This window comes from Oceanobacillus arenosus (assembly GCF_003369575.1).
GTDB classification, from domain to species: Bacteria; Bacillota; Bacilli; order Bacillales; family Amphibacillaceae; genus Oceanobacillus; species Oceanobacillus arenosus.
Genome location: NZ_PIOC01000027.1, coordinates 115,343 through 173,013, shown reverse-complemented (window position 1 = coordinate 173,013; position 57,671 = coordinate 115,343). Strand labels below are relative to the sequence as shown.

56 protein-coding genes, 4 pseudogenes and 1 other annotated feature (1 of these 61 cut by a window edge) are annotated in these 57,671 nt (G+C 37.8%); of the genes and pseudogenes, 39 read left to right on the top strand and 21 right to left on the bottom strand.

Going from position 1 to position 57,671, the window contains the following annotated elements; all coding sequences use genetic code 11:
• Nucleotides 1–114: 114 nt before the first annotated feature.
• Together CWR48_RS17455 and CWR48_RS17450 are read right to left on the bottom strand one after the other, a co-directional pair.
• Nucleotides 115–1,131, bottom strand: coding sequence for a YheC/YheD family protein (locus tag CWR48_RS17455; protein ID WP_170140799.1), 1,017 nt, complete (start codon nt 1,129–1,131; stop codon nt 115–117).
• Nucleotides 1,132–1,255: 124 nt separating this feature from the next.
• Complete coding sequence (locus CWR48_RS17450; RefSeq protein ID WP_115774603.1) at nt 1,256–1,570, bottom strand: hypothetical protein; 315 nt, start codon at nt 1,568–1,570, stop codon at nt 1,256–1,258.
• Nucleotides 1,571–1,802: 232 nt separating this feature from the next.
• On the opposite strand from CWR48_RS17450, the gene CWR48_RS17445 reads away from it, so the two are divergent.
• From CWR48_RS17445 to cysQ, 11 genes are all read left to right on the top strand, one after another.
• Nucleotides 1,803–2,567, top strand: coding sequence for a GT-D fold domain-containing glycosyltransferase (locus CWR48_RS17445; protein WP_115774602.1), 765 nt, complete (start codon nt 1,803–1,805; stop codon nt 2,565–2,567).
• A 191-nt stretch (nt 2,568–2,758) separates the two neighbouring features.
• The gene (gene galU / locus CWR48_RS17440) at nt 2,759–3,631 is read left to right on the top strand and encodes a UTP--glucose-1-phosphate uridylyltransferase GalU (RefSeq protein WP_115774601.1); all 873 of its coding nucleotides are present in this window, start codon (nt 2,759–2,761) and stop codon (nt 3,629–3,631) included.
• A gap of 208 nt (nt 3,632–3,839) precedes the next feature.
• Nucleotides 3,840–4,667, top strand: a complete 828-nt coding sequence (locus CWR48_RS17435) for a hypothetical protein (RefSeq protein WP_115774600.1) — start codon at nt 3,840–3,842, stop codon at nt 4,665–4,667.
• Nucleotides 4,668–4,694: 27 nt separating this feature from the next.
• Nucleotides 4,695–6,299 carry a methyltransferase domain-containing protein gene (locus tag CWR48_RS17430; RefSeq protein WP_115774599.1) on the top strand — a complete coding sequence of 535 codons (1,605 nt, stop codon included), beginning with the start codon at nt 4,695–4,697 and terminating at the stop codon, nt 6,297–6,299.
• Between the two features lie 35 nt (nt 6,300–6,334).
• Entirely contained in the window at nt 6,335–7,285 is a 951-nt protein-coding gene (locus tag CWR48_RS17425; protein ID WP_170140798.1) for a DUF4915 domain-containing protein, read from the top strand.
• A gap of 36 nt (nt 7,286–7,321) precedes the next feature.
• The gene (locus tag CWR48_RS17420; protein ID WP_115774597.1) at nt 7,322–8,245 is read left to right on the top strand and encodes a sulfotransferase family protein; all 924 of its coding nucleotides are present in this window, start codon (nt 7,322–7,324) and stop codon (nt 8,243–8,245) included.
• 16 nt (nt 8,246–8,261) lie between these two features.
• Nucleotides 8,262–8,903, top strand: a complete 642-nt coding sequence (locus CWR48_RS17415) for a sulfotransferase family 2 domain-containing protein (protein ID WP_115774596.1) — start codon at nt 8,262–8,264, stop codon at nt 8,901–8,903.
• Nucleotides 8,904–9,130: 227 nt separating this feature from the next.
• Nucleotides 9,131–10,261 carry a sulfate adenylyltransferase gene (sat, locus tag CWR48_RS17410; protein ID WP_425453916.1) on the top strand — a complete coding sequence of 377 codons (1,131 nt, stop codon included), beginning with the start codon at nt 9,131–9,133 and terminating at the stop codon, nt 10,259–10,261.
• A gap of 15 nt (nt 10,262–10,276) precedes the next feature.
• Complete coding sequence (locus CWR48_RS17405; RefSeq protein WP_115774595.1) at nt 10,277–12,055, top strand: SLC13 family permease; 1,779 nt, start codon at nt 10,277–10,279, stop codon at nt 12,053–12,055.
• A gap of 25 nt (nt 12,056–12,080) precedes the next feature.
• A complete protein-coding gene (gene cysC / locus CWR48_RS17400) occupies nt 12,081–12,698 on the top strand; it encodes an adenylyl-sulfate kinase (protein ID WP_115774594.1) in 618 nt (205 codons plus the stop codon).
• Nucleotides 12,695–13,519, top strand: coding sequence for a 3'(2'),5'-bisphosphate nucleotidase CysQ (gene cysQ, locus CWR48_RS17395; RefSeq protein WP_115774593.1), 825 nt, complete (start codon nt 12,695–12,697; stop codon nt 13,517–13,519). The genes cysC and cysQ overlap by 4 nt, the downstream gene beginning before the upstream one ends.
• A gap of 407 nt (nt 13,520–13,926) precedes the next feature.
• Here the strand turns inward: cysQ and CWR48_RS17390 are convergent, their stop codons facing one another.
• Nucleotides 13,927–14,619, bottom strand: a complete 693-nt coding sequence (locus CWR48_RS17390) for a glycosyltransferase family 2 protein (RefSeq protein WP_115774592.1) — start codon at nt 14,617–14,619, stop codon at nt 13,927–13,929.
• A 207-nt stretch (nt 14,620–14,826) separates the two neighbouring features.
• On the opposite strand from CWR48_RS17390, the gene CWR48_RS17385 reads away from it, so the two are divergent.
• The gene (locus tag CWR48_RS17385) at nt 14,827–15,975 is read left to right on the top strand and encodes an alginate lyase family protein (protein WP_115774591.1); all 1,149 of its coding nucleotides are present in this window, start codon (nt 14,827–14,829) and stop codon (nt 15,973–15,975) included.
• 453 nt (nt 15,976–16,428) lie between these two features.
• On the opposite strand, the pseudogene CWR48_RS21240 reads toward CWR48_RS17385, so the two are convergent.
• Nucleotides 16,429–16,527: pseudogene (locus CWR48_RS21240) on the bottom strand (DUF2935 domain-containing protein); the annotation flags it as partial.
• 171 nt (nt 16,528–16,698) lie between these two features.
• On the opposite strand from CWR48_RS21240, the pseudogene tnpA reads away from it, so the two are divergent.
• A pseudogene (gene tnpA / locus CWR48_RS17375) lies at nt 16,699–17,009 on the top strand (IS200/IS605 family transposase); the annotation flags it as partial.
• Between the two features lie 327 nt (nt 17,010–17,336).
• On the opposite strand, the gene CWR48_RS17370 reads toward tnpA, so the two are convergent.
• The gene (locus CWR48_RS17370) at nt 17,337–18,725 is read right to left on the bottom strand and encodes a GMC oxidoreductase (protein ID WP_115774588.1); all 1,389 of its coding nucleotides are present in this window, start codon (nt 18,723–18,725) and stop codon (nt 17,337–17,339) included.
• Between the two features lie 1,372 nt (nt 18,726–20,097).
• The gene (locus CWR48_RS17365; RefSeq protein ID WP_115774587.1) at nt 20,098–20,979 is read right to left on the bottom strand and encodes a sulfite exporter TauE/SafE family protein; all 882 of its coding nucleotides are present in this window, start codon (nt 20,977–20,979) and stop codon (nt 20,098–20,100) included.
• 207 nt (nt 20,980–21,186) lie between these two features.
• Here CWR48_RS17365 and CWR48_RS17360 point away from each other — a divergent pair, with 207 nt between their 5' ends.
• The 7 genes and pseudogenes from CWR48_RS17360 (at nt 21,187) to CWR48_RS20910 (ending at nt 23,949) form a co-directional block, all read left to right on the top strand.
• A complete protein-coding gene (locus CWR48_RS17360; RefSeq protein WP_115774586.1) occupies nt 21,187–21,573 on the top strand; it encodes an RrF2 family transcriptional regulator in 387 nt (128 codons plus the stop codon).
• Nucleotides 21,574–21,823: 250 nt separating this feature from the next.
• A pseudogene (locus CWR48_RS17350) lies at nt 21,824–22,161 on the top strand (alpha-ketoacid dehydrogenase subunit beta); the annotation flags it as partial.
• Nucleotides 22,162–22,261: 100 nt separating this feature from the next.
• Complete coding sequence (locus CWR48_RS21050; RefSeq protein WP_281270311.1) at nt 22,262–22,444, top strand: DUF4277 domain-containing protein; 183 nt, start codon at nt 22,262–22,264, stop codon at nt 22,442–22,444.
• Between the two features lie 13 nt (nt 22,445–22,457).
• On the top strand, nt 22,458–22,571 hold the full coding sequence (locus tag CWR48_RS21045) for a DUF4277 domain-containing protein (RefSeq protein WP_281270310.1): 114 nt from the start codon (nt 22,458–22,460) through the stop codon (nt 22,569–22,571).
• Between the two features lie 127 nt (nt 22,572–22,698).
• Nucleotides 22,699–23,112: pseudogene (locus CWR48_RS20920) on the top strand (IS1634 family transposase); the annotation flags it as partial.
• Nucleotides 23,113–23,302: 190 nt separating this feature from the next.
• Nucleotides 23,303–23,557: a hypothetical protein gene (locus CWR48_RS20915; protein ID WP_245976848.1), complete on the top strand. Its 255-nt coding sequence runs from the start codon at nt 23,303–23,305 to the stop codon at nt 23,555–23,557.
• Nucleotides 23,545–23,949, top strand: coding sequence for a hypothetical protein (locus tag CWR48_RS20910; protein ID WP_245976847.1), 405 nt, complete (start codon nt 23,545–23,547; stop codon nt 23,947–23,949). Before CWR48_RS20915 ends, CWR48_RS20910 begins: the two co-directional genes overlap by 13 nt.
• 269 nt (nt 23,950–24,218) lie before the next feature.
• Here CWR48_RS20910 and CWR48_RS21260 read toward each other — a convergent pair whose 3' ends face one another.
• The 5 genes from CWR48_RS21260 to CWR48_RS17330 form a co-directional block, all read right to left on the bottom strand.
• Nucleotides 24,219–24,431, bottom strand: a complete 213-nt coding sequence (locus CWR48_RS21260) for a hypothetical protein (RefSeq protein WP_484213801.1) — start codon at nt 24,429–24,431, stop codon at nt 24,219–24,221.
• Nucleotides 24,416–24,673, bottom strand: a complete 258-nt coding sequence (locus CWR48_RS20625; RefSeq protein ID WP_115774585.1) for a hypothetical protein — start codon at nt 24,671–24,673, stop codon at nt 24,416–24,418. The genes CWR48_RS21260 and CWR48_RS20625 overlap by 16 nt, the downstream gene beginning before the upstream one ends.
• Before the next feature lie 24 nt (nt 24,674–24,697).
• Entirely contained in the window at nt 24,698–24,871 is a 174-nt protein-coding gene (locus tag CWR48_RS20620; RefSeq protein ID WP_211316769.1) for a hypothetical protein, read from the bottom strand.
• Nucleotides 24,872–25,500: 629 nt separating this feature from the next.
• A complete protein-coding gene (locus tag CWR48_RS17335; RefSeq protein ID WP_115774584.1) occupies nt 25,501–25,635 on the bottom strand; it encodes a BA3454 family stress response protein in 135 nt (44 codons plus the stop codon).
• A gap of 95 nt (nt 25,636–25,730) precedes the next feature.
• Nucleotides 25,731–26,297: a hypothetical protein gene (locus tag CWR48_RS17330; protein WP_115774583.1), complete on the bottom strand. Its 567-nt coding sequence runs from the start codon at nt 26,295–26,297 to the stop codon at nt 25,731–25,733.
• Between the two features lie 178 nt (nt 26,298–26,475).
• Between CWR48_RS17330 and CWR48_RS17325 the strand changes: the two genes are divergently transcribed.
• Together CWR48_RS17325 and CWR48_RS17320 are read left to right on the top strand one after the other, a co-directional pair.
• A complete protein-coding gene (locus CWR48_RS17325) occupies nt 26,476–27,453 on the top strand; it encodes a ring-cleaving dioxygenase (protein ID WP_115774582.1) in 978 nt (325 codons plus the stop codon).
• Between the two features lie 192 nt (nt 27,454–27,645).
• Nucleotides 27,646–28,503, top strand: coding sequence for a YtnP family quorum-quenching lactonase (locus CWR48_RS17320; protein WP_115774581.1), 858 nt, complete (start codon nt 27,646–27,648; stop codon nt 28,501–28,503).
• An 85-nt stretch (nt 28,504–28,588) separates the two neighbouring features.
• On the opposite strand, the gene CWR48_RS17315 is transcribed toward CWR48_RS17320, so the two are convergent.
• Nucleotides 28,589–28,903, bottom strand: a complete 315-nt coding sequence (locus CWR48_RS17315) for a PepSY domain-containing protein (protein WP_115774580.1) — start codon at nt 28,901–28,903, stop codon at nt 28,589–28,591.
• A gap of 193 nt (nt 28,904–29,096) precedes the next feature.
• Between CWR48_RS17315 and CWR48_RS17310 the strand changes: the two genes are divergently transcribed.
• Together CWR48_RS17310 and CWR48_RS17305 are read left to right on the top strand one after the other, a co-directional pair.
• Nucleotides 29,097–30,164 (top strand): M42 family metallopeptidase, encoded by a 1,068-nt coding sequence (locus tag CWR48_RS17310; RefSeq protein WP_115774579.1) that lies wholly within the window; start codon nt 29,097–29,099, stop codon nt 30,162–30,164.
• A gap of 55 nt (nt 30,165–30,219) precedes the next feature.
• The gene (locus tag CWR48_RS17305) at nt 30,220–30,720 is read left to right on the top strand and encodes a DUF84 family protein (RefSeq protein WP_115774578.1); all 501 of its coding nucleotides are present in this window, start codon (nt 30,220–30,222) and stop codon (nt 30,718–30,720) included.
• 385 nt (nt 30,721–31,105) lie between these two features.
• Here CWR48_RS17305 and CWR48_RS17300 read toward each other — a convergent pair whose 3' ends face one another.
• On the bottom strand, nt 31,106–31,546 hold the full coding sequence (locus CWR48_RS17300; RefSeq protein WP_115774577.1) for a YtoQ family protein: 441 nt from the start codon (nt 31,544–31,546) through the stop codon (nt 31,106–31,108).
• Between the two features lie 163 nt (nt 31,547–31,709).
• Here CWR48_RS17300 and CWR48_RS17295 point away from each other — a divergent pair, with 163 nt between their 5' ends.
• The 9 genes from CWR48_RS17295 (at nt 31,710) to CWR48_RS17255 (ending at nt 40,777) form a co-directional block, all read left to right on the top strand.
• A complete protein-coding gene (locus tag CWR48_RS17295) occupies nt 31,710–32,267 on the top strand; it encodes a hypothetical protein (RefSeq protein WP_115774576.1) in 558 nt (185 codons plus the stop codon).
• Nucleotides 32,268–32,286: 19 nt separating this feature from the next.
• Nucleotides 32,287–32,604, top strand: a complete 318-nt coding sequence (locus CWR48_RS17290; RefSeq protein WP_115774575.1) for a thioredoxin family protein — start codon at nt 32,287–32,289, stop codon at nt 32,602–32,604.
• Between the two features lie 103 nt (nt 32,605–32,707).
• On the top strand, nt 32,708–33,514 hold the full coding sequence (locus CWR48_RS17285; RefSeq protein ID WP_115774574.1) for a DUF1444 domain-containing protein: 807 nt from the start codon (nt 32,708–32,710) through the stop codon (nt 33,512–33,514).
• A 15-nt stretch (nt 33,515–33,529) separates the two neighbouring features.
• On the top strand, nt 33,530–34,135 hold the full coding sequence (gene ytpR / locus CWR48_RS17280; RefSeq protein WP_115774573.1) for a YtpR family tRNA-binding protein: 606 nt from the start codon (nt 33,530–33,532) through the stop codon (nt 34,133–34,135).
• A 308-nt stretch (nt 34,136–34,443) separates the two neighbouring features.
• The gene (locus tag CWR48_RS17275) at nt 34,444–36,762 is read left to right on the top strand and encodes a DNA translocase FtsK (RefSeq protein WP_115774572.1); all 2,319 of its coding nucleotides are present in this window, start codon (nt 34,444–34,446) and stop codon (nt 36,760–36,762) included.
• Nucleotides 36,763–36,834: 72 nt separating this feature from the next.
• A complete protein-coding gene (locus CWR48_RS17270) occupies nt 36,835–37,950 on the top strand; it encodes a nicotinate phosphoribosyltransferase (protein WP_115774571.1) in 1,116 nt (371 codons plus the stop codon).
• A gap of 110 nt (nt 37,951–38,060) precedes the next feature.
• Nucleotides 38,061–39,374: a UDP-N-acetylmuramate--L-alanine ligase gene (gene murC, locus CWR48_RS17265; RefSeq protein ID WP_115774570.1), complete on the top strand. Its 1,314-nt coding sequence runs from the start codon at nt 38,061–38,063 to the stop codon at nt 39,372–39,374.
• Between the two features lie 374 nt (nt 39,375–39,748).
• Complete coding sequence (locus CWR48_RS17260) at nt 39,749–40,153, top strand: DUF948 domain-containing protein (RefSeq protein ID WP_342772477.1); 405 nt, start codon at nt 39,749–39,751, stop codon at nt 40,151–40,153.
• Between the two features lie 18 nt (nt 40,154–40,171).
• Entirely contained in the window at nt 40,172–40,777 is a 606-nt protein-coding gene (locus CWR48_RS17255; protein WP_115774568.1) for a YtxH domain-containing protein, read from the top strand.
• Nucleotides 40,778–41,338: 561 nt separating this feature from the next.
• On the opposite strand, the gene CWR48_RS17250 is transcribed toward CWR48_RS17255, so the two are convergent.
• Nucleotides 41,339–43,471, bottom strand: a complete 2,133-nt coding sequence (locus CWR48_RS17250; RefSeq protein ID WP_115774567.1) for a cell division protein FtsA — start codon at nt 43,469–43,471, stop codon at nt 41,339–41,341.
• A gap of 241 nt (nt 43,472–43,712) precedes the next feature.
• Between CWR48_RS17250 and CWR48_RS17245 the strand changes: the two genes are divergently transcribed.
• The 4 genes from CWR48_RS17245 to motS all read left to right on the top strand — a co-directional run bounded on the left by CWR48_RS17245 (nt 43,713) and on the right by motS (nt 47,758).
• Nucleotides 43,713–44,789: a bifunctional 3-deoxy-7-phosphoheptulonate synthase/chorismate mutase gene (locus tag CWR48_RS17245; RefSeq protein WP_115774566.1), complete on the top strand. Its 1,077-nt coding sequence runs from the start codon at nt 43,713–43,715 to the stop codon at nt 44,787–44,789.
• A gap of 273 nt (nt 44,790–45,062) precedes the next feature.
• Nucleotides 45,063–46,058, top strand: a complete 996-nt coding sequence (ccpA, locus tag CWR48_RS17240) for a catabolite control protein A (RefSeq protein ID WP_115774565.1) — start codon at nt 45,063–45,065, stop codon at nt 46,056–46,058.
• 106 nt (nt 46,059–46,164) lie between these two features.
• Nucleotides 46,165–46,992 carry a flagellar motor protein MotP gene (gene motP / locus CWR48_RS17235; RefSeq protein ID WP_115774564.1) on the top strand — a complete coding sequence of 276 codons (828 nt, stop codon included), beginning with the start codon at nt 46,165–46,167 and terminating at the stop codon, nt 46,990–46,992.
• Nucleotides 46,982–47,758, top strand: a complete 777-nt coding sequence (gene motS, locus CWR48_RS17230) for a flagellar motor protein MotS (protein WP_115774563.1) — start codon at nt 46,982–46,984, stop codon at nt 47,756–47,758. The genes motP and motS overlap by 11 nt, the downstream gene beginning before the upstream one ends.
• 417 nt (nt 47,759–48,175) lie before the next feature.
• Here motS and CWR48_RS17225 read toward each other — a convergent pair whose 3' ends face one another.
• From CWR48_RS17225 to CWR48_RS17215, 3 genes are read right to left on the bottom strand one after another with little or no spacing between them, the layout of a single operon-like run.
• Complete coding sequence (locus CWR48_RS17225; RefSeq protein ID WP_115774562.1) at nt 48,176–48,400, bottom strand: hypothetical protein; 225 nt, start codon at nt 48,398–48,400, stop codon at nt 48,176–48,178.
• A 21-nt stretch (nt 48,401–48,421) separates the two neighbouring features.
• On the bottom strand, nt 48,422–49,156 hold the full coding sequence (gene cuyB, locus CWR48_RS17220; RefSeq protein ID WP_115774627.1) for a cysteate racemase: 735 nt from the start codon (nt 49,154–49,156) through the stop codon (nt 48,422–48,424).
• A 34-nt stretch (nt 49,157–49,190) separates the two neighbouring features.
• Nucleotides 49,191–50,663: a UDP-N-acetylmuramoyl-L-alanyl-D-glutamate--2,6-diaminopimelate ligase gene (locus CWR48_RS17215; protein WP_115774561.1), complete on the bottom strand. Its 1,473-nt coding sequence runs from the start codon at nt 50,661–50,663 to the stop codon at nt 49,191–49,193.
• Nucleotides 50,664–50,975: 312 nt separating this feature from the next.
• On the opposite strand from CWR48_RS17215, the gene CWR48_RS17210 reads away from it, so the two are divergent.
• Entirely contained in the window at nt 50,976–51,401 is a 426-nt protein-coding gene (locus CWR48_RS17210; RefSeq protein WP_115774560.1) for a MaoC family dehydratase, read from the top strand.
• Nucleotides 51,402–51,613: 212 nt separating this feature from the next.
• Here the strand turns inward: CWR48_RS17210 and CWR48_RS17205 are convergent, their stop codons facing one another.
• From CWR48_RS17205 to CWR48_RS17190, 4 genes are all read right to left on the bottom strand, one after another.
• Entirely contained in the window at nt 51,614–52,774 is a 1,161-nt protein-coding gene (locus CWR48_RS17205; RefSeq protein WP_115774559.1) for an acetoin utilization protein AcuC, read from the bottom strand.
• A complete protein-coding gene (locus CWR48_RS17200) occupies nt 52,771–53,421 on the bottom strand; it encodes an acetoin utilization AcuB family protein (RefSeq protein WP_115774558.1) in 651 nt (216 codons plus the stop codon). Before CWR48_RS17200 ends, CWR48_RS17205 begins: the two co-directional genes overlap by 4 nt.
• A 1-nt stretch (nt 53,422) precedes the next feature.
• The gene (locus tag CWR48_RS17195; protein ID WP_115774557.1) at nt 53,423–54,076 is read right to left on the bottom strand and encodes a GNAT family N-acetyltransferase; all 654 of its coding nucleotides are present in this window, start codon (nt 54,074–54,076) and stop codon (nt 53,423–53,425) included.
• A gap of 165 nt (nt 54,077–54,241) precedes the next feature.
• Nucleotides 54,242–57,154: a transglycosylase domain-containing protein gene (locus tag CWR48_RS17190; RefSeq protein ID WP_115774556.1), complete on the bottom strand. Its 2,913-nt coding sequence runs from the start codon at nt 57,152–57,154 to the stop codon at nt 54,242–54,244.
• A 131-nt stretch (nt 57,155–57,285) separates the two neighbouring features.
• Nucleotides 57,286–57,512: a binding site (T-box leader), on the top strand.
• 99 nt (nt 57,513–57,611) lie between these two features.
• Here CWR48_RS17190 and tyrS point away from each other — a divergent pair.
• On the top strand, nt 57,612–57,671 hold the 5' end (the start) of the coding sequence (gene tyrS, locus CWR48_RS17185; RefSeq protein ID WP_115774555.1) for a tyrosine--tRNA ligase. The gene runs 1,212 nt beyond the window's last position; the window shows 60 of its 1,272 coding nt (coding positions 1–60); it begins with the start codon at nt 57,612–57,614; the stop codon falls past the right edge of the window.

Here is a 57,671-nt window from a genome sequence, read left to right as displayed (position 1 = left end):
GTCTTATATCATCAATATATGGACAAATATTTTTGGCGTTATAGATATATGACCCATTATATAACAATAAATAAAATTCGTAATAAAATAGCCTATTAAAATGGAGAAAGCTATTTAGAAGAACAACCTCTTTTTATTTTTATTTGAAGCAAGGTATAACGCGTATTCAAGGGGTTTAGTCAACGATTCATCATTAACTGTCCCATCAAGCGGAAAGGGGAGAGGATTTACTTCAAAAATCCATAAATGACCATTGTCATCCAAACCTAAATCGATACCCAAATTTCCCATATGATAGCCGTGATACTCGAAATCTTGACAAATGATGTGCCCAAGGGTAGTAATATCCTTTTCTATATCCTGCCACTTCTTGCTATCTTCAGGATACATTTTGATTAAATTATTAATCGTTAAGGCTGTTGCTACTTTGGGAATCATATGACTCCCATTTGTGGCGACACGGAACAATAATACAGACACTTCCCACTTTCCCTGGCCATTTTTATTCATGTTAAGCCGAATATCGGTGGTATTCTCTCCCCATGTCATCGTCTGAATACTTTGCTGGATAATATAGTCCTTACCGGAAGTCTTGACAGAAAACCATTCAAAGAAATCGTCGAATGACAGAAAATCTTTCACCTTCATTTCTTGCCTTTTTGCAAAAAATACCACTATTTTTTCATTGTTTTGCAGTTTGACTCGGAAAATCCCTCTGCTACTGTGTCCTTTAGTAACATCAATTGGTTTTAAAATAATATCCTGGTAGTTGTTCAAAAATTGTTGCAGGTTCGTTTCATTCTTCAATTGCTGTGTGTCCGGAAGGGAGCGTTGGAGAAAGTCATCTTTTGTAAGTAAATCCGAGGCTTGCCATTTATCGAATATAAAATTGTTAAAAACCTTTCGGCCAATGATTTGCTCAATTTGTTCCAGTATTTCTTTTTCAATATGGCATTGTACATAAACTACGTCAGGGAAAGAGAAAATGCCTTCAATCCAATTTCTTGTTTTCTTTTCAAAACATTCCCCTTTCACTTGAAAATTTTTAAAATCCAAATCTTCAACATGAAATTTTATAAAGGAAGCATTACCATGGAATCTTTTAATTCTTCTTTCTACTAATTCACTCATCAATCGTTTCTTCTTCGACACACAGATGCCTATCACTGGTTTATTTACGCTAGTGTTATTCATACTTTTTTATTCTCCTTTCGAAAAAGCACCCCAGGTAGAGGTGCTTTTTTAGAATTTCTTGTTAGGACGTAATGTTAATATCTAAGGTGACTGTTCCAAGTCCTTGCCCAGGGACCGTAAATAGAACTAACTGCGGGATTGTTACAGGACATGGCAGTTGGATGTCAATTCTCGCTTGAACGGCGTTTCCAACAAGTACTTCAATGATAAGCGGGATAAAACCAGCCGAGTTTTTTGATACATTTGCTGCGAAAACAATTTTCGGGAGATTATCCAAATCGTTTTCCGTCCCATTAATACGAATTTTGGGATTATTAGCAGTGATTGTTTCGGCTAAAGCGTTTATTTCGACGAAACACATATTCATTTTTCCCATTGTTATACTAACTCCTTTCATTCATTTTATTGTTATTTATTTAAGAGTTATCCTCTCATTTTTAGATTATGTCGAAGAGAGGTAAGAGTTTGGACAAAAGTTCCGGTAGTATTATGAACGATTAATTAATCTAATCCAGTTTGAATTTAGGCCTATTTTGATGTCAATGCGTTAAATGAGGGCATATCATATTATAATTAATAGAAAATTTGCATTCAAAGGAGTTCCCTATATGATCCCTGATGATCAACTTCTAACAGTAGATCAGGTTTTGGAAAAGTTAATCAATTCAATTGAAGAGAGGAATCCATTTTCTCTCGTACGTGTGGGTGATGGCGAGAATATTGTTTTAGCCCAAGATTCCGTTATGACAATCAATAGCGTTTTAAATGAACGGTGGGCACAGCGAGCAAATCAAGACAGGAGATTGAAAGGGGTTACCCTCCCAAATCTAACCTTAAGAGATCAAATGGTGGATGCTATAAAGGCCGCCGACATCGTTGGCATACCTTTCTACAATAATGATCCCATTCTGACTGAAGATCGATTAAAACGTGAGTTAACCGATCAAGTATTTAATCATTTTCAAATTGATCCTCAGTCGGTATGTCATACTTTTGTAAACAGGGTTTTTGCTCAAAAGAAGACTTTTTGGAAGGCGTTAAGAAACAAGAAGATCATGATTATCGGTCAGTGGTCAGAACAAGCGGCTCACCTATTAAAAGAAAAGCCTTATAAACTAAATATCTGTATGAAAATACCTTTTAGTCACTATGATGAAATGGCGCAGACATTAGAAACAATTAAGTTAAATAAGGAAAACTTTGATATTGCGCTGATTTCTTGCGGTGTCAATTCAGTAATCCTTGCACAGAAAGTTGCTGAGGTGACAGGTAAGATTGGCATTGATTTCGGAAAGTCGTTAATGTTTATGGTAAAAGAAAAGGCTGGATTAACTCATTCTTCTAAAAGAGCAAACATTGATTTACTACCTTGATCTTAATATAAATATAAGTGATGAAAATAGAACTTGTTAACCCTGATAGGCATAGTCCTATCAGTGTTATTTAATTGGGAATAAATTATTAAGGATTGTAATGGATATGCCGTGACAAATAAATTGTACATCCATAGATTAAAATTATGCAAGATTTGATAGAACAATTGAAAGAAAGGAGGAGAATTGTAGTGAAAGTAACAAAAGCAGTTATTCCTGCAGCGGGTCTAGGCACTAGGCTTTTGCCGTCTACGAAGGCAATGCCGAAAGAAATGTTGCCTATTATTGATAAGCCAACAATCCAATATATTGTTGAAGAAGCAGTTGCAGCAGGAATTAAAGATATTATTATCGTTACTGGAAAAGAAAAGAAAGCAATTGAAGATCACTTTGATACGTCCTATTTATTAGAGGAAATATTAAAAAACAAGGGAAAAATAACCATTTTAGAGGAACTGCAAGACATTACACGTTTAGCGAACATTCATTATACTCGTCAAGGTGTGCCGAAGGGTTTGGGACATGCGATTTGGTGTGCAAGAAGTTTTATTGGCAACGAACCGTTTGCCGTTTTATTAGGAGACACACTTGTCAAAGATAACAAATCATGTTTAAAAGAAATGATCCATTTGTTTGAAGAACACCAATCATCAATCATCGGGGTTAAACCTGTTAATAAATCCGAAGTAAGTCGTTATGGAATTGTGGATGTAATAAAGGGGAACGAACCACTTCAAAGGGTTTGTAATTTGGTAGAGAAGCCAGAAATTGGAGAGGAACCATCAAATTTAGCCATATTTGGTAGGTATGTCCTTACGCCAAGAGTTTTTGACTTATTAGAGAAACAGAAGCCGGGGGTCGGTAATGAAATTCAGCTAACGGATGCCCTTGCAACACTACTTGATTATGAGAATGTCTATGCTCAGACTTTTGAAGGGAAAAGCTATGATATAGGTGAAAAGTTAGGCTATCTTAAAACCATTATCGAATTTGCAATTGAGAGAGACGATCTAAAAAAGGATGTCCTTCAATTTCTCGAGGAAGTCATCACAAAAAGTCGTTAGCGATAGCTGATAACATTACGAAACCGATGAATCTCTCCACTGCATACATTCTCCCCAGGAATGAAGGCCCACCATCGAATTTCAGAAGTTAGTTCTTATAAATGTAGGTTAAAAAGAAGAGGGTTGGCATAGGATAATAATAGTCAAGAAACAGCCTGAATTTTTTAAGCGATTAGAAAGCCGCATCTATAAGAAGAAAGGTGATGAAATGGATAAAATCAACAATAAAAATTTAATTGTTACGGGTATACCGAGAAGCGGCACAACATTGACAACAGCGCTTATTGATGGCTTATCGAACAGTGTCTGTTTGAGTGAGCCAGCTTGGCAAGCACGACTGTTTAAGGAGACAAGTAATGTTAACGAGTTGGTTCAACAAATTGAAAAAGATTTTGTGAAGACAAGGGGAAGAATAACAAATCAAGAGCTAATTGACGATCGACGACATGATGATGGGTTACCTTTAACAAACTATATTAATTATGACAAGAATGGTAAAGTGTCAAAAAGTAAGCACGCCAATCAATTTATTCTTCATGTTGATAACAAAGATTTTCTGTTAGGTATGAAGCACAATGCTCATTATACAAGTATTTTGCCTCATCTTGTCGAAAACAATTTTTTTTCAGTTTTAGCCACCATTAGACACCCCATTCCAACCATATTATCTTGGCAAAAGGTCAATTTTCCGATAAGCAAAGGCAGGTTACCCGGAGCGGAACGTTTTTGGCCAGAAATCAAAAAAAATTCGGACAGCACTGATCCTTTACTTGTGAAGCAAGTAAAGATATATGATCTTTTTTGTGAACGCTATTTATCATTAGCCGATAATATAACCCTTTTAAAATATGAAACAATCTTGGAGCATCCAACCGTTTTTGAGGATTTGACAAATAAGCGCTACGAAAAAGAAATTGATATCACTGATAGTAACAAAAACAAGCATTATCAATTAGAGTTGGTGGAGGACATTCGAGATCAGCTTGAACGCTATGCCCCACATGCATTAAAACTATATTCCTTGGATGATTATTAAGCTATTAAAACGGAAGGGAGAGAGATTATGGGCGACTTTACTCTAAAATATTCGGAAGCTTATTTCCTAGGGGGGGAAGATGTTGAAACACACCGACATTATGGCTTGTCAGGGTACAGCGAATTCAATAATAATGATGTTCACCAACGATTTATTGATATGTTTCATTTTATAAAGTCATTTACAGGTAATCTAGACGGGAAAGATGTTTTAGAGATCGGCTTTGGCAGAGGTGAGTTAATTCCTTTTTTTTTAAAGGAAAACAGTAAGGGCTATAACGGTATTGATTTTAGCAAATCGGCTTATAGAATTGCACAGGAGAGATACGCAGACCCAAGAGTAAAATTAGAGATCATGGAAGCGAAAGATTTACGGGAAGAGAATTCCTATGACGTCATTGTGATGAATGATCTGATTGAATACATTCCAGTATTTGAAATGGAGACCATTTGGGAAAAAGTTAAAAGTGCGCTGCGCCCGGGGGGATTTATTACATTAAGTTCACGATTTGTGGAAAATCCAAATGAATCGGACCAAACTGATGACAGCTATGCAACCATGGGAATGCATTGTCATAAACAAACGAAAGGGACCCTTCTCAGGACATGTCTCCAACACGATTTTATTTTTGCTAAATCAGACCACGAACACATTGGGTTCATTAGTAAAAAAGATCTATCACTATTCACAAAAGATGAAAAGGAAGATTTTCTTTCTACACATCATAATGAGCTATCTAAGGCAGGACTTAACATTGAAACCAATTATTCAAAAGAAACTCTTAGAGGGCTAGTACCAAATGCTGGCCGATTGGTGATCGGGTGCGTTACTGAAAACAATTCAAAATTTCAAGAGAGAACATTGCGATTGGTTCAATCGATTCGTTGGTTTGGCGGTGGGGTAGCAGGTGTCAACATTATTGTCTGTATTGTGGATGAGGCGGATCCCTCATTTGTAGATGAGCTAAAAAAGTGGGGAGCATTTGTGCGGATCGTTAAACGATTTAGTCTGGCCCATCCACCATCCAATAAGCTGAGATTGTTTGAATGCGCAGAAATGGTTTCATATGATACTATCATGTTTTTGGATTGCGATACGGTGGTTGTTCAGGACCCGACGCCATATATTGATGGGGATCATTTTCAAGCAAAAATTGCAAATGGACTCAGCGTACCTCATGACATATTCAAAGATTTATTTAAACACTATGGTCTCCCAATTCCAAATCGCGACTATCGAACGTCTAAAAATAATCAAAAAACGGTTTGGTATTGTAATACTGGCGTTTTAATTTTTCCTCAGTCTATCCTGAAAACGTTTTTCTCTGTATGGAAGAATTACACGGAGGATTTAACCGGTAAACTCAAACTACTGAAGAAATCTCACTTTTTTTGTGAGCAGGCTTCCTTAACTCTGGCTTATGTTAAAAATCCAATTCCATATAAACAGCTTACAAATCAAATGAATTGTCCAATGAGTGAGAAAGAATACGACCCTATTATTATTCATTATCGTAATTCAATAACGGATGATAACTATTTAAAAATAAGAAAAAATAATCCAAATTTACTAATGGCGAACCGAATACAGGCATTTAATAACCGTTTACGGGATTATCGCAAAGACTATTAAGCATCCAATATAAGTTAATGAAAGGAGAAGCGCCTATGGAGAAAAAGATTATTGATCAAGATATCATGCAATCGTTATCAAAAACAGAGTTCAACTATGAACGCCTGGAACAACCTGCCAAAAGCCAAGTAACTACGGTATCGGATTATAATAGGGATTTACTTGTAAGTGTCGGACGCGGCCATGGTGGATTATACACTTTTAATCCAAATAAAAACAGTTTCCAAAGAAAATACGAGGGCATATTTGCAGGCTTAATAAAATATAAAAATCAGTTTATGGCTTTAAAACAACCCAATGAATTAATTATTTTCGATGAACACTTAAATATAAAAAGGGTCGTAGAGGTTCATGACAAATCCATAAGTGGATTACACGGCATTAAGGTGTCAAATGATGGTTTGATCTATATCGTCGTATCGCAGCAAAACAAGGTGATTGTTTATGAAGAACAAACGTTGCAAAAACAGGCTGAATTTATATTGTCAACACCTGAAAATGATGTGCATCATATCAATGATGTTCTCGTCATAGAAGATAGCATCCTACTTTCGATGTTTTCGGTATCAGGTGGATGGAAGGATAAGTTACCAGAACAATGGGACGGAGCTATTGTAGCATTCGACCGTCATGATTTTAAGCCGAAAGGAATCATTATTGACAATTTAACGGCTCCTCATAGTATATCAATGAATGGTGATAATCTCTATTATTGCGATTCCTTAAATTTAAATGTTTCAAAGTTTGATATTGGTTTGAATCAGAGCCAAGTCGTGGCGCAATTTACTGGGTTTACCCGGGGGTTGCATTTTGATAATAATATTTTGGTTGTCGGTCAAAGCAAAATGAAGCACTTGCAGGATAAAAATCACAAATTTTCGAATGTTTCTGTCGATGGCGGTGTTCACTTATATGATTTTGACAAGAAAATTAGTCGATTTATAAAACTGCCTATTGGTAATCCGTATGCCATTGTTCCTTATTAGTATGACAACCATTAAAACAAATGGGAGGAAGAATAGATGATTGAAAAAAAAGATCGTCTCAAAAAGCCAATATTTGTTGTTGGTTGTATGAGAAGCGGTACAACCTTGTTGTCAAAGCTCCTTGGTGAACATCCAGGGATTATTCATTGTGGATTTGAACTCAAAGATATTTGGTCAACTGAAGGAAATGTCCCCATGTCTTCTCCAAAAACAGGTGACACATCTTGTCCATGTTTAGATGAGAATGATATTAAGCCAGGTCAGTTAGAACAATTAACACAGGCGTTTCATAAACGGATGGATGAAGTCATTAAAAAAAAGAAAAAGAACGAAGATGGCACTTTTTTAAATAAAAATCCACATTTTTGCAATAAGATGGCATTCGTTAATGGCTTATTTCCTGATGCCCGATTTATATGGATCTATCGAGACCTTCCAAATGTCGTGGCAAGTATGAAAAAATTATTTGATGATAATTCACATTATTGGCCGATACAAGAAAATGATGATGCTACACGATGCTGGATATATCATCCGGAAAAGTGTCCACCCGATGATGTCGATAATACTCGCTTTTTCCCTGGGGGAGATGTAAGATATCTAGCCGAATACTGGTATGAAAACAACAAAGCAGTTTCGAGGTTTTTAGCCAACCAAGAGCAAAATCGTTTTTTAATTATAAAAGAAGAAGAACTTATTGATAACCCTGGAGAGATTATTGATCAATGTTTTCAATTTTTGGATCTGCCAAAATATGTACCTGAAAAACTTATTCAAAAAATTGATAGTAACCGCAACAGCTTATGGCATGAACGATTGACAGATGCAGAATTACAATCACTGCACCATTTTGTTTTGCAGCAGGGCGCGAACTTAGACAATATCATCCCTGGCAAAGCATTATATATGCAATATAAGAAACAGATACTAAATGGATATGTAAGAAATAAAAAGATGTAAGGTGGGAGTGGGGATAATGATTATTTCTCATAAATATAAATTTATTTTTTTGAAGTCAAAAAAAACGGCCGGAACAAGTATCGAAATCTCGTTGTCAAGATATTGCGGTGAAGATGACATCATTACTCCAATCGCGCCAGAAGATGAGGAAATAAGAGCACGTTTCGGTATCAAACCGCAAAACTACATGGATGAAAATAATAAAAAGCCCAAATTTTTTAATCATTACGGAGCAAAAAAGATTGCAAATACTATAGGCAAAGATATTTGGAGTTCCTATTATAAGTTCAGCTTCGACCGTAATCCTTGGGATAAAGTTATTTCACATTATTACTTTAAATCCGGGAAATCTACGTCGGATATCAGCTTTGACAAGTACCTGAATTTGAACAAATTTAAGGATGCTTATAATTATCCGATCTATACCATTAAAAATAACGTAGTGGTTGATTTTCTAGGAAAATATGAAAATTTAGATGAAGACTTATCAAAAGTTTGTCAGAAAATTGGTCTTCCCTTTGATGGTTGGTTGCCAAAAGCAAAAGGAAACTTTCGTAAAGACAGGCAACATTATCGAACACACTATAATAAGGATCAGAAAGAATTGGTTCGACAATATTTTAAAAAGGAAATTGATTTACTTGGCTATGAATTTTAACGGTTATAAGTTTTGTGAAAAACGATAGCATCAATTTATTAAATACCAAAACACCCTTTGGAACCGTTCTCGGGGTGTTTTATTTTCTTGATGGCGATTGTCTAAATTTCTTAAAATAGTTATTTTCTTTATTCAAATTGCAGCATGCTCGCATAGTTTACTAACAGTTAGTTAAAAGAGTTGGTCACTTATTATTACAAATTGAAAAGGTATTGGAGGAAAGTTTGGTGACAAATATTAAACCCCATGGGGGAATACTGCAAATTAGAATGAAAAGTGAAAGTGATACCGATGATACTAATAAAGAATTGACGGTGTCCAAATGGACAATATCTGACATTGAATTAATTGGTATTGGTGGATTTAGTCCCCTTAGAGGGTTCATGAGTGAGAAAGACTTTCAAAGTGTTGTTAAGAATTTGCGTCTTTCTGATGGCACAATATGGAGTATCCCGATTACTCTTCAGGTTTCTAAAGAAGAGGCAGATCTATTAGACATTAGAGATAGGGTCGCTCTAAAAGGCGAAGATGGCATAACTTATGGTGTATTAACTCTAGAAGAAAAGTATACGCCCGATAAGAAAATGGAGGCACAATATGTTTATGGTACGACGGATGAAAAGCACCCGGGTGTTAAGCGTTTGGTAGAGAGTGGTGAGGTATATTTAGCTGGTCCGATTGTCATGGTGAACCGACCAAGCCATCAAGCGTTTGAGAATTTCTATATGACCCCTAGGGAAACCCGGGCGATGTTCTCTGAACTTGGATGGCAGACTATTGTTGGATTCCAAACTCGTAATCCTGTACATCGCGCTCATGAATATATTCAAAAACTGGCCTTAGAGAGTGTCGATGGTTTGCTTCTTCATCCGTTGGTTGGGGAAACCAAAAAAGATGATATTCCAGCGGAGATTCGAATGGAAAGCTATCAAGTGCTATTAAAGCATTACTACCCCGAAGGTTGTGTCAGGCTTGCAATCTATCCAGCAGCAATGCGTTATGCTGGACCCCGTGAAGCTATTTTACACGCGATTGTTCGTAAAAATTATGGATGCACACATTTTATTGTGGGGCGTGATCATGCAGGAGTTGGCGATTATTATGGCACATATGAAGCGCAAGAACTAATCAGTCAGTATGAAGAGGAATTAGGTATGCACATCTTCAAATTCGAACACAGTTTTTATTGTAAAAAATGTGATCAAATGACTTCGATGAAGACGTGTCCACATACAAATAATGAACGATTTATCCTTAGCGGTACTAAGGTTCGTGAATTGCTGCGGAATGGCGAATGCCCTCCTCCACAATTTACACGCCCAGAAGTAGCCGAGATACTTGTTAAAGGAATGCGCTAGAATGAGTGATGTAACATGACGTGGGACATGTGGTTTGTTTTATTGTTGGTCATTACCATGCTGGGTGGATTAATCTTTGAGATTGCACGTCAAGACCTAGTCGTGTTTGCCTCGCTCGTCATTTTACTAATCATAGGGATCATAACACCCGAAGATGCGCTTATTGGATTCTCCAACCAAGGGATGCTGACCGTTGCGCTACTATTTATTGTGGCGGGGGCTATCCAAAAAAGTCAGTTGCTCTCAAGATCAATTAACATGCTAACGAATAAACATCGAAGTCCTAGACACGCATTGTTGAAAATTTTGATACCCATAGCATCACTATCTGCCTTCTTAAATAATACGCCGATTGTAGCTACTTTTACACCGTTTATTCGAAAATGGTGTGAGGATCACAAAGTGCCCCCGTCTAAATTCCTTATACCATTATCATATGCCACCATCATAGGTGGTATGATGACGCTGGTAGGAACTTCCACCAATTTAATCGTTCATGGCATGATGATTAAAGACGGTTATCATGGATTTTCATTCTTTCAGCTGGCCATAGTAGGTATTCCGGTTACGATTGTTGGGCTCATATATCTTGTAACCATAGGTTATAAGATATTGCCTTCCTATTCGTTAGTTTCCAAAGATGTTACGTTACAATCGAGAAAGTACCTGGCGGAATTAGGGGTTGCTTCGAATTTTCAGCATGTAGGAAAAACAGTTGAAGAAGCAGGGTTGCGAGAGCTTAAAGGGCTTTTCCTTATTGAAATTTTACGAAACGATGAGAAAATTACGCCTGTAAAATCGACCACAGTCATTCATCAAGGTGATCAACTTATTTTTACTGGTGATGTTTCCACTATTGCTGAATTACAAGGAAAGAAAGGCTTAGATTTGAATCCAAATGCAAATGTGCCGGTTGAGACGTTAATCGATAAAAATAGTCGTGTCATCGAGGCTGTTGTTTCAAATCAATCAACTTTATTAGGAATACCACTTAAGAACACAAATTTCCGGAGTAAATTTGATGCAGCGGTGATTGCGGTCCATCGACATCAAGAGCTCATCAAAGGGAAAGTCGGAAACATTATATTAAAGCCTGGAGACACATTGCTGTTGCTAGCAGGTTCAGACTTTGAAAGTCACCGAAGTCATTTTCGTGATTTCTTTGTCGTCACACCACTTAAAAATCCCTTTATTTCAAACAATGAAATAAAAAAGGGTTGGTTCACACTTGCAAGCTTTGTAATCTTGTTGGTTCTCGTTGTTTTCCAGGCATTAACAATATTTAAAGCCATGGCTGTGGAGGTCCTGATTTTACTGTTTTTCAGAATCATTACACCACAAGAAGCCAAGAATTCCATTCATTTCGATGTTTTGCTTCTAATTGCGTCAGCTTTTGGTATTGGGGTAGCTATAACTAAAACAGGATTAGCAAACTACCTTGCTAATGGTCTGGTGGCGTTTACACAACCATTCGGAGTTGTAGCCGTTTTAGTTGTTATTTATTTATTGACCAACATCTTTACAGAAATGATCACGAACAATGCTGCGGCGGTCATTATGTACCCGATTGCAATGGCTGTGGGGAGTCAAATGGGTATTGATCCCATGGGTATGGCGGTGATTGTGGTAATTGCGGCTTCAGCAAGTTTTTTAACACCGATTGGTTATCAAACCAACATGATCGTGTATGGACCAGGCGGTTATAGATTTACAGATTATTTTAAGGTAGGGCTACCATTAAGTCTGATTGTGGTTGTTATCACCGTGACAGTCGTTTCACTGGTTTGGGTATAAAAAATGATGAGAGGATCACCTAAATATGACCGAATATAAGAAGAAAAGTGAAAATATCATTTGGCATGAAGGAAAAGTAAATAAAGATGATCGAAGAAATTTAAACAAGCATACAAGTGCTGTTCTTTGGTTTACTGGTTTGTCAGGATCGGGAAAATCGACATTGGCAGTAGAAGTTGAACGTGAACTGAGTAAACGGAACATTCACACCTATATATTAGATGGCGATAACATTCGTCATGGCTTGAATGCGGATCTGGGCTTTACTCCGGAAGATCGGCTGGAGAACATTCGCCGGATAGGTGAAGTGACAAAGTTATTTGTTGATGCGGGAATCATAACGTTAGCTGCTTTCATTTCGCCGTATCAAAAAGAACGTCATCAAGTAAGGGGGTTGCTTGATAAACATGAATTTATAGAGGTTTATGTGAAATGCAGTTTGGAAGAGGTGGAAAACAGAGATCCAAAAGGTTTATATAGAATGGCAAGATGCGGAAAGATCAAAAATTTTACTGGGATTGATGCGCCTTATGAGTCACCAAAGAATCCGGAATTGATAGTGGAAACGGATCAGTTGTCAATACAAGATTCAGTGAAGCAAGTTATTGGATTTCTAGAACAGAATGGGTATATAACGTTATGATTTATAAAAACGTTACTGATATTAGTTTAGGACCCATTGTAAAGATTGCTATAGATGCCGGTCACGAAATCCTAAGGATTTATAATCGATATGACTATGATATTGAATTTAAAAATGACTGTTCTCCCTTAACTATGGCGGATAAACAATCACATCAGAAAATTGCCACGCAATTGCAAAAATATTATAAAAACATCCCAATTTTAAGTGAAGAAGGGGCTGATATACCTTATAGTGAACGCAAAAGTTGGAATACATTCTGGTTGGTTGACCCGCTGGATGGCACGAAGGAGTTTATCAAACGTAATGGTGAGTTTACCGTTAACATTGCATTGATTGAAAATCAAAAACCGGTTTTGGGTGTCATTTATGTCCCGGTACTCGACACGTTATATGTAGCAAAAGTTGGTGTTGGTTCCTTTAAAATTAAGCATACAAAACAATGTCGGTTGGATGACGATAAAGACATTATGGAACAAGGTACAGTTTTACCATGCTCAAAGAATGAAGATGTTGTAAAAGTTATCGCGAGTCGCTCCCATTTGTCACAGGAAACAGAAGCCTTTATTGAACAATTAAAAGAGAAACATCATCGAGTAGAAACGATGTCATCTGGGAGTTCATTAAAACTTTGTTTAGTAGCAGAAGGGGCATGTGATTACTATCCAAGGTTTGCACCAACCATGGAATGGGACACTGCGGCCGGTCATGTTATTGTGGAACAGGCAAGAGGATATTTATATACGGTAGAAGGTAAACAATCGTTAACATATAATAAGCCATGCCTCCGTAATCCGTGGTTTATAGTTGAAAACAGATAGTGTATTTTGCAATTGAAAATTGAGCCATTTTGCAAATAATTTTGAGCCACCTAAAATTAGAGGAATTCACAAACTTGGAGAATATATTTTATTACTGCGTACGATTGACACGGATCCTCTACGGGCATGACTTCTTTGCGAAAGCGTGCGGTGGGAGGGAATTGCGCACCCACAACAGGGTATCATGCCCGCCTCTCTATGTAAATCCAATTTAGTTTTGTGGAAAATAAATTTCACAAACTTCTAGTGGCTCAGTTTTATTCTGTCATGTGGCTCACTTTTCGTTTACCATATACATTGTTTCTTTCATGCCTTTTTTTGAACATTTTTCCAGTTTTTATTTTAGGCACTGAACGTTAGGTGAATAACAATTTTTCAAACAAATGGCTTGTAGCCACATTTTTCGACTATTCAACGTCTTTAGTTATCAATGGGATATAGTGATCAGTGTGACAAACTAATTTACATTTCGCCATATATTCCTTTGTGCTTATCTTTTGAGTATGTGTACTGGTATCTTTTCTCCTAATGCAGACGTAATTATATCTGGAAACAGAATAGATCTTATAGCCTAGTTTCCAGGATCGTCTTAAGAAATGTGAATCACTTCCTTCAACTCTATCTGGGAACTTCACTTTATTCCATACCGATTTTTTAAAAACTAATGTTCCTCCCTTTATAAATTTATATAATTTATTTTCCTTATTTTCCCTATAAATTGTAAGGGCCTTTTCTTCTTCAAAATAAATAAATGCTGCTGACTTTCCAATTATAGATGCGTCTGTATTATTCAGAGCATCTACAGATTCCTTCAAATATTTTGAGGCGTAATAATCATCATCATCAAATTTTGCGATGATATTATAATGGGCCTTTTCTATCCCATAATTCATACATCTTCCAAGCGTATACTCTTCAGGCAGTTGATAAATAAAGACATTATTGTATCTTTTTGCCTCTTCGTTCCATTCGTTAATATCCATGTTATCTTGGTTTAAAATAATGATTAATTCTTTATCATTAACTTCTTGACGAATATAATTGTTGAATATTTGATTCATAAATACAGGTCGCTGTGTACACGTTATAATTGAAATCATATTATTCCTCCTTTTTGGGTCAATTGATAACTTCCATTTGTTCGTTATATTATTTTATGTATATTCAATTTATATGTTTGGTTAGATCCCCATCTTTCAATTTTATCTATTATTTATCAAAATAACATCGTTCACATCAATTACCTGTGACAAACAAACTTCAAACAGAATATCATATAATAAGTTTTTGCCGGAGGTGCTTGTTGTTTGAGTTTCATCTTTGTAAGCCATGACTTTGTAAATAAAACCAGGCTTAATATAAAATCAACAAAAGGACCATGGGGTGTAATTTATACTGAATTAAAGCAAAGGGCCGATAAAGCCATGTTGAAAGGCCCATGGAGCGTTACTTATTTTCCAAGCAAGGCTGCCAGCGGTGACCCTCATGATTACTATTATGAAGCGCCATACTGGTGGCCAAATCCGCATGATCCGAATGGCCCCTATGTTCGGAGGGATGGACTTGAACGACCAGATCGACATAAAGAACATTGGTTGGCTTTTCAGGAACTTTCTAATACCGTCCTTCTTCTTTGTTACGCTGGATATTATTTAGAAAACAAATCTTATCTTCAAAGAGCTGTTGACCTTTTGAAGGTTTGGTTTTTGGATCTTAAAACTCGGATGAACCCTCATTTAAAATATGCCGAAGCTGTTCCTGGAAAATGGACGGGAAAATGTACTGGGATAATTGTACTTCGGCAGTTGGATCGTTTAGTCCATGCCTTATGTTTTCTGCATGAGTATCCGGATTGGCAAAAAGAGCTTGAAGGAATGGCAGAATGGATTGAAGAATGCCTCGCATGGATTTTAAACACTCAAAGAGGAAAAAAGGAGAGCAAATTAGGCAACAACCATTCAGCCTGGTGGGTGACCCATGTAGCAGTTTATGCAGCTTACCTGAATAAAGGGAATATTTTACAGAATGCTTTTAACTTTTACAAAGATGTAGTTGTCTCTAAACAAATCACTTTAAGCGGGGCACTACCTCGTGAGTTGATTAGAACAAAAGCTTTCAGCTACAGTCTGTTTAACCTTGATGCTCAAACCCTCCTTTGTGAAATAGCATACCTAAAGGGAACTAATTTATGGAAGTATAAAACAACAGAAGGAAAAGGAATCGAATCCGCCATCCGGTTTCTCCTCCCTTATATGGATAACCCGAATTCGTGGCCGTACAAACAAATTGATGGATTCATTCCTGATGAGCAAATTTCTCTTCAATATGCTGCAATTAGACTTGGGTTAAATGAGTGTTTAGACATTAATATAAGACGTAGGAGAAAAAGCAATGTCATCAGATTTGGAGACCCATTAGGTCCACTAGCTTTGCTTCCAGGTTATCCAATTTTGTAACGGAATGAAACAGATCACTGTGTCCAAACACATTCAATCACGTTATTCTCTTCGTCTAGTGGAGACCCCTAGCACTAAAAAGTGTTAAATGATCGCAACCTGTTTGACAATCTTAGAATCCTTCGCCACACCAGCTGGTTCCAGAAAACTGATGTTTTCGATTGCTAGCTTACTGCTGGTTGAACCCCTGTTTCCCTAAGGGGCGAAGAAGGCGGGGTAGATGATATTGACTTTAGAACCGATTGACTCTGCTTCCCACTGTTGTGCAGCCTGTTAACATAGGTGTATGAGCCATTAAAGAGAGGTCCAACAAATAAATCCGCGAAGAAAAATTCTGCATGTTTTTTTATCACATGGTCCCCTAGAAGGGGATAGATAATGCCCTTTATCTCTAGCAATTTTCTTAAAGTCCGAAGTGATACTACGAAATTACGATTTTCATCAAAGAACTGATCTTCTTATTTGTTCCGGATCCATTTGATCTGTAAATGAGTGAGAGAGTTGTTCAATACCTTCAAATATACGATGACGCTGATTAGCTTCATTAATTAACTCCAGATTAAGCCCCACGCTGTGCGTGGGGAGAACGGAATAGGAAGTGCCGATAAGTATGATAAAAAAGCCCTCCTTTGATATAATGACAATGGTTTCGCATGCCAAGTCAAATAAAGGAGGGCATCCAAAGTGGATAATTCGAGTTTATCACATACAAAATGGAATTGCATGTATCACATCGTATTCATCCGAAGTAAAGACCTAAGATTATGTACGGAAAATTAAAAATGGATATCTGTGAGACCCTCAAAAAACTATGTGAGTATAAAGGAGTTAGAATACTAGAAGGCAGTGTATCAGTCGGTCATATTCATCTTTGTGTGAAAACACCACTCAAAATCAGTGTATCAAGCTTTATGGGTTATTTAAAGGGGAAAAGTGCTTTAATGATATTTGATCGACATCCAGAGTTCAAACAAAGAGGCAACCGACACTTTTGGGCGAAGGGATACTATGTAGACACAGTAGGAAGAAATAAATAGGATATAAAAAAGTAAATTAAAAATCAAATTGATGCCGACATAATCGAAGACAAGATAAGGGATCAATAATAAATTCCAATTTAGGAGATAGCAAGTATGCAGGTGCTTGCGAAACCACGCCTTTAGGCGTTGCAAGTAATGTGCCCTTACAGGGCGAAATCAAACCACCTGTTCAACGGGTGGTTTGTGATTGTGTATCCTCACATCGAAACCCCAACCTAAGAAATAACAAGTGGTCTCTCATTATCCTTGACCAAAAACGGATTCCATCTGTGCAAAAAAATAAAACTATAACTGCTTCGATTGTTAACTTTATTCCAATAATTATTTCGAATGTTCAACAATATAATCCACTGTTCGAATGGCTAAAGAAATGGTCGTGAGGGTTGGATTAACTGCTCCAATTGCTGGTAAAACACTATTATCAGCTATATATAAACCAGGTATAGAATGGATTTGGCCATAGCTGTTCGTAGCTGAAGTAGATGGATCAATACCCATCCGGCAAGTTCCGCATTCATGGTTATCAGCCCCAGGGGGTCTTAAGCTTAGAAGAGAATCATTGTTCCTCCGATTCCGTTGTAATCCAATTACAGAGGAAATCTGTTCAACAAAAGTTTCCATTTCCCGAATGATTTGTTGATCTTTCTCGGAATAAGAAAAATCAATTTGTAATTTAGGCACTCCATCCTCATCGACATCGTCTGAGTTTAAAGTTAATTGATTTTCAAATCGCGACTCAACCTTTCCATAGCCAGTTAAAAAAAGTCCTTTCTGCTTTCCGTGAATTTGTATTTGGAACAACCTACTATTTGACTGGGGAATTAAAATGTCAACTCTCCCCGCCCTTCTTAAATAATCAGGGATTTTTAATGCTCTCTTAACTCTAACAGAGGAGTGATTAACTAAATAATGGCCAATTGTATCTCCTTTAACGCCAGAGTGAAGCAAAAGACGCGGGGTTTCAAGACTACCCGTGGATAAAATAACCGTTTTAGCTTTTAGAAAGTATATGTTGTTATGTTTTGGCGCTACTTTTATAATGAATCTTTTCTTTTCTGGAAAAATCTGAGTAGCACGGGCGTTTATCCCTAAATCGAATGAGCGATGATTCAATGCAGAGGTGAGGAAAGAAAGCGAGCTGAACAAGTCTGAAGAATGTAAAATCCCAAGGTTTTTTCGATTAATTTCTATCGCTTTTGGTACAACCGTTGCTTCTGGATATCCATTATCTTTAAGGGAGTGGAGAATCGTTTTCATGATCGGGTCTTTTGTATAGGATTGCGTTACATTCATGACTCTTTCAGCAATTTTGTAATAGTTTTCTATATCCTTCATCGGGATGGGCCACTCTTTATATTCTATTGGATGCAGGCGTGGCGTTACGCCTCCCCAAAATAATGTTTTACCTCCTACAGCCAGAGCCTGTGTCGCACCGGAATAATGAGGGAGGTCATCTCCAATCACACTCTTTAATTTGTTAAAAAGTTTCTTATGATTTAATCCCGTAATGTTTCTTGCATGTGTCGGTAGTACTAAATCACCTGCTTCTATAACACCTATTCTTTTTTTATTTTTCCTCCATTTTTTACATAATCTCCAAAGTGCAGCTCCGCCTCCGGCCCCAGTACCTATAATTAGTACATCGTAGTCCTTCTTAGCCATTTGGCTTATAGGTGTAACTGGTATTTTTTTTAATGCACTTCCATTCACTTATAAACCTCCTAGGGTAGGCCCATTAATCAGTAGCGATTAATAAGTATTCTGATTTAAACTCACCTTGATTTTGTTGAAACCTCCACTTATGCACATTATATGAATACACATATCTCATCGTTACGTTAAAAGTGTTAGTGGGGAACAATAGTATCAATGAAAAAGAAATCAATTTAGAGATTTTCACCAATGAAGTTGAAAATGAACAACAAACGTTGTTCTAAATACAAAATAGAACGATCGAAGGGTCCAGAGGAAAAATCATGATTGAATGATAAAGAAAACATAATTTTCGAGGGGTCACCGTGTGAGGTGAAAGTCTCACGCACGGTGTGGAACGGGGGAAAGCTGAAAAGAGAATGGAACCCGCAAGAGCTTTACACTCAGTAGATTACCTATCGTTATTACCGGTCTAAAGTTAGAACATAAAGGAAACCTATGCCCCATCCAACGATAGGGTGAGTGTTGTAGAGTAAAAATGCACCCTCTGAAATACACTTGGCGGTATCGAGCTCACAGCCTTAAAGGAAGCAGCTACGTTTAGAATGGATAGCTATGTTGTAAGGTACTTAGAAAGAAACGGACGTTGAAACAAGGGCTGTTACCCAAAACGTTTGCTATAAGGCATTATCCTAAAAGCATTTATCCTTGTGAGGGTAGGGGGATGACCTAAGAACCTTCTGTAATGGGAGTGAAGGAACAACCCTAAGTCTAGCGAAATGGAATGATTATTTTCCAAGCGTTCATCGTACCGATAGGGTAGGAACGTGGGAATTTCCACAGTGCGAGCTTTTAGTAGGGAGACTTGAGTATCTTCTGCCTAAGGGTAACGAGGAACTTATAGTCTAGTACATAACGTTAGATGGAACGCGGAATGATGGGAAACTATCACGTTCCGTGCGGAGCAGGAGAAAAGCTGGAGATAGCATCAAATGCTTACCTATTGCTAACCCAAGTTTCGGTTTAAAGGGTTAGAAGTCCTCGTATAGCAACATTTCCATTTTTTATTTGGTCACTACAATAATTTTTAGTTTATTCCGGAAAGTTTATTTATTCGCTAATACTAAGAAAACTCCATCTTCGTTTTGTTTCAGGATAACAGTAGAGGATTAGGTGAAAAATGTCAACTAAACCAATGCTTTTCGCTAGGTCACTACAATTGCATAATAAAAAGTGCAATCCTATAATACCGGGGTTTGTGAGATGCTATATCTTCCATTTTGACCTTTATATAAAATTTTTGCCGAAACTTGGGCTAACATTAATCCAAGAAGGATGAACGCACATTTTTTGACATTGTTGTACTAACGGATTAAGTTTGTTAAAAATTATATAAGCACAAAGAGTTTTCTTCTTTGTGCTATTTCGTTTAATCTAATTTCTGTTTATTATTATAGCCATCTTTCTTTATTTTCCAAATTACGCTAACTACTGTTATAAGCCATAGGGCTCCAAGAATTATATAAGTGTAAAGGCTTACTATCTGTGAAATGCCAAATGCCGCTAATAAAGTCCTGATATTAGTAAAAATAATAATTCCGCCTACAAGTGTACCTAATAGGTTTGTGGGAATAATTTTGACCAACCACGCTGCAATAGGAGCTGCTATTATCCCACCTATCATTAACGCAAGAACCCATTGGAGGTCAATATTAGACCAGCCCAATGTTAAAAGAAAACCTAGTGTAGATGAAACAGCTATGGCAAATTCACTTGTATCAACTGAGCCTATTACTTTTCTAGGCTCCATTTTACTATCTGTCAATAAAATAGGAGTGGCGATTGGACCCCATCCACCACCTCCTGTTGCATCGAAAAAACCAGCAATAAAGCCAAGTGGAACAAATTGTCTATTTGACCATTTCTTATTTGAGGTTTTTCTGTTTGAGTTAAAGAGGAATCGATAAATTACAAAAACACCTAAAATTAATAAGAAGATGGAAACGTATGGCTTTATTATATCACCCGGTATACTACTTAAAAAACAAGCACCTAGAAAAGCACCTATTGAACCAGGTAGAATTAATTTGTACACTACTTGTTTATCGACATTTCCAAATCGAATGTGTGACACACCTGATGCAGCTGTTGTTACGACTTCCGCCATATGAACTGATGCAGATGCAACAGCTGGTGCAATTCCAAACAGAAGTAATAATGATGTAGATGTAACCCCATATGCCATTCCCAAAGAACCATCAACTAACTGTGCTACTAACCCTATTAAAGCAAGAATAACCAGCCTATTCATTTCTACCTCTCCTTTTTTTAACAATCCTGAATAGACTAGAAATGAGTAGAAATAATTTTTAATTGTTGACTAATCTAATCAAGTTTCTAACGTAAGATATGATGCATTCTTTGGGTTGGTTCTATATTAATAGAAAAATTGGCTTTTATCTAGAATTTATTAAAAGTGGAGATAGTAAATGAAGGTTTCAAGTAGAGAGAATATGCATTGGGAGCATTAATCTGTCTTGGTGTAAAAGATAATAATTTAATAAATATAGGGGAGATATCGGAGGAAACACTTGTACCCGTTAATTACCTAGAACAGATTCTCTTGCAATTAAAAAGAAATGGTTACATTCAAAGTAAAAGAGGTGTTAATGGAGGTTACAAATTGAGCAGAAATCTGAATGACATTATAATTGGAGATGTTATTAGAAACCTAGAAGGACCACTAGCACCGATGGGGTGTGTAAGTATTACATCCTATGAAAGTTGTTTGTTAGAAGAAGGGCGTTTACTAAAACTCTTATGGGCACTTATTAGAGTTGAAGTTGCAGAATTATTGGATAATAATACAATTTACGACTTATTAGAGGGCAATATCTACTCATAATGAAGAAGAATATAGAAAGTATTTCTTATTCAACTAATGGCAATTTAGATTAATAACGATTACTGAAATGATCAAACTTTTTTATAAAAATCAAACTTAAATCTGCTGGATAAGAACCCATTTTGATCAATCTTTTTTCAAAATGGATTCTTCTTGTTTATTATAAAATGTGGGTTAGGAAGATGTTTATGATCAAACTTTATTTTAAAGCTACAAATAGCAAATAAATTGAGGGGAGAATGGTGAGATCATGGCTAAAATGACGATGGCGCAAGAAATTAATAGTGCAATTAGAAATGAACTCGAGAGAGACGAAAAAGTTTTATTATATGGCGAGGATTTAGGTGTTTCTGGTGGATTATGGGGTGTAGCGACGAATCTTCAAAAAGAGTTTGGAGTTTCACGTGTATTTGATACACGATTGGCTGAATCTGGTATTGGAGGATTGGCTATCTTGGATAAAGATATATCATTGAAATTGAATATTTAGGTTTTATTTTCGAAGCAATGGATGCTTTGGCTGGGCAAATGGCAAGAGTCCGTTATCGCTCTGGAGGAACGTATAATGCTCCAATTACAGTTAGATCCCACATTAGGCAGGTCATTAGATAAAGAAAATATATTTTTAAAAGGATTTTTCCTATTTTTTCGAAACTAGTAATAATGAATAAAAAGTGAGGGGAATAGGATGAAGCCAAAAGATCAAGTTATGATGCTCTCTTTGGGACCATCCAAGTTGATTTCTGCAATTTGCGATGAGATTAATTTTAAGAATCTTATTAATGAACAAATTGAGTGGGATGAGAGTCGCTGCAAACTATCACCTGGTGCACGATTAAAAGCACTCGTTATTAATATTCTTTCTGATTGAGAACCGCTGTACCATGTGCAGCAATTTTTTAGAAGAACAAGATGTAGAGATGTTGTTTGGTTCTGATGTAGAAGTCGCACATATAAATGAATACGCACTTGGTCGCGCACTGGATGCCTTTATATGAAGCCAACCTGTGGAAGGTGTATTCCACATTATCCATTGCAGCTTGCCGTCAACTAGGGTAACCACTAGGTACACTACATAACGATACGACATCCTACTCTTTTTATGGGGGATACAATACCAAGGAGAAGCTACCAAAGCCGGAAGAATTAACGGAGGACTTGGAAATCACTTATGGATATAGTAAACAACATCGACCAGATTTAAAACAGATTGTACTCAGTATGAGTGTAACACCCGAACGTATCCCAATCTTAGCAACGGTTAAAAATGGAAATACAGATGATAAAACGTGGAACTTTACATTCATTCAAAAGCTTCGTGACATCCTATCGGAGGAAGAATGGGGTCAACTGATTTATCAAGCTGATTCCGCCCTGATTACCAAAGATAACCTGCGAGAAATACGAGGTAATCTTCACTTTATCTTCCGCCTTCCTGAAACGTTCAACTTAAGTTCTGAATTAAAAGAAAAGGTATGGGAAAAGGACAAATGGGAAGAAGTAGGTCAATTAAAGCCAAAAGAAAGCTGCTTCCTATAAACTTCAGTCCTATACAGAAGAATTGGATGGTTATATGTATCGTTTCGTTGTGTTCTACTCGGACAAACTCAATGAACAAAAGGAAAAAACCTTTCAGCGTAACCTAGCGAAGAACGTACGAAGCTTGAAAAGGTGATAGATACAATTTGAAAGTACGGTTTATCATTGTGAATCAGATGCTTTGGAAGCTTTGAAGATATTTGAAAAGGAAAATTCAAGTCATTATTTTCAGTATGCATTCAAGATGGAACCAGAAAAACAAACGGAAAAAAGACAAAAAAGAGGACGTTCGAAAAAGGGTGAGACTCCTAAAACCATCATGGTGTACCGTCCTCATCTCCAAAGTATAGAGGAAATAGAGGAAGCAATCGAAGCAAAGAAACGCAAATTGAGTACGTTATACTCATCACGAACAAATGTGACAATCAAGAGATGGCAGACTTAGAAATTCTTCAAACCTATAAAGGTCAAGAAGCTGCTGAAACGCGCTTTCGTATTTTAAAGAGTCCGCAAATGATTGATGGATTCTTCTTGAAAAGACCTAGCCGAGTGGTGGCACTTCTCGTGTATGGCATACTTGAAATTCGTGTTCGAGAAAAAATGAAACAGGAGAAGGATCCCCTCATTTTAGCTGGAAATAGAAAGTTGTTCCAACCAACGGGGCGAGTATTATTGAAAGAGCTTAGGGAAATTAAAATTATGTATATCCAACAAATAGGAGAGACGCTTCGTTTTCTTCCAGATAACATCAAAGAACAATGTAAACGGATCCTTGAACTTGCGGGGTATGATCTAACGATTTATGTGTCGAAACAAGAAGAAAATGTATTATTTTAAATGAGAAATGAGGGATTCTGAAAATAAACTGTCGAATATAAAAAAACCAAGAAGGAAGTCGACTTTCAAGGATTAACAAAAGCAAGATACCAATTTTAAAAAATGCACCTAAAAAATAGGGAAAGGTTTATCTTTCAGGTGCGGAATGTGGGATCTAATTGCATTATATTGTTGTTTCTTTTAGAATGAATCAGCTAGTGTCTGAATAATAGTAAAAGTAGTTAATGTAATCTTAAAGCGAGGAGAAAAACATTCATTCATGAAGGTTATTAAGCTACAGGAGAATGTATATGTTTTTCAAATAGCTTGCACGCATTTTTGGCATCATCAATTAAAAATTCCAACACGATTTCTTTTTTTATGACTAATTTTAAAAGATTTTCCAGCTTGTCTGTAAGCTCTAGTAATTCTTTTGGAGTAAAAATATCCTTATCAATAATTTTTACTTGCGCATTAATTGCATTTGCTAAGGAATTCTCAATCTCTGCTGCAGCTCCAATGAGTTCTGTAAGCCTTTCCTTACATGATTTGTGGTCATGTTTTTTGCAAAAGTCGCATTTACATTTACGATGCTTGTTTCTACAGTCATCCCAGCAAGAATCGCAATCACAGTCATGTTCGTGATGCTCACACTTGTGTTCCGATCTACAGGAATCGCAGTCACAATCATGTTCGTGATGATCACATTTGTGTTTCGATCTACAAGAATCGCAATCACAGTCATGTTCGTGATGCTCACACTTGTGTTTCAATTTACAAGAATCGCAATCACAGTCATGTTCGTGATGCTCGCACTTGTGTTTCGGCCTACAAGAATCGCAATCACAGTCATGCCACTCAAGATCAGCCCAAAAACAATCAGAATCATGTTTATGATGATCGTGTTCTTTTCTTGATTTAGAACGGTTAAATCTACTTTCATAAACGATAGAATTCAATACAATTCACTCCCTTCTACTTATAGAATGTAAGTTAGTCTATTTTTGTATGGGGGAAGGCCTTATTCGAACAAAAAAGGCTAATTCAATAGAAAGGGTGCAGTGAATAGCAGATGCCCAAGTTGATAGTATGAATAGAACAAAAGCGCAAGCGCCCGTTTGAGCTGTGTACGGACTGCGTCTCACGGACGTGAGGTGGTTCGACGTTGCCACAGGAGTGGCGAACTTAGTCGAACTTCTCCTTGCCTTTTGAGATAAAGGAAACACAAGGAGCGTAAGCGGTTGACTTAGATTACGGAGGTGAGGGAAGTCTCGCTACAGCTTTAGCGCTGGAGCTGGACGTGGCTATTCTCAGTAATTAAGTTATCCACAGCACCCATTTTATAGTTTCCTAAGCAAGAACAAAAATACCAGACACGAGTTGTGTCTGGTATTTCATAATAAATTGCTTTTAAATGTTGTGGTATAAGGGTCTATTTTCATTTGGTATGTTACTCGTGGCATTTACCTAAGGTGTTTGTCATGAAGTATCATCGCTTTAGTATTGAATCAATTGTACCTAGGATGTGGAAGACACAGGGGAATGGTGATTCAAATCGGTTGGAATTCATTTTTATTTTTTCCATTGTTGTTGAACTTGACTTAGTGCAAGTTGGAAAATTTCCTCTTCCGTTGAATCCCGGTGTGTAATTACATTCGTATGATAATATTGATTGGAAACTTGAACTGTAAGATTAACTTGAATCATTTATGCCACCTCTTTCTATCGTTGTATTGAAACTAAACTATATTTTAGTTAATCTTTAAATTATACAGTGTTTTATTAGGTGAGTCAATCATTATTTATCTTGCTTTATTAAATAGTCTACTGAAGAAGGAAGGTTTTTCCTTCGCATTTGCTTCTTCCATGGATGCCGCGGTTAATCGTTGCGTTTCTAATCGTTCATTCATTACTTGCATGAGATGTCTATCTCGTTCAATTAGTCGATTATTCATATATTCCTGTTGTTTATCTAGTCGCGTGACCAATTCCTTAATAAGGGAATGTTGGTTCTCCATCATGCCTTTTAATTCATTATATTGCGTATCAATTGGTACTGGCAATACACTAGGAGGACTGGCATGGTTCACAACCTCTCGGCTCGTCACTGTACCAAATTTCTCGATCACAATGTTTGTTGCTTGCTCGACTGAGATGGACGACTTGGTTCTTAATTCTTTTAAGTATCGGAGTGCCATAATATCACCTTCAACAAATAAACGTGCATTATTCTTTGACTTAAAAAATTCATACCCAACCTTTTCTAGATATTGCGCGTATTTCCTCACGGTTGTGGCACCCATGTCGAGCATTACTGCAATTTCACTTGTAGTATAAGCCTTCTCATTTATTCCCATATCGTTTTCCATATTATCACCCCATATTGTATAATTCTATATTAATTTATAATTTTCCTTTAATTGTGAAAAAATAATTTAAAGTATTTATAAATACTTGAATTGACAGCACTGCAATTTCATTGTATATTTATATTGAATTAAAGATATCTTAAATAAAAATAATTAATATATACTGGAGGTATGATCCATGAACCATTTAAAAGGAATGCACCATGTAACAGCTATTACAAGTAGTGCTGAAGAAAATTATAAGTTTTTCACGAATGTTTTAGGAATGCGCTTAGTTAAGAAGACAGTTAACCAGGATGATATTCAAACCTATCACCTGTTTTTCGCGGATGATAAGGGTAGTGCGGGTACCGATATGACATTCTTTGATTTCCCAGGAATACCTAAGGGCGAGCATGGGACGAACGAAATTTACAAAACATCTTTCCGTGTGCCGATAGATGCAGCATTAGATTATTGGGTAGAACGCTTCGACCGTTTAGAAGTAAAGCATACCGGTATTAAAGAAATTTTTGGTGTAAAAACCTTATCATTTGTTGATTTTGATGATCAACAATATCAATTGATTTCGGATGAAAATAACAAAGGGATTGCGTCTGGTACGCCGTGGAAAAAAGGTCCTGTGCCATTAGAATATGCGATCACTGGATTAGGACCAATCCATGTACGAATTGAGCAATTCGATTATTTCAAGGAAGTATTGGAAAAAGTTCTATTATTTAAAGAGATTGCACAAAATGGGTCGTTGCATTTATTTGAGGTTGGAGAAGGTGGCAATGGTGCACAAATCTATGTCGAGAAGAATATCGTTCTACCGCCCGCACGCCAAGGATTTGGAACGGTGCATCACGCAGCATTCCGCGTTGAGGATCGTGCTGTCTTAGAAGAATGGATCGAACGTATGAGCAGCTTCGACTTTCCTACATCAGGCTATGTGGACCGTTTCTATTTTGAATCGTTATATGCGAGAGTTGCTCCACAAATTTTATTTGAGTTTGCGACAGATGGGCCAGGGTTCATGGATGATGAGCCATATGAAACGCTTGGTGAAAAATTAGCATTACCACCATTTTTAGAACCTAAACGTGAATCCATTGAAAAAATGGTGCGCCCAATTGATACGGTTAGAAGTACGATTGATTTTGTAAAAGAATAATATCGCTGGAATCCACGTAATTTCCATTCTGGAAATTACGTGGATTTTTTTAGGAGTCAAGAAAGTTTTTTTCATACATAGTATTTGCACTATTCGCATTCTATTCGTACACTTGTAATAAGATCGATTTTTCACACATAAGTACACCGACTAGCAAGTTATCTTAACTTATAAATAAAAGGGGATGGGTTGATGGAACAGTTACAGGTAGGGAGAGCGAAGTTAACATGGTTAAATGGTGGGGTATCCTTTCTTGATGGTGGTGCAATGTTTGGGGTTGTTCCTAAGGCATTATGGGCAAAGAAATACCCGTATAATGAGAAAAATCAGATTGAACTACGGGCAGATCCGATTCTATTACAAATCGATGGCAAACGTTTCATCGTTGATTCTGGACTTGGTAATGAAAAACTATCTCAAAAACAATTACGTAATTTTGGTGTAATTGAACAAGCTTCAATTGAAAAGTCACTAGTTGAACTGAACTTGTCAGTCGAAGATATTGACGCGGTGTTAATGACACATTTACATTACGACCATGCGAATGGTTTAACGAAGAAAGTAGGGGAAAACACCTACATATCGCAATTTCCTAATGCAATAATCTATACATCTGCGATTGAGTGGAATGAGATGCGCAATCCGAATATCCGTTCCGTGAACACATATTTCGAAAGCAATTGGCAACCGGTTGAAGAACAAGTAGAAACCTTTGCCGATGAACTTGAAATTGTGCCTGGCATGCGTTTGATTCATACTGGTGGTCATAGTGATGGACACTCGATTCTTGTCTTTGAGGAAGGGGAGGATTGTTTCATCCATATGGCCGATATTATGCCGACACATGCACATCAGAATAAATTATGGGCACTAGCATATGATGATTATCCGGTGACATCTGTACATGAGAAGGAGAGCTGGATGGCTTATGGCTACGATAAGGAAGCGTGGTATACGTTTTATCATGATGCCTATTACCGTGCAATAAAATTTAATCATGTAGGAGAGAAGATAACGGAAGTTGCGCGTGTTCAATATCCATATAAATAGAAAAAACCGGCGATTATGCCGATTTTTTTCCGTATTTCATCCGCAGTCCGTACACAGCTCAAACGGATGCTCTTAAGCATTTGTTTTAAGCAGTTTGTACAGATTCGATGATGCCACCTGTTTCAAGATCAACAAAAAATTCATATTGTTTATTTTCGCCGTCGATACTACGGGTGATGCCACCACGATATGCGTTAAAGACGAGACCATTTTTTTCAATTTCTTCCGGTTTCATATAAATCCATGAGCCACTGATTGGTCCGTTTTTCTTATAGGCTTCCTTCGCATTGTACAATGCTTTTTCGGGGGAAATCTTTTGATACGTATCGACTTGTTGCTTGGCCAAGAAACCAATTGCTGCACCTATTCCGAATGCGAGGACAATATCTCTTTTTTTCATTTCCTTCACCCACTTTAAGATAATAGTTTCTTTGTTTACCGTTTCTATTACTAAATAGTATACAATATAAAAGTAGAAAATGAAAACGTTTTGAATTTGTAGCAGGATTTTACCTATCGAAGCAGGAAGTGGAAAAAGTGAATTGATTTCCGTTATAATGGAGTCGTTACATAGTAAAAGTGGAGGGAATTATATGAACCAAGAGACATTAGATCTTTTTAAAAATTTAACAGAATTGCAAGGTGCATCGGGAAATGAACATCTTGTTCGCACATTTATGAAAGAAGAATTAACGAAATATGCGGATGAAGTGATTCAGGATAATCTTGGCGGTATCTTTGGTGTGAAGCATGGCGATGGTCCAAAGGTTATGGTTGCCGGGCATATGGATGAAGTTGGATTCATGGTGTCGCAAATAACGGAAAATGGCATGATTCGTTTTCAACCTCTAGGTGGTTGGTGGAATCAGGTTTTACTTGCGCAACGCGTGCAAATTATGACGACAAATGGTCCAGTGATTGGGGTAATTGGTTCGATTCCGCCACATCTTTTAACAGACGCACAACGCGGTAAACCGATGGAAATTAAGAATATGCTGATCGATATCGGTGCAGATGACCAAGAAGATGTAAAGAAGATTGGCGTAAGACCTGGCGATTCAATCGTGCCGGTTACACCGTTCCAACCGATGGCAAACAGGAAGAAGATTCTTGCGAAGGCATGGGATAACCGATATGGCTGTGGATTATCCATTGAGTTATTAAAAGAACTTCAGGGAGAAAAACTGCCAAATCAATTATATTCTGGTGCGACAGTACAGGAAGAAGTTGGCTTACGTGGTGCACAAGTAGCGACAAACATGATTAAGCCAGATATTGCCTACGTTCTCGATGCATCTCCTGCAAATGATGCGTCAGGTGACAAAACAGCCTTTGGCCAATTAGGAAAAGGTGCATTACTACGAATTTTTGATCGGACGATGATTACACATAAAGGAATGCGTGAATTCGTGCTTGATACAGCGGAGTCCAATAACATTCCATATCAATATTTCATTTCGCAAGGTGGTACTGACGGTGGGAAAATCCATCTAAGTGGTGATGGCGTGCCAACTGCTGTTATTGGAATTTGCTCACGCTATATTCATACAGCTGCATCAATTATCCACATCGATGATTATGCTGCAGCAAAGGAACTACTTGTGAAATTAGTGAAGGAAACGGATAAAAATACAGTAGATCACATTATAAATGCGAACTAATCGGAAGTTTAGCTGTCACTTTAAATGTGACAGCTATTTTTAAGGGGTGAATAAATTGGAGATTATTATCGGTTCAAAGAATCCAACAAAAGTCCAGGCAGTTGCAGAAATATTCGAAAGCAATCAAGTACGTGCAATTGCAGCAGAGTCAAACGTATCCGCACAACCATTTTCCGATGAGGAAACAAAGCAGGGTGCAATTAACCGAGCGATGGAATGCAGAAAATTGACGACCGACGGAATTGGGATTGGTCTTGAAGGTGGCGTGATGTTCGTTGGAGAGACATTATATTTATGTAATTGGGGTGCATTAGTTGCAGAGGATTGGCAGGTCTATACAGCAAGTGGCGCACGAATTGCATTGCCAAAGGAATTGGCCGAATCATTGAAGAGTGGATTTGAACTGGGTGAAATCATGGATGAATATGCGAATCGAAAAGAAGTTAGTACCCACGAGGGAACGATTGGAATATTTACAAATGATCTCGTTTCTAGAAAAGAAATGTTCGCCGATGTTGTAAAACTACTTCGTGGACAGTGGGAATATTGGAAATAAACAGCAGCGATATATGTCCGCTGCTGTTTTTTATCAAGTTCGATTCGTAATTGCATATCAGTATTTCAAATAACGTGCGGACTAGTTTAATGTGCTAGGGCTCTCAGGCCAGTCGCTTCAGAAATACCCTTCGCGCACCTTAGGGGAGCTGGCGAGCCTTCCCGCAGGAGTCTCCGTGTATTTCTTACGCTCTGGATTGGGGAGTCAAATATAAGAGAGTGACTTACCACTGACAAACAATATTGATTGAAGTGGGAAAATCAGACTCACGTGTGAACAGTAACTACTGTCTAGATCTGAATTAAAAATTATCACTAGTCCGCACTTTACATCAACTACTTATTACCATCTTAGTTTGGAAGCAGCAAACTTTTAGTAAACAAGCTCAATCAAAAATATACGCCAATACATCTAGTGCCTGTTCAACTGTTTCAACCGTTACATTTGCTTTGCTGGAAAGCTCCTTTAATGGATGGATTAATGATTCTGGACGAATAATAATCGTTGGCTTATTCATGGCTATTGCTGTGCTTGCATCCATTGCAGTATTCCATTGGCGATATTCCTCACCAAAAAGCGCGATGACAATATCTGCTTTTTGTAGTAATACTTCAGTTCTGAAGTTATTGATTGATGATGCAGCAGCATCCTTATATATGTTAGATGGCTGTTTTCCTAAAACATTCTCGCCAATATTATCTGAAAGGCTATGATTGGTCTGTGGTGAAACAAAGGTAAACGGTAGTTTTCGTTCCTCCACCTTTTCCATTAACTTTTCTCGCCAATCATCATGAATCTGCCCTGCTAAATAGACGATAAATTCCATAAGTATCCCTCCATATATCTGTTGATTTATCATAATCGTAGCCAACTTTACGAGAATTGCAAAGGAATTGCATAATATTTCTAAAAATCGAGGGTTTTAATCGTCGCAAAACTTTAGTAAGATATTGATTGGGATAAAAGTACTATACGAGGAGGCGAGCTAGTTGAAAAGTTGCATTCGTATCATTATTTTTGCGCTATTTATGGTTTTGGTTCTTAGTGGCTGTAGCTTGAAATCAGAGGAAAATGCTGTAATGGACGCAAAGGAAACTGCAAGACAAGTGTTTGAAGAGCAGACTCCAATTGAGGCAAATCATGAAATAAATGAAAGGGCACTTTATCTTCCAGCAAACCTAGAAGTACAAAGTGGCGATGAAACGAACCTTATTTTAGAAAATGGGGATCAAACGTTTATCGTATTTCATAATACCAATGAAGATAATAAGAGTGAATTAAATTATCATTCGGCACAAACGGACAAGGCGTTAGTCCTCGAATCATTTAATGATGACGATAAATTGGCGTACATTCGCATTCTTCCCGACGAAGGGGAAGGTTATGAATTACAGATTGGTATTGGTGGGGTGAAAATTACAACCTACACAACGCTGGCTAAGCTCCATAAGGATGCACAAGAAATGATGAAGATGGCTAAATTCATCAGTACAGAGAGCCAATATGCATATCGATTGAAACGTAGCGTAAACCAAGTTATGATATGAAAAAAGGAGTTGATCAAGAATGAAACAATTAGAATCAATCGAACAATATAATGAGCTAGCACAAAATGAAAATGTAATCATGATGTTTTCTGCAGATTGGTGTGGGGACTGTCGATATATTGAGCCCGAATTACCTGAAATTGAAGCTGCATTTCCAGAATATACGTTTGTCCATGTAGACCGTGATAAATTCATTGACATTTGTGTCGAGCATGAAATCATGGGCATTCCTAGTTTCTTAGCGTATAAGGATGGGAAAGAAGTAGGGAGATTTGTAAGTAAAGACCGCAAAACGAAAGAAGAAATTACGAATTTTATTGAAACATTATCTGCTTAATGAATGCGAGTAACAGATATGACATTAGCTGTACAGCTAATGTCATATTCACTTACAGATTGAAAAATACGGATCGTTTTTTCGAAAAGGAGGAAACACGATCATGAAAATGACGAGTTTTCAAATGAAAAATAGGCTGGAAAATCGATTTGCAAATGAGGCCTACCGTATCTCCTTTAATCGGGATAAAGATACACTACGAATCGAGTGGAAGGAATCGAAACGCGGAATGACCATATCCTTGCCTAACGTCATTGGCAAGTTTCAGGAGCGTGGAGATGCTGCACTTGACGAGCTTGAAGATCATGTAACAGAAGCATTGAGAATCATGAATGAGGAGCATGATCTTGCGGGAATGGAAAAACATATTTTCCCTGTGATTCGTTCCACTTCATTTCCAACGCAAACGAAACGTGGTTCGAAATTGATAACGAAAGACCATACAGCGGAAACGCGTATTTTTTATGCCTTGGATTTAGGAAAATCCTATCAATTGATTGATGAAGGACTACTTGCAAAAGAAGGTTGGAAGAAAGAGAAAATTGATGAAATTGCCAGCTTCAATGTCCGCTCCCTTTCTACGGATGCAAAAAAGGATACGGTTGCCGAAAACGACTTTTATTTCGTTGCAACCCAGGATGGCTATGATGCAAGTCGAATTTTAAATGAAGCGTTTTTGGAAGAAATGAAAGCAAATGTACTAGGAGACCTAGCAGTTGCTGTACCACATCAGGATGTATTAATTATTGCTGACATAAAGAACAATACAGGGTATGATATATTAGCACAAATGACGATGAAGTTTTTTGCAGAAGGAAGAATTCCAATTACATCACTACCGTTTATCTACGAAGATAGGAAATTGGAGCCAATCTTTATTCTTGCTAAAAATCGTCGAGTAAAAGATTGAGGAAGGATGAATCAAATGGATGTATTCTATAATCCAAATGGGATCGGCGATGTCTTAATGATTCCACTAAAAGACGGAGACCGTTACGAAATAAAACATGAAACAATTGGTGATATTACAAAAATCACTGCTACTGATGGCACAATTCTTGGCTATAATATTTTCAAAGCTGCAAGCCATTTTGACCTACAAGGCACAGGGGCGATTCGCTTAACAACGGAATTACTCGATCAAATAAAGGTGTTATTTTCGAAAAATAACTTGAATGATACGCTTGATTTTGATTTAAGTCCGAAGTTTGTTGTTGGCTATGTCATTAGCAAAGGACCACATGAAAATGCGGATAAATTGAGCGTATGCCAAGTAGATGTTGGGGAAGAAGCGCCGCTACAAATTGTTTGTGGGGCGCCGAACGTCGATGCAAATCAAAAAGTAGTAGTCGCTAAAGTTGGTGCAACAATGCCAAATGGATTGCAAATTAAACCATCGGAGCTTAGAGGTGTACCATCGAATGGAATGATTTGTTCGCAAAAAGAACTTGGTCTACCAAATGCACCAAAGGAAAAAGGAATCTATGTGCTCGATGATTCGTATACAGTTGGAGAAGAATTTGCATTTTAATAATTGACAACCCAAGCTTAACCGTTCGGGTTGTTTTTTCTTGCTTAGGAAACTTAAAATTGGATGCTGTGGATAACTGAATTACCGAGAACAGCCACGTCCAGCGCCAGCGCTAAAGCTGTAGCGAGACTTCCCTCACCTCTGTACACAGCTCAAACGGGCGCTTGCGTTTTTGTTACTCTGTTTGATTGAATTACAATGTAGAGAGTCAATCTTAACCAATTCGTAAAGATTGGCTACATGACGTGGTAAAAAAATGATAAAATAGAAATTAATGATTTTATGGAAATGGAAATGAGTGAATACATATGTGGGAACAATGGAAAAATAAATTTAAAAGTCTATTCGGAGATGAAGACGAGAATCTTGAGCAAGAAGCATCTCAAGAAAGTACTGCCCCGAATGTTCAGGCACGGGTAACGTATCAATATCCAAAGAAATCTTCTTTTCGATTTCCTGTAATCCCAGATGAAAGAGCAAAACGGAAACAAATGGATACATCTAACTATCAGAGAAAAGATGTCCCTACGTATCAAAGAAAAAAAGAAGAAAAAATAGTGAAAGAAAGAAAAGAACCTGAAAAGGGAAGTAATAAAGTTTATAAAAAAACAAATACGCCTTTCAAAGTGTCAGAGGTTCCCTCCCCAATTTACGGGTTACAAAAAAGGAAAAAAGAGATTGAAGATGTACCTGCATATATTCGAAAAGAAGAAGTATCGGAGCAAATGGATCAGATTGCAAGTACAGTCGAGGAACCGCTAAGCAACACCAAACAACTGGAACCTGTTATTACTGAAAAACCGAATGAAGATAATCTAGTCGAGGCAAATGCTACTATTCACCTCATGAAAGAGATACATCAAGAACCTGAAGAAATAAAGCAGGACGACATTATTCGCAAAAAAGAAGTGGAATCCGCGCCATCCAATATTAAACAAGCGGAACGAGGGCAAGAACAACGGACGACAAACACGTCACCATTTAATGTCATCATGACGCCAAGAGATAAAAAGAATTTGTTTGAAAAACGCAAACGATTGGCAAATATGGAAAATCAACAGAATCGTGCAGAGCGCATTGTAAGTACGGAAAGCGCCGTACCAGAAAAACAGCAGCCGATGAAGCGAATGGAACGTCAAAACACCTCAGAAAATCATCGTGTTCAAGAAGAAAGCAACATAGCAACCAATGTAGTGCAAACGGTACAGTTTGATGAACGAAAAGAAACCTATATTCCAGATTACTTGTTGAATGATCCGATTCCAAAGAGTGATGAAAACTATGTTTGGGTGGAAAACCAGCAAGCATTACTCGAACAAACATTACAGCATTTTAATGTTCAGGCAAGTGTTGTCAAAGCAACGCAAGGTCCATCTGTAACAAGATTTGAAGTCCATCCAGAGCTTGGCGTTAAGGTAAGCAAGATAAAAAGCTTAAGCGATGATTTAAAACTAAATATGTCCGCTAGAGATATTCGAATTGAGGCACCGATACCAGGGAAGAATACAGTTGGAATTGAAATACCGAATCCGAAGGCACAAATGGTCGGATTGCAGGAGATTTTTGAAACAGAAGCATTTAAAAAAGCGACGTCTCCATTGTCGATTGCGCTCGGATTAAGTATTGAAGGAGAGCCAGCTGTAACCAATATCCAAAAGATGCCACATGGACTTATTGCTGGTGCGACTGGATCAGGTAAAAGTGTCTGTATCAATACGATTTTGATAAGTCTGATATACAAGGCGAATTATGATGAAGTTAAATTCCTGCTAATTGACCCGAAAATGGTTGAGCTTGCGCCATATAATGGCATCCCACATTTGGTTGCACCAGTTATTACCGATGTGAAAGCAGCAACCCAGAGCTTGAAATGGGCGGTTAATGAGATGGAAGATCGTTACGAAAGATTTGTCCATGAAGGGGTACGTGACATTGAACGCTATAATAAAAAGGTAACTGGGCAAGGGCGAAGCAATGAAAAAATGCCATTTATTATCATCGTTATCGATGAATTAGCGGATTTAATGATGTCCTCCCCGCAAGATGTAGAGGATTCCATTAGTCGAATTGCGCAAAAGGCAAGGGCGTGTGGGATTCATTTGATTTTGGCAACACAACGTCCTTCTGTAGATGTTATTACAGGACTAATAAAGGCAAATATTCCGACAAGAATTGCGTTTAGTGTATCGTCGCAAATCGATTCTCGAACAATCATTGATGTAAGTGGGGCGGAGAAGCTGCTCGGTAGAGGGGATATGTTATTTGCTGAGAATGGTGCAGGTAAGACGGTAAGGCTACAAGGCCCATTCGTATCGGATGAGGAAATAGAACGTGTCACGAATTATGCAAGAACGCTCGCGGAACCCAATTATTTATTTGAACAAGAACAATTACTCGAACAAGTGGCGGTCGATGAGGAAGAGGATGAGCTGTTACAAGAAGCAATTCAATTTATACTCAATCAAAATAGTGCAAGCACATCGTTATTACAGCGTCATTTCAAGATTGGCTATAATCGTGCAGCACGTTTAATTGATACATTAGAGGGGCGTGGTATTATCTCAGGACAAAATGGCAGCAAGCCGCGGGATGTATTAGTCACTTCATCACAAATGGAAGAGTTGTAAACTATTTGTAAAATCTTGTAAAAGTCTATATGATTATAGAATCATATATGTGAAACAAAGGAGAAGCTTACGATGAAAGAAATAGACTTAAAATTATCTGGAAAACTTGATCGATTAACAAATAAAACATTTAAATTTGATGAACGAATTAAAGATGGCTGGTTTTCAGCAGTATATTTCTTAAAAACAAAGAAAATTGCGGAGGAAAAGGTCCCCAATAATTATGTAACGATGCAGTTTTTTCAAAAAGAGGATGCAGTATTATGTGGGACGGATGAAGTAATTGCATTGCTTCACACATTTGCAGATAAACCGGAAACATTAGAAATCAAATCATTAAAAGATGGAGATAAAATTAAGCCGTATGAAACGGTATTAACCATTTCTGGAGCATACCAGCAATTCGGATACTTAGAAGGAATTATTGATGGGATATTAGCAAGAAGAACATCTGTGGCAACAAATGTATACAATGTGGTAAAAGCCGCACAAATTTCTGGTTCACATAAACCAGTCATCTTTATGGGCGATCGTGATGACCATTATACAACACAAGCTGGAGATGGATATGCAGCCTATATTGGTGGTTCAACGGCACAAGCAACCAATGCAATGAATGAATGGTGGGGCAAAGAAGGAATGGGAACAATGCCACATGCATTGATTCAAATGTTCCGCGGAGATATTGTAGCAGCTACAAAAGCATATCATGAAACATTCCCGAATGACGAATTGGCAGCACTTGTAGATTATAATAATGATGTTGTAACAGACTCATTAAAAGTAGCGAGGGAATTCGGCAATGAATTAAAATCAGTAAGACTTGATACATCCCGAACGTTAGTGGATAAATATTTCTTAAGAAATTATCAATTAATGGGTACATTTGATCCAAGAGGTGTGAATCCCGAACTGCTATTTGCATTAAGAAAAGCATTGGATGAAGAGGGCTATCAGCATGTGAAGATCATGGTAACAGGCGGATTTACGTATGATCGGATCAAAGAGTTTGAAAATCAGGGTGTACCCGTTGATATGTATGGGGTTGGCAGAAGCTTGCTCAATCTGGATGTTGGCTTCACAGGGGATCTTGTGATGTTTAATGGAGCACCAGAAGCAAAAGAAGGTCGCCGCTTTAGACCAAACCCAAGATTAGAAAGGGTAGAATACCACGAGGAAACGAAATAAGAAATAATAGTTTACTCTTATACGTTTTTTGGTATAATGTAACTTGGTCGTGAACATTATCCGACTATAATATTAATTCTTTTTTGATGAACAAGTTGGAGGTTCGTTTTATGACAACTTACCATTTTATTGGTATTAAAGGTACAGGTATGAGCGCACTCGCGCAAATTCTGTTCGATTCTGGAGAAAAAGTGCAAGGTTCTGATGTTGATAAGCGGTTCTTTACCCAACAAGCATTAGACGAAAAAAATATACCAATCTTACCGTTTTCTAAAGATAATATAAAAGAAGATTACACGATTATTGCTGGAAATGCATTTCCAGATGACAATATCGAAATTAAAGAGGCCAAAAGGCTTGGATGTACATTTTACAGATATCATGACTTCTTAGGAGAGTGGGCAAAGCAATTTAAGAGTATCGCCGTTACAGGTGCACATGGTAAAACCTCAACAACGGGGCTGCTCGCACATGTATTAGGTGAGACCTATCCAATTTCCTATTTAATTGGCGATGGGACTGGTAGTGGTCACGTCGATAGCAGTTATTTTGTTTTCGAGGCATGTGAATATCGCCGCCACTTCTTAAGCTATGAACCAGATTATGCAATCATGACAAATATTGACTTTGATCATCCTGATTATTTTACGAGCATTGATGATGTGTTTGATGCATTCCAGTCAATGGCAGATCGTGTGAAAAAAGGAATCGTAGCCTGCGGAGATGACGAAAAGCTGCAACAAATACAGGCGAAGGTACCTGTTCTTTATTATGGCTTTGGACCGACAAATGATTTTCAAGCACAAAATGTGAAAGAAACAGAGCATGGAACATCTTTTGATGTGTTTGTGCGCAACACATACTATGATCATTTTACCATTCCAATGTATGGTAACCATCATGTATTGAATGCACTTTCGGTTATTGCAATTTGTCATTATGAAGGAATTAAAGCAGATGACATCAAGAAGTTATATTCCTTCCAAGGTGTAAAACGCAGATTCACTGAAAAGAAAGTTGCAAATCAAGTGTTGATAGATGATTATGCACATCATCCGAAAGAAATCTCTGCAACGATTGAATCCGCACAAAAGAAATACCCAGGGAAACAAATTGTGGCAATTTTCCAACCACATACGTTTTCTAGAACCACCACGTTTTTACGGGAATTTGCGGAAAGTCTAAATGATGCGGATCAAGTATTCTTATGTGATATCTTCGGATCGGCGAGAGAAGAATCGGGAAACCTAACAATCGATGACTTGCAAGCATTAATTGAAGGCAGTGAAATTTTGGATATCGAGCATACAGAAGTGCTGCAGGCATACAATGATTCGGTTTTGGTCTTTATGGGAGCTGGAGACATTCAGAAGTTCCAACGCGCATATGAAGAAACATTGAAAAACAACACTGTACAGAAGTAGTGACGAAGTAATTTAGAAATAGAATAAAAGTTGAAAAGGATACGAATTCTCATGTGTAAATGGGATTTGTATCCTTTTTTTAGGCCTATTTCATTAATTAAGTAGTAGCCCACAATCAGAGTTGGGCCTTTTGGACCATCGTTAAAGTTTATTTATCCTTTTTCTCGATAAAAATTAGGAAAAGTTATATACTAGGGTTATGAATGAATAGGTTTGCAATTTGAAATTTACCCTACATAATGTTTAAGCAATCTCACGAGAGGGAATTACTTAATAAGAATTGTAAAAGCTAATATCCTACAGCAACTATTTATTCCAATTGCACTAGTAGAACGATATTATTCGAAAAAGGGGTTGAATCTTACGTGGAAGTGATGTTATACCTTGCTGCGATTATAGCAGCTATAGCATTTGTAGTTTTAGTAATTTATGTCATCATCACATTGAAGGCAGCGAAAGGAACAATGGGTGAGGTGTCTACCACATTAAAAGGATTGGAAACACAAATTCAAGGTGTTACGACCGAAACTACAGAATTACTTAATAAAACGAATGAATTAGCAGATGATATGAATAAGAAGTCATCAAAATTAAATAGTCTTTTTGATGGTGCAAAAGGTGTTGGTGATTCGGTAAAAGGGTTCAATGAAGCATTGAACAATCTTTCTGAAAGTATTTCTCGAACATCTAAAGGCGACCAAGAGAAAGCTGCTGAAGCAGTGAAATGGGGAGCAACCATCTTTGATTTTGTTAGTAAACGTAATTCCAAAAAGAAATAAATGATAGGAGGAATAGAAATGGCTGATAATATTAATACAAAAGACTTTATCATCGGAACTTTATTTGGAACGATTGTGGGTGCTTCTGTGGCATTATTATTCGCTCCGAAATCAGGGAGTCAATTACGTGGAGATATTAATCAAGGTGCAACCCAAATGAAATATCGTGCAAGTGAGTGGAAAGATATTGCACAAGAAAAAGGCTCTGATTGGAAAGAAAAAGCATTCACTACTGGTACTGATTTACGCAAAAAAGCAATGGATACAACGTCACAAGTATCAAAAAATGTTGCACAAAAGACACAGGATTTAACAAAGAATGTAGCTGAAAAGACGAAAGAATTAAGTAAGAACGTCAGTAATAAATCAGCAGAGTTAGCAAAAGAAGTAAATGAGAAAGTGGAAGAAGCAACTAAGGCTGCAAAAGAGAAAACAGAAGTGGTAACAAATGCTGCAAAAGAGAAAACCCAAGAAGTAACGAAAAAAGTAAACGAAAACAAAAACACACAAGAAACAGCGAAAAATGCAACTGCTAAAACCGGGGAAACTGCAAAAAATGTAAATAATGCTACACAAAAGACAGCGAATAAAGTTCAAACAAAAGTAAGTCAACAACAAAAATAAATGATGTTAGAAGAGCTACAGCTTAGAAGGCTGTAGCTCTTTTTAAGTCTGTATTCTAATAGTAACTTCCTAAAAAGATGAGATGAATGATATACTGCGAAAAAGACTTACAAACAATGAACGATAATTCGCAGTTGATATAAAGTGTGAACTAGTCGTACTCTTGATTTCAACTCCGGACAGTGCACATCCAGAGGAAAACGCGGTCTCATCCATCGAAAGAAAACTGCTTGCGATGGATCTTCGGCCGTTACTATTCCCTTAGTAGTCTCCTGTTCTCTGTTATAATCAACAGCCGCGTTTGGAGGAATCTCTCACATATATACTATGGCAATTGCACATACCCAGCGTAGGAAATACACGGAGACTCCTGCGGGAGGAAAGGCCTCGGTGAGACTGTGAAGTGCAATAGCACAAAGAGGCTCACCAGCCGCCCGCGGAAAGCGAAGTGTATTTCCGGAGCGACTGGCCCGTGAACGCTCTTCACTCCAGACTAGTTCCCACTTTATATAAAAAGCAAATTAAGCATTGAGAGCGTGCATCAATGTTGCTTTCCTTACCTTAATCCCATCTGATAGCTAGTGCATCGCCATTCTCAATAGGTTGGTCGAAGCTTGTTGGCTGCTCATTTTTATATAATTTAAATTTCCCGCTGATTTGGTTTAAGTTAATGTCTACATAGCGAAATACATCCTGGAAAATAAAGCGTTCGAGTGGACGTTCCTTTATTTCCACGCGATCGAATCGATTGATGATGTTTTCTTCATGTAATTCGACTCCGTCATGCAAGACAATTAGGGCAGGCTGTTTTAATTGTACGACCTCGCCATTGAAGGTAATCGTAATCGTTTGAAGGTAGTCAAGGTCCACCTTTGTTAATAGATCATGAACGGTTGGTGTTCTTGCATCGCTTATTACGAGCTGATCATGCTGCCTTAATGGGTGGTCAATGCTAACTTGTCTGCCATTGAGATAAAACTGTGTTGCCCCAACATCAAGGTTTATGGATTCGATATTAACATAGACCGTAAATACTTCGGTTTCGTTTGCTATATGATTTCTGCTATGTTTAAGAAAATCTTCAATTGTTTTAACCTCTTGAATCACAATATCATCGTTATCCTGTACAGGGTAGTCTGTCGTCTTTTTCACCTGATTTACATGGATTATAGGCTTGATTTCCATTGGCTGCTGATTAAATTGAATCTTAAGTGACGGTATTTCGCCAATTAGTTCACTAAGCGTTACGGCTGCGCTATTTCCATCCTCACCTTTTGAAATCGTAATTTTATCTTGATGATGGACGAGATCCTCTACGCCAGCTAATTGCCCATTTAGCATGATGACTGGTGACGTCCCATATTCTCCGGGGATCGTGATTGTTTGCCCATTAAGCTTTACAATCGAGGCGTTTCCAGGTTTGCCGTACCATTTATTTAAAACAATGCCGGCTTGTACGAGGCAATCACCAACCGTTAATTGTTTCATTTCAAACAAACGAATTACTTTTTTGTTTACGTGGATACTGATATAATGGATTGGATTTTGCTTGGCTGCGATGGCAATCCCTATTGGCGTGACAAAATCGGGTCCATTTGGAATGCTTTCGTTTTGCACTAAATTTTGGATTGCATCAATTCCACGAACAGCTACACGATTCGCAGGAAGCTCTAACCTGTCAGCTAAAATTGTTGGCAAATCCGGTGTCAGACTACCGCCCCCAACTAGCATCACTGCTTTTGGAGATTTTCCATTTAATTGATAAATTTCCTTTGTAATCGATTTTGCTAGTTTTTTCACCTGGCCTTTCACATCATTCACAAGGTTCTCATATGTAATGACCGTTTCAAAACCTAAGATGTCATGGACGGTGGCCTTACCGTGATTGACGATTCTTCTCTTCGTTTGCTCTGCCTCTGGAAAATCGAGTAAGTATTCGTCGCTAATTGCCTCGGTTATTTCATCACCTGCAACTGGCACCATGCCGTAAGCTACAACCGTTCCGCGATCTGTAATTGCGATGTCACTTGTACCAGCACCGATATCGACTAATGCAACATTTAACCTTCTCATTGATTCAGGTATTAATACATGAATCGCTGCAATTGGTTCAAGTGTTAAAGCTTCCATTTCAATATTAGCCCGGGCAAGTGCTGCCAGTAATGATTCAACAACAACTTTGGGCAAGAAGGTAGCAATGATTTCGACAGCAGCAGTGTCACCGCTTTGATCGATAAGGGAACCAATTTTTTCATCATCAATGGTATATTGCAGGACGGAATAACCGACACAATAATAATTGGAGTAATCCTTATCCTTTTCTAGCTCTGCAAGCTTCACTTGAGCTGTTTGCACCGCGCTGAGCTCGAGATGCTTAATGGTCTCCTCGTCGGTAATGATCTGTTGATTAAGCGGGATAATTGCTGTGGATTCTACCGTTTTTAACGAGCGACCAGCTGCCGCTACACAAACTCTATTTAAGGTTGTACCTGTCCGTTCTTCCAATTCCTCACGTACTTCTTTAATAACTTCAGCGACGGCAATTACATTATGGATTTGTCCATCAAGCATGGATCTGTCTCGATGTTCTTTCATAACATAATCAACAACCGAATATTTTTCCTCCTGTTGTTCCAGAATAATTCCAGTAACCGTTCTTGTACCGATATCTAAAGCGAAAATCTGATTTTCCATTGTGATACTCCTCTATATGATTGCAAAATTTATTGAATAAGTTTTAAGACTTTTCTATCTAATTAATTGCGCTTTCATTGGCTCAACATCAAGTTTTAATCGTATTATTACTGTTTTGCCTCATCGAAAGTTGATTGATTATTTCTATTATACTACAAGTTTAGAGTGACAAATTCGATTTTTTTAGCTATAATTGTCACTAATTATTATAATACAAAATTTTTCTGGAGGCGTAGATGAAATGAGTAATGAAATGGATCAATTAAGAAATCAATTAGATGAAGTTAATTTAGAAATACTTGAACTAATCAATAATCGTGCAGCACTTGTCCAACAAGTTGGCCAAGTGAAGAACAAGCAAAGTATGTATCGATTTGATCCAATTCGAGAACGTGAAATGTTAAACCTAATCACATCGAAAAATAATGGTCCCTTTGAAAATTCAACGATTGAACATATTTTCAAGGAAATCTTTAAAGCTGGATTAGAGTTACAGGAAGACGATCATCGCAAAGCATTACTCGTTTCACGTAAGAAGAAAGCAGAGAATACAATTGTTGAAATTAAAGGGGAAAAAGTTGGAGATGGCAAAACACATTTTGTATTCGGTCCATGCTCGGTGGAAAGCTATGAACAGACTGCTGCTGTTGCTAAATCCCTGCAAAGCAAGGGGCTTAAGCTATTAAGAGGTGGCGCATTTAAGCCAAGAACCTCTCCATATGATTTCCAAGGGTTAGGTTTAGAAGGTTTACAGATTCTTAGAAAAGTAGCGGATGAATATGATTTAGCCGTCATTAGTGAAATTGTCAATCCTGCACATATCGAACAAGCGGTTGAATACTTAGATGTGATTCAAATTGGTGCACGAAACATGCAAAACTTTGAGTTATTAAAAGCAGCAGGAGAAGTAAATAAACCAGTACTATTAAAACGTGGATTATCTGCAACTATCTCAGAATTTATTAATGCTGCTGAATACATCATGTCACGTGGAAATGGGAACATTATTCTATGTGAACGGGGAATTCGTACGTACGAAACAGCAACACGTAATACATTAGATATCTCAGCTGTTCCTGTATTAAAACAAGAGACACATTTACCTGTAATGGTCGATGTTACGCATTCAACAGGACGCCGTGATTTACTTCTGCCAACAGCGAAGGCTGCTATTGCTGTCGGTGCAGATGGCGTCATGGCTGAAGTACATCCAGACCCAGCTGTTGCATTATCTGATTCTGCACAACAAATGGATATTCCAACATTTGATAAATTCTTTGAGGAAATAATTGAAGTAGACCGCCGACTTAAAAATTAATAATTATAGATGCAATGTGAGAAGCTAATCGTGCTATCGGCGATTAGCTTTTTTGATTTGCATTGCTAGTGGACATAGTCACCAAGAGGATCGAGTTGTCACTATATAACACTTTATTACATAAAAATGGTACAAAGAATAGGAAAGCATGACATAATGCGTATCTACCAGCAAGTAAAAGATTATTATTACTATTTGTTTTGTAATTTTTTCCGTGGTAGAGTATGATAAGATAAAGAAATGGGCTTGGAACAATTTTAGGAGGTAATTAAAGTGAATATAACAATATATGATGTAGCAAGAGAAGCAAATGTTTCCATGGCTACCGTTTCCCGAGTAGTAAATGGCAACCCTAATGTGAAACCAACAACACGTAAAAAAGTACAGGCAACGATTGAAAGATTGGGATATCGTCCAAATGCTGTTGCACGAGGATTAGCAAGTAAGAAGACAACAACTGTTGGCGCAATTATTCCTGATATTTCAAGTATCTTCTTTTCAGAGTTGGCACGTGGAATAGAAGATATTGCAAGAATGTATAAATATAATATCATCCTAAGTAACTCGGATCAAAATAAAGAAAATGAATTAAAATTAATTAATACGATGTTTGAGAAGCAAGTAGATGGTATCCTTTTCATGGGTGGAACCATTACAGAAGACCATATCAATCAATTTAATACAGCAAATGTGCCTGTCGTTCTAGCATCTACGTATGATGATACACAATCGATTGCAGCAGTAAATATTGATTATGAAGCTGCTGCATATGAAGCAACGAAATATCTAATTGAAAAAGGCAATAAACTTCCAGCATTTGTAAGTGGTACAATGGAAACTACTGTAGACCAATACAAATACGATGGTTATAAACGTGCATTAGAAGAAGCGTCAATTTCACTCAATGAGGATTTAATCGTCAAAGGGGATTATTCTTATGAGTCTGGACTAGATGCAGTAAAACAACTAGCAGATTTAGGGAAACTACCATCTGCAATCTTTGTTGCAGCAGATGAAATGGCATTGGGTATTATCCATGGTGTACAAGATATGGGACTTAACGTTCCAGAGGATGTACAAGTATTCGGTTTCGATAATACAAGACTTGCAACAATGGTACGTCCGACATTATCAACAGTTGTACAGCCAATGTATGATATTGGTGCAGTTGCAATGAGACTACTTACGAAATATATGAATAAAGAAGAAGTAACAGAAAAGAATATTACATTACCACATCGAATTGAAGTAAGGGATTCAACAATATAATTAACATGCCGATATAATAAATATACGAATGCAATGTAAATAAGCTTCCAATTTCATTATTGGCGGCTTACTTACATTTGTATATTAATTTGAGGGAGATTTAATGATGAGAAAACGTGATATATTAACCCCTATTGGCATTACTTTAGGCTTTATTATGATTATGCTCGCGATTCTATCAAGTGGAGGAAGCGAAGGACTTGCATCCTTTCTGGACATCCCATCTATCTTCATTGTTATCGGTGGAATTATTGGGTCGATGATGATTACCTTTAAATTCGAACAAATAAAACTCGCTGGTAATATTTTTAAGCAGGCATTTCATAAAAATGACCAGGAGCTTAATGAATTAATACAGCTTTTTATTCATTTATCCGATCGCGCAAGAAGGGAAGGCATTCTTGCGCTGGAATCGGAAATAAGTGAGATTGAAGATACATATATTCGAAAAGGCTTCCTTCTTGCTGTAGATGGAGTAGAGCCAGAAGTTATCAAAGATATTATGGAAGCAGAAATTACGGCAATGGAAGATCGGCATTTTAAAGGTAGGGTTTTATTTGAAAAAGCAGGGGAATACGCGCCAGCATGGGGAATGATTGGTACGCTAATCGGTCTGGTCCTCATGCTGAATGACTTATCTGATGCATCTGCGCTTGGACCTAGTATGGCGGTTGCTTTACTTACGACGCTATATGGAACGGTTTTAGCAAATTTATTCTTTTTACCAATGGCAAGTAAGCTAGAGGCGAAGACGGAAGAGGAAGTCTTTATTAAGCAGATTATTATCGAAGGGATTATCGGTGTCCAATCCGGTCAAAATCCACGTATCTTAGAAGAGAAGCTAAGTGCCTTCCTTCCAAAGGGAACACTAGCGAAGCCACAAGAACGAGAAGATGATCCAGCGTTTGTAGGGACCGATATCCATGAAGCTTAGACATATTAAAAAATCAACAAATAATGGTTCACCAAAATGGATGGTTACATATTCGGATATGATCACATTGATTTTAGTGTTTTTTGTATTGTTGTTCTCCATGTCACAGGTTGATCAAACGAAATTGGATGCAGTTTCGCAGTCGTTTCAAAATCGGATGATTTTTGATTTCTTTCCATCCGTTGTTCCAAGTGAATACCCGACAGACAGGACAAGTGTGGAGGAAACTGGAGAAAATAGGAATGCGTTCGAGGATCCAATCAATTTGGATATTGAAAGGGACATAGAAGAACCTGAAGAAGCCGATTCATTAACCGCTCTAGTAGGTAATGTTGAAGCATATTTAGATGAACATGATCTGAACGGACTGATCACCGCGAATCGTACAGACCGTGGCGTTGAACTAGTACTGCAGGATAGTATTTTTTTCAATCCAGGTGATGCGAATATTCTAGAAACTGGTATACCTTTTTTGCAACGAATTGGTACACTGCTATCACAAATACCGAACGAAGTAAAAGTGGAAGGGCATACCGACAGCAGACCGGAGAATAGCTTTCGTTATCCATCCAACTGGGAGCTTTCGGGAGCACGTGCAAGCAGTGTTGTTCGCTATTTTATCGAATTCTATAACATAGATGAATCGCGTTTCTCGATTGCTGGATATGGAGAGCTGCGTCCACTTACAGAAAATGATACTCCGGCAAATATGACAAAAAATCGACGCGTAGAAATTATTATTCTTGATGAAAATGTAGAATCGTAAATAATGGGTAAGCTTAAAGTTTATATAAAGTGCGAACTAACTTAGGATGATATTTTGCTACCTGATCCACCGCTCCAAAAATACACTTCGCGCACCTTAGGGGAGCTGGTGAGCCTCTTTGTGCTATCGCACTTCAGAGTCTCACCTAGGCTCTTCTTCCCGCAGGAGTCTTCGTGTATTTTTTCCGCTGGGGGTAGTGCAGAATCTAACGTCAAAAGAATGACAAAACCACGGACTATCGACGTCGATTGTAGCAAAATACTGGAGACCCTCGTACGAATAGTAACTGCTGGCAAAATCTAAAATTACAATTGTCACTAGTTCGCTCTTTACATCAACAGTGGCAATAGAGCGATGCGATATGGTCGCATATATTAAAAAAATGACAGCCTCTAGTTATAAAGGCTGTCATTTTGTTTATCCAACATATTGCGGTGCGTGCACTGTTTGTAGCTCTACTTTATACCAATGTTTCTCTTGCTGATTATTCGTTGTTAAACAGCTTATTGCTGCATTCGGAAAGGATTGTTGAAGATAATCCACCTCAGGCCTTGATAATCGCAATTCTCGGACGAGAACATCATTTTTAAATGATTCCTTGAGAAAGTTATCAAACCTCATTTTGTCTTGTTGCTTCAACATATTCTCCTCCTTTATCCCAAATCAACTAAATACTTGCTCATTGATAAGCGTTAATTTTGATTGTTTTCCAGATAGACGTATCGCATTTTCTGCTAGGATTTCCATTGGATCAATGCAATGCATCTTACTTTCTTCACTCAAAGTGACGGAAGATAATTCCGTACAACCTAAAATAACGCAAGCACAGTTTTCTTTCGTTATTAAATCATGAATCATGCCATCGAGCGAAGCTGGTTGATAATTCACATCTGCCTTAATGTCGTAAATGATTTTCATTATTTTTTCCTGTGTATCTTCGTTTGGGTGATAGGGCTCAAGCGCACTTCGTTTACATTCAAACTCATAAATACCGGTTGAAATCGTACCATTTGTTGCTAGAATACCGACCTTACTTCCTTTACCATGTTTGTGATAAATATATTCCGTAGTGTCACGAATCATGTTAATAATATTTATATCGGTCATTGCTTGCATTTCATCGTAGAAATAATGGGAAGTATTACACGGGATTGCGATATTTGCAACGCCTGCATGCCCGAGCAATTCGATATCTTTTCTCACTGCATTTAAAAATGATTGACCTTCGCCACGTAATATTGCTTCGGTACGGTCTGGGAGGGTGGCATGGCTAAGGATGATTGTATCGATATGATCCTGATCCTTATGTGCCACAGTTTGATTGATAATTTTCTCATAAAAAACCTTTGTGGCTAAAGGTCCCATTCCGCCGATGATTCCTAACTTTTTGTCTGTCATGTTTGTTGCACCACCAAAATATGAATTGATTGCATTAAAATGTCTTCGCTGCAAGGGCATCTAAGGCGATTTCCCTTTCGTTAAAAGGAATTTCCTCGTTTCCGATAATTTGGGTTGTTTCATGCCCTTTACCCGCAATGAGGATGGTATCATTCTCATTGCTAATGCTAATTGCGTGCTGGATTGCTTCTTTTCGATCAGGGATTGCTTGATAATTTCCATTATGTTTGTCCATTGCTTGAATCGATTCCTTCATAATCACATCCGGATCATGGTGTTTCGGGTTATCCAATGTAATAATGGAAAGGTCAGCAAGCGTCGATGCGACACGAGCCATGCCATCAAATTTCTGTTTACCGTCCTCGCTAAGATCCGCATATACACCGAATACGAGGATGATTCTACCTTTTGCAAAAGGTTTTAATGTATTGATTGCTTTTTCTAGTGCATCCTCTGTATGAGCGAAGTCGACGATTACTTTGAAATCATCTTTTTCATAGACTACTTCAAGTCTGCCTTTAATTTCTTTTACTTGAAGAATTCCTTGTTGGATAACTTCGATAGGAATTCCGTTGTAATATGCAGAAGCAATCGCTGCTAAACTATTTAAAACATAGATTTCACCTGGTAGGTTTACTTTAATCTTCACGTCCTCAGTTGGTGTGTGGACCGTGTAGATTGTATGATTAAAGGAATATTCTATGTCAGTTGCATATATGTCTGCTTGATTATGGATTCCATAAGTGACAAGCTTCGTATCGTAGTCCTTTATTCTATCGGCAAGCTTTCGACCATATGGATCATCGATATTAATGATATTCCAAGAATCGGTCATCTCAAATAGTTTTGCTTTTGCTTCGAAATACTCGTCCATATTTTTATGCAATTCAAGATGGTCTGGCGTAAGATTGGTAAATATCCCTGTATTGAATTTACTATAGGCAACCCGATCTAAGCTAAGAGAATGCGAGGAAACCTCCATCATACAATTTTCCGTTTTTTCCTCGACCATCGTTGCGAAGAATTGCTGCAGATTTAGTGATTCTGGTGTTGTATTTTTCGTTTGAATGACTTGATCATTTATTACCGTTCCAATTGTTCCAATGAGGGCGATTGATTTTTTCGCTTCTTCGTAAATCGATTTAATAAAATAGGAAATGGATGTTTTCCCATTTGTACCAGTAATCCCGATTAAGTTTAATTTATCTGTCGGGTGATGATAGTAGTTTGCAGAAACAAGTGCTAACGCATTTCTTGTATTTGCAACTTGTAAAATCGTCACATCTTTATCCGTTGATATCATTCGTTCCGCAATAATAACACTTGCACCACGCGCTATTGCGCTATCTATAAAGTTATGTCCATCAACAGAGAATCCAGTGATCGCAACAAATACGCTGTTTGCTTGTACATCGCGAGAGTCATAGGCGATGGAATGAATTTCTTGATTGATATTTCCTTGAATGACATCAAAAGATAAACCTTGTAAAATTGAAGTTAATTGCATTATCGTTTCGTCTCCTATTATCCGTGTTAATTATATACTTCGCAATACTAGCAAGTTTTCTGAGCCTATTCACTAAAAGCCCATACTGATCTTTATCTAACTTATTATAGCTTTAATTGGTTTGTATGTCTAATCTTGATTTATACGAAGTTAAGGGTAAGGCTAGGGTTTGAATGGATTGGAAAGAAGTAAAAGCACATCTAAATAATGGCTTGCTGTTTACCTTCTGGATGTGGATTTTTCGCTATTTCCTTTTTTAGTACGTGATGCTAAGATTAACTAGTACTACAATTAATATACAGAGGTGTATGAATGAAATTAGATGAGTTTACAATTGGACAAGTGTTCGAAACGAAATCTTTGAAATTAACAAAAGAGGATATCAAAAGGTTTGCAGGCGAATTTGACCCGCAATACATGCATTTGGATGAGAAAAAGGCAAATCAAGGAAGGTTTAATGGAATCATTGCGTCTGGAATGCATACGCTAGCCATCTCCTTTAAGTTATGGGTTGAACAAGGAATCTATGGTGATGATGTCATTGCTGGGACACGAATGAATCATATTAAATTTATCAAGCCAGTGTATCCTGGTGATGCATTACATGTTATTGTCGAGGTGATTGACATAAAAGCAGCAAAAAGCGAAACAGGTATTCTTACTGTCTTGTTGTCTACATTCAATGATAAAGACGAGAAAGTTCTTGAGTGTGACTTGTCCGTATTAATAAAGCGATAAAGGGTGACGAAGAGTAGATGAAACTTTTCTGTTTGAACATTCAATCTAATAGAGTGCATGGAGCTATTTAGATGTGGACATTTGTTAGAAATAAAACAAGTAGTAGTAACCAGGCTTAGAGATGCGGTTACTCAAAGCCTGGTTACTTCTGATTGAATAGATGCAAAGAATAAGAAAAGTCGATAAAGAAATAAGGGATTTTTATACGATTCCTAGCTTGTAAATCTATTCGAATACTTTAACATTTGCTGCAAATTCTTCTTATTTTTCTCTTTAATTTCTTCCTTCCTTGGTATGACCGGAAATGCGTCATTGCTATCATGCCAGTGGTGGGGAAGGGGGAGTGGCGATTTCTGTTGCCATTTCTCTAGCCATGCCATTGGTAGATCACCGGTTGCGATTTGGTCTACCTTCATCACATTCCAAATTTGTGCCCATGCCCTTGGAACAACGCGCCAAATATCATAGCCACCGCCGCCTAATGCAATCCATTTCCCATCACAGTAAATGTGTGCCAGTTCATGTGCCAAGGCTGGAATTCTCTCGTAAATTTCCATAGTGCCACATAAATGGGTGAGGGGATCATAGCAATGTGCATCTGCACCGTTTTGTGTAAGAATGACGTCTGGTTTAAAATACGCCGCAATATTTTTGAAAGCGGATTCATAAACCTCGACGAAAGATTCATCCTGCGTAAATGCATCGATAGGCAGATTAAAGGTGTAGCCATGGCCTTCTTTTATTCCACGTTCGTTCACTTCACCGGTACCGGGGAAGAGGTATCTTCCTGTTTCATGAATTGAGAAAGTACAAACATTTGGATCGTCATAAAAAGCTGATTGTACGCCATCACCATGATGTGCATCGGTATCCACATATAATACTTTCAACCCGTAATTTTCACGAATATATTTAATTGCAATCGCGGCATCATTGTAAATGCAAAATCCAGATGCTTTCCGTTTGAATCCATGATGGAGACCGCCGCCAAGATTGAGTGCATGGTCTGAATCTCCGTATAGTACTGCATCTACGGCTGTTAAAGAACCGCCGACCAAGAGGCTTGCTGCTTCATGCATATTCGAAAAAACTGGGGTATCCTCTGTTCCGAGTCCATATAGCAATCCTTCATCCTTATTTAATTTGCCTTCTCCAGCCTTTTTAACGGCTTCAATATAGTGATAATCATGGAATAATAACAATTCCTCGTCGGTAGCGAGTCGAGGCTGGATGATATCTTGATCCTTTAAGACTGCAGTCGATTCAAGCAATTCCTTTGTCATTAATACCCGATGCTGGTTGAATGGGTGGTCCTGATTAAACTGGTACTGTAAATAATCATTGGAAAAAACGAATGTTGCATTACGTGTCATAGTTTTGGCTCCGAAATATTGTTCGGCCATAGTAGTTGATATCCAGCGTTGCGCAGATCTTGAATGACAGGCGTTGGATTCATGGTTTGAATACGGAAAACGAGAATTTTATAATCAGGATCATCTTTATACGGATAGATTAATACGGATACGATATTGACGTTTCGTTTCCCTAAGATTGCTGTTACACCTGGAAGCATTCCGGGAATATCGAGCACCTTCACTTCAATGAGCGAGCTTTGCACATTGGTTCCTGTTAATTGAATTAAGGTGTAGAGCATGTCTTTTTCCGTTACGACGCCGATTAATTTATAGTTTTGTACAACAGGTAGGCAAGCGATTTCCTTATCATGAAAAACGCGGGCAATTTCTTCTACAAAATCTAATGGATGCACACTAATAACGGGACTGCTCATGATGGTTTGAATTTCATTTTGCAATTCCTCGTGATTGCTATTCTCCAAGAAAATCGAAGGACTTGCATCACGGATGTCGCGGTCAGAAACAATGCCAATCACATGATGCTGCTCATTGACAATTGGAATATGGCGAATGCGGTAATCTTGTAACAATTGTAGCCCTTGTGCAATCGTTGCAGTGGGCGGTAATGTAATGACATCTTCTGTCATAATTTCTTCTACTAACATATTAAATACCCTCCCTCATGGAACGATTTTTATGACGACCAAGAAACCGTAGTATGTCGAACGTTTCAATTGATTCTTGTGGCACGTTATTGCCGATACGAACCATCAAACAGTTTGCTGGATGTGAAATTATTTCTGGATCATCGGTAGGAGCCGGTAATAGACCACCAGCTGCCATCATTTTCTCCATTACTTTACGGTAATTCCAGATGCTTAAATTAGTACCGGTAAGATCCCAGTGCCAGTAATACTCTGTTGAAATGAGAATATAGTTTTCCATATATGGATCACTCATGGAAACTTCTATAAGGCTCGAGCCGACTTTTTCCCCACGATATTCCGGGATTGTCTCGATCGCTCCTAGTTCAATTAAATCTTGCATATGAAAGGTGGACCACCGTTCAAGTGGATCAGGATGTAGATATGTCACATAGCCAATTATCGTTGATTCCGTACGGGCAATGATAATTCGCCCTTCTGGAATATCAGCGATGCTTAATAATGCTTCAAATTGCTTTGATGCTGGTCGGAATGCTGTTAGATGTTCATGGAATTGATATTTGTCCAGTTCGTTTCTGTCGACAGGGCCTTCGATTATAATGGGGCCTTTAGAAGTTTCTAATGTTCGTTGGTTATATGTTTTTGTGTGTTCCATCTTATCACCACCTAAAGTGTAATCCGCTTACATAAATCTATTATACAGGATTTATAATGAAATTTTTAGTATTATTTGAAAGTTATTTATCGAGGTGTGTGATTTGCTGATTACTCTAAATTTTAACGGCGAAAAAATAGAGAAGCGGTTTGCTTCTCTATTGGTTTATTGGGTATCGCTATTTTCTGCATTTTCATCGGCAGGTGGGGTGTCTTTATTTACTTCTTCACTTGTTTCTTCTGTTGTACCATCCTCGCTCGCTTCTTCTGGTTTTTCTCCTTCTACTTTTTCTGGTTCTTCCGGTTGGTCCACTTTTGGTTCACCGACTGCGACTTCAGTTGATCCGGCAGACTCTAAGCCAAAATAATCAACAGCTTTTACATGATAAACCCCAGTACCATTTCCGATTGAATAAGATGTTGATGTTGTTTGCCCAATCTTCTTAAATTGACCACCGGGATTGTCAGCTCGATAAATGCGATAACCAACAACATCTTTGCTTCCAGGTATTTTCCACGTTAAGTTACTTCCTGATTTCGTAACCGACGTAGGGGCACCTGGAGCTTGTCCGTCATCGGAAACGGAATTACCAATCTTTGAGCTAGGGATGCCGATTTTCTCCCATTTGCTTCGCTCTGCTGGTGGGAAGAGCAGGCTAAGGTCGGATAGGCGATCATAGCCATTCCGCTTTAAGAATTCTGGATTGAATGTTAGGCCATTCCCTTGGACAAATTCTGCTGGTGTTTTTGCACCGGCTAATACGGATCTTCCATTAACAATTACTTGTTTTCCGGTAATTAAACTATCGTCTCTTTGTGTTGGGACAAATTTTGCATTAAAGAGATCTGTCTTGACGAGTCCAGCTTGCGCGCATAGATCCGATGGGAGCATCCCTGAAATCGAACAGTAGCTTTGCTCGACAATGCCATCCGGTCTAGCGAATTGCTCTGCTGGTGCCATTAATTCTGGGTTTAGGTCGGATGCAGCATTGACAAGCGCAGCCCAGAGCTTAATATTTCGATTGGTATGATGTAAGTCACATGATTCACAAACTAATGAATCTGGTGTTTTATATCCAATCCATGCACCAAACGTTACATTTGGGTTAGATGCAACAAATAGCACATCGTTTGTGTTTTGTGATGTTCCAGTTTTTCCTGCCCAATCAACATTTCGATATTTTAATTGTGAATTTAAGTATGCTGCAGACCCTTCGGAAATAACATCACGCATCATGTCGATTGTTAAATAACTTGTTTGCGGTGAAAACACTGGAACAGGTTCGCTTTGATGTTGATAAATAACGTCTCCATCTACCGTTGTAATCTTCTCAATCATATAGGCGTCGACAAATTGCCCACTATTTGCAAATGTTGCATAGGCGTTCGTATTTTCTTCGAGTGTAACACCTGTTGACGTTCCTCCGATTGCGAGGGATAGATTCGCATATTCGTCGTTACCTAATGTTGTAATGCCCATCTTTCGTAGGTATTGGTCAACAGGATTATCATTCATGATTCGATCATACGTTTTAAGTGCTGGGATATTATAGGAATTCGTTAAATTATCACGAGCGGAAAGGATCCCGTGAAATCTTAAGTCAAAGTTTCCTGGAGTATATCTACCCCATGATGTTGGAATATCCGCTATCGGTGTCCCAGGTTGGACAATCCCTTTTTCCATTGCCGGTGCATAGGCGAGCAGTGGCTTCATCGTACTTCCGTTTGAACGCGGACGGGTCATGTAATTTATTTGGTTATCTTCATTAAATCCGCGTCCACCAAGGAAGCTGATAATTTTCCCTGTATGATTTTCAATTAAAACGCCACTTGCTTGAACGGACTGCTGGATTTGCGTTTGGCCATCCTTTGTTGTTATGGTTGTCATTTTGTCAGGACCATATTGTGTGAAATTCATCGCGACATCTTGGAACTTTTCATAGATTTCTTTATTTATTGTCGTATGAATTTCATACCCATTCATTCGTAATGCTCGGTCTGCCAGTCCGTTATACTCGTCAAGCAATCCTTCTGTGTTTCTTAAATCTTCCATCGTATATCCAGCTTCTTCTGCGAGAACATTACGAATAATCGTTTTCGCTCGCGCTTCCACTTCGGTTGTTAAGTATGGATACGTCTCATTAGGAGAATCAACCTCTCCAGTGAAATCGGCGACAATATCATAGTTAACAGCTTCGTTATATTGTTCTTCTGTTATGTATTCCATATCATGCATCCGATAGAGTACGGTCTTCATTCGGTCTATTCCAAGTTGAACACCAGCCTCATCTTTTAATCCACCACCATTTTTAAATGGAGTGTATGCCGAGGGGCTTTGTGGTAGACCTGCTAAATAGGCTGCCTGTGCTAAATTTACATCACTTGCATTGATTCCGAATATTCCTTTTGCAGCGGTTTGAATCCCAGCAATATTTCTCCCGGAAGCATCGCGGCCATATGGAATAATGTTTAAATATGCCTGTAATATTTCATCCTTATCAAAAAATTGTTCTAACCGCAATGCCAGTAAAATTTCCTTTGCTTTTCGCTCGAAGGACACTTCATTTGTTAAGATTTGATTCTTAATTAATTGTTGGGTTAATGTACTACCACCAGATTGTACGGAGGTGTTCAGTACCTCCTGTAATAATGCACGGATAATTGCTTTTGGAACAACACCATGATGCACTCTAAAGTATTCATCTTCAGTCGCAATCACAGCATCGGTTAACATAGGGGATATCTTATCTAATGTTGTTTTCTCACGATATAAATCAGATCTAACATCACCAATATAAACATCATTCGCAAAATATAGCTTTGATGTTTCTTCATAATTATAAATTTCTTTTTCCATTTCCGCTGCACTTGGGATTGGTTCGTCTTTAACGAGCGATGCGAAATAGCCCGCACCGATTCCGCCAATAAAGAATGCGCCGATAAATCCGATAATTAAAAAGAATAACACCACGCCCCAAACAACATCATATGTAATTCTTGATGCAAGCTGGATCTTTCCTGTTTTCCATAATGCTTTCATTTTATTCGCAAATTTATGTAGTGATTCTTTAAAATTCATGTAAAAACCCCCTAAAATTCTTTTATTATTATAGCATAAGCGCGATTTTTGTTATACAGTATTTTCAAATTATACATTGCAAACAGATTACAAATATGGTATGAATAGATATATGAAATTTATCGTATAGCGTTTATGTGATGAAGGAACCCAAGTAGTATTGCAAATCCCTTTGATAGAGAGCTGGCGGTTGGTGGAAGCTAGTATACATTTGCAGGCGAATTACAATCTGGAGCATTTTCTTTTCAAGTACTAGATTTTTAGGAGTGAAAAGAAACGGTGGAGACATCGTTAACAACCCCAAGTGGCTAATGTATTAGCAACAAGGGTGGTACCGCGTGTTTAACTCGTCCCTTTTTTCGATAGGGGTGGGTTTTTTTGTTTTTAAATAAATAGGCAGAACATGTCTATCTATTTACGGAATGTATGTTAAAAATAATGATGGAGTGTGATCGGAATGGATATTTTACAGGATTTAGAAAATCGTGGCTTAATTCAACAGGTGACAGATCGTGAG

Excerpts from the sequence above, each read along its gene's own strand:
- CWR48_RS17435 (WP_115774600.1), top strand. The coding sequence starts at position 3,840 with ATGGATAAAATCAACAATAAAAATTTAATTGTTACGGGTATACCGAGA.
- CWR48_RS17260 (WP_342772477.1), top strand. The coding sequence starts at position 39,749 with ATGTTATACCTTGCTGCGATTATAGCAGCTATAGCATTTGTAGTTTTA.
- CWR48_RS17275 (WP_115774572.1), top strand. The coding sequence starts at position 34,444 with ATGTGGGAACAATGGAAAAATAAATTTAAAAGTCTATTCGGAGATGAA.
- CWR48_RS17310 (WP_115774579.1), top strand. The coding sequence starts at position 29,097 with ATGAACCAAGAGACATTAGATCTTTTTAAAAATTTAACAGAATTGCAA.
- CWR48_RS17290 (WP_115774575.1), top strand. The coding sequence starts at position 32,287 with ATGAAACAATTAGAATCAATCGAACAATATAATGAGCTAGCACAAAAT.
- CWR48_RS17245 (WP_115774566.1), top strand. The coding sequence starts at position 43,713 with ATGAGTAATGAAATGGATCAATTAAGAAATCAATTAGATGAAGTTAAT.
- CWR48_RS17285 (WP_115774574.1), top strand. The coding sequence starts at position 32,708 with ATGAAAATGACGAGTTTTCAAATGAAAAATAGGCTGGAAAATCGATTT.
- CWR48_RS17390 (WP_115774592.1), bottom strand. The coding sequence starts at position 14,619 with ATGATTTCAATTATAACGTGTACACAGCGACCTGTATTTATGAATCAA.
- CWR48_RS17315 (WP_115774580.1), bottom strand. The coding sequence starts at position 28,903 with ATGAAAAAAAGAGATATTGTCCTCGCATTCGGAATAGGTGCAGCAATT.
- CWR48_RS17325 (WP_115774582.1), top strand. The coding sequence starts at position 26,476 with ATGAACCATTTAAAAGGAATGCACCATGTAACAGCTATTACAAGTAGT.
- CWR48_RS17450 (WP_115774603.1), bottom strand. The coding sequence starts at position 1,570 with ATGGGAAAAATGAATATGTGTTTCGTCGAAATAAACGCTTTAGCCGAA.
- CWR48_RS17420 (WP_115774597.1), top strand. The coding sequence starts at position 7,322 with ATGATTGAAAAAAAAGATCGTCTCAAAAAGCCAATATTTGTTGTTGGT.
- cysC (WP_115774594.1), top strand. The coding sequence starts at position 12,081 with ATGACCGAATATAAGAAGAAAAGTGAAAATATCATTTGGCATGAAGGA.
- CWR48_RS17445 (WP_115774602.1), top strand. The coding sequence starts at position 1,803 with ATGATCCCTGATGATCAACTTCTAACAGTAGATCAGGTTTTGGAAAAG.
- CWR48_RS17190 (WP_115774556.1), bottom strand. The coding sequence starts at position 57,154 with ATGAATTTTAAAGAATCACTACATAAATTTGCGAATAAAATGAAAGCA.
- CWR48_RS17365 (WP_115774587.1), bottom strand. The coding sequence starts at position 20,979 with ATGAATAGGCTGGTTATTCTTGCTTTAATAGGGTTAGTAGCACAGTTA.
- motP (WP_115774564.1), top strand. The coding sequence starts at position 46,165 with ATGAGAAAACGTGATATATTAACCCCTATTGGCATTACTTTAGGCTTT.
- CWR48_RS17200 (WP_115774558.1), bottom strand. The coding sequence starts at position 53,421 with ATGTTAGTAGAAGAAATTATGACAGAAGATGTCATTACATTACCGCCC.
- CWR48_RS17255 (WP_115774568.1), top strand. The coding sequence starts at position 40,172 with ATGGCTGATAATATTAATACAAAAGACTTTATCATCGGAACTTTATTT.
- CWR48_RS17205 (WP_115774559.1), bottom strand. The coding sequence starts at position 52,774 with ATGACACGTAATGCAACATTCGTTTTTTCCAATGATTATTTACAGTAC.
- CWR48_RS17415 (WP_115774596.1), top strand. The coding sequence starts at position 8,262 with ATGATTATTTCTCATAAATATAAATTTATTTTTTTGAAGTCAAAAAAA.
- cysQ (WP_115774593.1), top strand. The coding sequence starts at position 12,695 with ATGATTTATAAAAACGTTACTGATATTAGTTTAGGACCCATTGTAAAG.
- ytpR (WP_115774573.1), top strand. The coding sequence starts at position 33,530 with ATGGATGTATTCTATAATCCAAATGGGATCGGCGATGTCTTAATGATT.
- CWR48_RS17195 (WP_115774557.1), bottom strand. The coding sequence starts at position 54,076 with ATGGAACACACAAAAACATATAACCAACGAACATTAGAAACTTCTAAA.
- CWR48_RS17250 (WP_115774567.1), bottom strand. The coding sequence starts at position 43,471 with ATGGAAAATCAGATTTTCGCTTTAGATATCGGTACAAGAACGGTTACT.
- CWR48_RS17225 (WP_115774562.1), bottom strand. The coding sequence starts at position 48,400 with ATGTTGAAGCAACAAGACAAAATGAGGTTTGATAACTTTCTCAAGGAA.
- CWR48_RS20620 (WP_211316769.1), bottom strand. The coding sequence starts at position 24,871 with ATGAAAGTAGATTTAACCGTTCTAAATCAAGAAAAGAACACGATCATC.
- CWR48_RS20910 (WP_245976847.1), top strand. The coding sequence starts at position 23,545 with ATGGCAGACTTAGAAATTCTTCAAACCTATAAAGGTCAAGAAGCTGCT.
- CWR48_RS17215 (WP_115774561.1), bottom strand. The coding sequence starts at position 50,663 with ATGCAATTAACTTCAATTTTACAAGGTTTATCTTTTGATGTCATTCAA.
- CWR48_RS17335 (WP_115774584.1), bottom strand. The coding sequence starts at position 25,635 with ATGATTCAAGTTAATCTTACAGTTCAAGTTTCCAATCAATATTATCAT.
- CWR48_RS17320 (WP_115774581.1), top strand. The coding sequence starts at position 27,646 with ATGGAACAGTTACAGGTAGGGAGAGCGAAGTTAACATGGTTAAATGGT.
- CWR48_RS21050 (WP_281270311.1), top strand. The coding sequence starts at position 22,262 with ATGAAGCCAAAAGATCAAGTTATGATGCTCTCTTTGGGACCATCCAAG.
- cuyB (WP_115774627.1), bottom strand. The coding sequence starts at position 49,156 with ATGACAGACAAAAAGTTAGGAATCATCGGCGGAATGGGACCTTTAGCC.
- motS (WP_115774563.1), top strand. The coding sequence starts at position 46,982 with ATGAAGCTTAGACATATTAAAAAATCAACAAATAATGGTTCACCAAAA.
- CWR48_RS17405 (WP_115774595.1), top strand. The coding sequence starts at position 10,277 with ATGACGTGGGACATGTGGTTTGTTTTATTGTTGGTCATTACCATGCTG.
- murC (WP_115774570.1), top strand. The coding sequence starts at position 38,061 with ATGACAACTTACCATTTTATTGGTATTAAAGGTACAGGTATGAGCGCA.
- CWR48_RS17270 (WP_115774571.1), top strand. The coding sequence starts at position 36,835 with ATGAAAGAAATAGACTTAAAATTATCTGGAAAACTTGATCGATTAACA.
- CWR48_RS21045 (WP_281270310.1), top strand. The coding sequence starts at position 22,458 with ATGTGCAGCAATTTTTTAGAAGAACAAGATGTAGAGATGTTGTTTGGT.
- CWR48_RS17210 (WP_115774560.1), top strand. The coding sequence starts at position 50,976 with ATGAAATTAGATGAGTTTACAATTGGACAAGTGTTCGAAACGAAATCT.
- CWR48_RS17425 (WP_170140798.1), top strand. The coding sequence starts at position 6,335 with ATGGAGAAAAAGATTATTGATCAAGATATCATGCAATCGTTATCAAAA.
- CWR48_RS17455 (WP_170140799.1), bottom strand. The coding sequence starts at position 1,131 with ATGAGTGAATTAGTAGAAAGAAGAATTAAAAGATTCCATGGTAATGCT.
- CWR48_RS17330 (WP_115774583.1), bottom strand. The coding sequence starts at position 26,297 with ATGGAAAACGATATGGGAATAAATGAGAAGGCTTATACTACAAGTGAA.
- CWR48_RS20625 (WP_115774585.1), bottom strand. The coding sequence starts at position 24,673 with ATGACTGTGATTGCGATTCTTGTAGATCGAAACACAAATGTGATCATC.
- CWR48_RS17430 (WP_115774599.1), top strand. The coding sequence starts at position 4,695 with ATGGGCGACTTTACTCTAAAATATTCGGAAGCTTATTTCCTAGGGGGG.
- CWR48_RS17300 (WP_115774577.1), bottom strand. The coding sequence starts at position 31,546 with ATGGAATTTATCGTCTATTTAGCAGGGCAGATTCATGATGATTGGCGA.